This window comes from Erwinia sp. PPS120, assembly GCF_047918655.1.
GTDB lineage: Bacteria > Pseudomonadota > Gammaproteobacteria > Enterobacterales > Enterobacteriaceae > Erwinia > Erwinia tasmaniensis_A.
In genome coordinates, this window is the sequence record NZ_JBLREF010000028.1 from 1 (window position 1) to 54,102 (window position 54,102).

A 54,102-nucleotide genomic window follows, 5' to 3' on the forward strand; every position below is an offset into this window, starting at 1 on the left:
CTCCGGCGGTTCAGCTTCCTGAACCTCTCAACCCGGCGGCCTGTAAGCCGTTGTTCCGTGTCGATGGAGGCGCATTATAGGGAGTTCCTGACGGCTGACAACCCCTAATTGCAAAAAACTTTCCGCATGCTCACTTTTCAAACCAATAAGGCCTGAAAGGGCCATTTTTGCCTGGTTATCATCCAAAAAAAGGGGCCCGAAGGCCCCTTAATAGAGTGTAATACTGATTCAGACCGGCTGGATATTACTGGCTGGCGACAATTTCACCATCATTAACGTCCATTTCAATCACCTTACCGGGGATTAACGCACCAGAAAGGATTTTCTGCGCCAGCGGATTTTCGATTTGCTGCTGAATAGCGCGTTTCAGCGGCCTTGCACCATATACCGGGTCGTAGCCGTTTTCACCAAGCAGTTGCAGAGCCGCATCGGAGATATGAAGTTCATAACCCCGTTCGGCCAGGCGCGCATACAATCGCTGAAGCTGTATTTTAGCAATAGAGGCAATGTGGGTTTCGCCCAGAGGGTGGAACACCACCAGCTCATCAATACGGTTGATAAACTCCGGACGGAAGTGATGGCCAACAACCGTCATTACCACTTCTTTCATTTCCGCATAGCTCAGCGCGCCGAACCTTTCCTGAATCAGATCGGAACCCAGGTTAGAAGTCATGATCACTACGGTATTGCGGAAGTCTACGGTTCTGCCCTGGCCATCGGTGAGCCGTCCATCATCCAGCACCTGTAGCAGAATGTTGAATACGTCCGGATGCGCTTTTTCAACCTCATCCAGCAGGATCACGGAATAAGGACGGCGACGAACGGCCTCGGTCAGGTAGCCCCCCTCCTCATAGCCCACGTAGCCTGGAGGAGCCCCCACCAGTCGGGATACCGAGTGTTTCTCCATGAACTCGGACATATCAAGGCGGACCATGGCATCGTCGCTGTCGAACATAAAGTTTGCCAGCGCTTTACACAGTTCGGTTTTACCCACCCCCGTTGGCCCCAGGAACAGGAAGGAACCAATGGGCCGGTTCGGATCGGCCAGGCCTGCGCGGCTGCGGCGAATAGCATTGGATACGGCTTCGACGGCCTCATCCTGACCGATAACGCGCTGATGAAGGTCCTGCTCCATACGCAGCAATTTGTCGCGCTCCCCTTCCATCATTCGCGCGACCGGGATCCCCGTCCAGCGCGCCAGTACGTCGGCGATTTCAACATCGGTTACGCGGTTACGCAGCAGACGCATGGTTTTACCTTCGGACTGGGTCGCGCTGGCAAGCTGTTTTTCCAGCTCAGGTATCTTGCCGTATTGAAGCTCTGACATCTGCGCCAGGTCACCGGAACGGCGCGCCTGCTCCATGGAGAGTTTCGCCTGCTCCAGCTCGGCTTTAATCGTCTGCGTTCCAGAAAGAGAAGCTTTCTCTGCTTTCCACTCTTCTTCTAACTCAGAATATTCGCGCTCTTTCTGATCCAGCTCCTCTTCGAGCATATCCAGACGCTTGATGCTGGCATCGTCCGCCTCTTTTTTCAGGGCCTGCTGCTCCAGCTTCAGTTGAATGATGCGGCGCTCGAGGCGATCGAGCGACTCAGGCTTGGAGTCAATCTGCATACGGATGCTGGAAGCGGCTTCATCAATCAGGTCAATAGCCTTGTCAGGCAGTTTACGGTCGGCAATATAGCGATGTGACAGCGTGGCCGCCGCCACAATGGCCGGATCGGTGATCTGTACGTGGTGGTGCAGTTCGTAGCGCTCTTTTAATCCTCGAAGGATAGCAATCGTATCCTCCACGCTGGGTTCAGCGACAAAGACCTTCTGGAAACGGCGCTCCAGCGCAGCATCTTTTTCAATATACTGGCGATACTCATCAAGGGTTGTCGCCCCTACGCAGTGCAGTTCACCGCGAGCAAGCGCCGGTTTAAGCATATTGCCCGCATCCATGGCGCCGTCGGCTTTGCCCGCCCCCACCATGGTATGTAGCTCATCAACAAACAGGATGACGTTCCCCTCCTGCTTTGACAAATCGCTGAGCACGCCTTTCAGCCGTTCTTCAAACTCACCGCGGTATTTTGCACCCGCCACCAGCGCGCCCATATCCAGAGCCAGTACCCTGCGCCCCTTCAGGCCTTCCGGGACTTCCCCGTTAATAATGCGCTGAGCCAGCCCCTCAACGATGGCCGTTTTACCGACGCCGGGTTCACCAATCAGTACCGGGTTATTTTTTGTTCGACGTTGCAGCACCTGAATTGTCCGGCGGATCTCTTCATCACGGCCAATAACCGGATCGAGCTTGCCCTGCCCGGCACGCTCAGTCAGATCGATGGTGTATTTCTTTAAAGCCTGACGCTGATCTTCAGCTCCCTGGTCGTTCACGGTTTCTCCCCCACGCATTTGATCGATGGCTTTGGTGAGCTTTTCACTCGTTGCTCCCGCAGATTTAAGAAGATCTGCCAGCGAGCCGCGTGAATCCAGCGCGGCCAGAACAAAAAGTTCGGATGAGATAAAATTGTCGGCGCGCTTCTGGGCCAGCTTATCGCAGAGATTAAGAACGCGAATGAGATCCGCAGAAGGCTGCACGTCGCCGCCAGCGCCTTCCACCTGCGGCAGACGGCTGATTGCCTGCTCCACACCGCTACGTAGTGCGGCAACATCCACACCGGCGGTGGTAAGTAAAGGACGCACGGAGCCGCCCTCCTGATTAAGTAAGGCACTGATCAGGTGAAGAGGTTCGATAAATTGATTGTCGCGCCCAAGCGCTAAAGACTGCGCATCGGAGAGCGCAAGCTGGAATTTGTTAGTAAGACGATCCAGACGCATAATTCCCCCTATTCAGGTCAAATTGCTACTGGAGATTAAAATGAGGTCATCCCTCAAATTTTCAAGTTTAATGACCCAAATATTTTGGTGAAAAATACATCAATCTGGACCGTCTTATGGCGCTAGGTTATATCAGCCAGATTAAACTTGCCATACGGCCAGTGACGCCATCGCGTCGGAAAGAGAAAAATTGCTCGCCGCCTGAGTGGGTGCAAAGGTCGCCACCCGAGATGTGGCGCACTCCCATGCGCTTCAGTCGCCCTCGCGCAAGCTGCCAGATATCAGCATAATATTTTTCACCCGCCGGGCGGAAAGCGGCTTCATCGCTCACATTCTGAGCAATAAAGGCCATTCTGACCTCCGGACCCACTTCAAATGCGCCTGGACCTATTGCCGGCCCCAGCCAGGCAATCACCTCTTCCGGTGGACAGCGAAAAGCCGCAACGGTCGCCTCTAAAATACCGCCGCAAAGCCCTCGCCAGCCCGCATGGGCCGCCGCGACTTGCTTTCCCGATACGGAGGTGAACAGCACCGGCAGGCAATCTGCCGTCATCACCGCACACACCACGCCGGGTTTGCAGGTCCACGCCGCATCGGCACGCCGACATAAAGGTTGCTCGCCCGTAAGCTCAATCACCCGCGTACCGTGAACCTGCTCAAGCCAGACCGGCATAGTAGGCATCGCTCCCTGCCTGACCAGCCGTTCACGATTAGCCTGAACGCTGTCTGGCGCATCACCGACGTGATCCCCGAGATTAAAGGAGTCCCAGGGCGCAGCACTGACGCCGCCCGTACGCGTTGTTGAACAGGCAGATACGCCAGCGGGCACGGACCACTGCGGGTAGATCAGGCTCATTACCAGTCCATTTGCTCTTTGAACGCCTGAGTATCCGCTTTCAACGCATCGATCAGGTCGACCATATCCTGAGGCAACGGCGCATGCCACTCCATTTCGATACCGGTAAGCGGATGATAAAGACGCAGCATGGTGGCATGCAGAGCCTGCCTGTCAAACTGACGCAGGGTGGAAATAAAGGCTTCCGATGCCCCTTTCGGTGGGCGAGGACGACCGCCATAAAGCGGATCGCCAACCAGCGGATGATTTATATGCGACATATGTACGCGGATCTGATGGGTACGTCCGGTTTCAAGCCGTAAACGCAGTCGGGTATGCGCCCGGAAATGCTCCATGATGCGGTAGTGCGTAGTAGCAGGTTTGCCCATTGGATGAACGGCCATATGCGTACGCTTGGTGGAGTGGCGGCTGATGGGTTCATTGACTGTTCCCCCCGCGGTCATTTTGCCAATCGCTACCGCTTCATATTCACGGGTAAATTCTCTGAGCTGCAGAGATTCCACCAGATGAGTCTGTGCCGGAACGGTCTTCGCGACCACCATCAAACCGGTGGTGTCTTTATCGAGCCGGTGTACGATGCCTGCGCGCGGCACATCGGCGATAGCCGGGAAGTGATGCAGGAGAGCATTCAGCACTGTGCCATCAGGGTTGCCCGCACCCGGATGTACCACCAGATCGCGCGGTTTGTTGATAACCAGGATATCATCATCTTCATAAACGATGTTCAGCGGTATCGCCTGCGCTTCCCAGCGCGCTTCTTCTTCGATTTCGGCGTTGATAGTTATTTGTTCGCCACCGAGCACTTTTTCCTTCGGTTTGTCGATGATTACGCCATTGACACTAATACGACGGTCGAGAATCCACTCTTTTATGCGAGATCGAGAATAATCAGGGAACAATTCGGCCAAAGCCTGATCTAAGCGTTGTCCGAGTTGCGATTCGGAGACCGTTGCGTTGAGTTTTACTTGTTGTGCCATAACCAGCTTCTTCGTTAACGTTGGGTTTTCACGGCGATGCCGTTTAATATAATGTGCTATTGTACCTGGTCACTATCGGGGGCTAAATGGACAGCTTCCTGAATAACACTCTGAGGATAATCAAATCGTCATGACGCGTATGAAATATCTGGTGGCTGCAGCCACGTTGAGCCTGGCATTAGCTGGTTGTTCCGGCTCGAAGGACACGGTGCCTGACAACCCACCTTCTGAAATCTATGCCACAGCCCAGCAAAAACTGCAGGACGGTAACTTTAAAGGAGCAATAACGCAACTGGAAGCGCTTGATAACCGCTACCCGTTCGGTCCCTACTCCCAGCAAGTTCAGCTGGATCTTATCTACGCCTACTATAAAAATGCCGATTTACCGCTGGCACAGGCCGCGATCGACCGCTTTATGCGCCTTAATCCTACCCACCCGAATATTGATTACGTGATTTATATGCGTGGTCTGACGGATATGGCGCTTGATGACAGTGCGCTGCAGGGCTTTTTCGGCATCGATCGCTCAGACCGCGATCCGACGCATGCGCGTGATGCTTTCCATGACTTCTCTCAGCTGCTGCGCGGTTATCCGAACAGTCAGTACGCCACTGACGCAAGAAAACGTCTGGTGTTCCTGAAGGATCGCCTGGCGAAGTATGAGTTATCCGTTGCCCAATTCTACACTAAGCGCGAGGCTTATGTCGCTGTCGTTAACCGCGTGGAGCAAATGATGAAGGACTATCCGGATACTCAGGCTACGCGTACTGCCCTGCCGCTGATGGAAAATGCTTACCGTCATCTGCAACTGAATGCGGAAGCCGATAAAGTTGCGAAGCTGATCGCCGCGAATCAGGCTTAACCTTCAGAAACCAGAATGGCAGCCCAAGGCTGCCATTCTGTTGTTCATAAAACCGTCATTCCTGCAGGTTTATCTTTTAGTTAACTTATCGATATTGCCCTCTCATGCGCGTTCAGGCAACCCCTTAATGTGCAATTCTCAGACCCACTCGCAAACTTTTAAGTCTTGACAAAAAGTGACAAAAAAACGTGATACGAATCACACATACGTCAATTTTTCAGGGTATGCTGGATCTACATTCGACGGAAATGACAGAGAGGTAAGCACTATGGTACTTAACATTACCAGCAAGCACATGGAAATCACTCCAGCTATCCGCCAGCATGTCGAAGACCGTCTTGCCAAACTTGAAAAGTGGCAAACTCATCTGATAAACCCGCACATTGTGCTCTCGAAAGAGCCGAAAGAGTTCGTGGCGGATGCTACGATCAACACGCCGAATGGCCCGCTGGTCGCCAGCGCCAAGCATGACGATATGTATACGGCCATCAATGAACTCATCGCTAAGCTTGAACGTCAGCTTAATAAGGTCCAGCACAAAGGCGAAGCCCGCCGTGCAAACGCCAGCGTTAAGGATCTTAGCGTTGTCGAGGTTGATGAGGAGTAACGGTTTCTGACGCGCCCGCGGGCGCGTTTTTTATTGACAGAGAGAAATTACTGCGGTTACTTTAAAGGCATCCCACAACCGGACACCATGATGATCAAACAGTCGTTCTTCTTCGCATTCTTTTTTAGCCTCCACTGACAGGGAGGCCATTCGTCGTTCAGGAAATAATGCGAAGACGAACAATCAAGCCTCCCCGGTGGGAGGCTTTTTTTTTATGGGCACCTGACAGGTAGAACTATGACCACTGAGAATCCACTGCTGGCCTTGCGCGACAAAATCAGCGCGCTGGACGAAGAATTATTAACCCTGCTCGCCCGTCGCCGGGCGCTGGCAACTGACGTGGCAAAAGCCAAAATGGCTACCCACCGGCCGATCCGGGATATTGATCGCGAACGCGACCTGCTTGAGCATCTGATAGCACTGGGTAAAAACCATAAGCTGGATGCTCATTACATCACGCGTTTGTTTCAGCTTATTATTGAGGACTCCGTCCTGACGCAGCAGGCGCTGTTACAACAACATCTTAATAAGACTCATGCTCAGTCTGCACGCATCGCGTTCCTGGGGCCTAAAGGCTCTTATTCGCACCTGGCGGCACGCCATTACGCCACCCGTCATTTTGAAAACGTCATTGAGAGTGGATGCCTGAAATTTCAGGACATTTTCAGTCAGGTGGAAACGGGCCAGGCAGATTACGCCGTGCTGCCCATCGAGAACACCAGTTCAGGTTCGATTAACGATGTCTATGACCTGTTACAGCAAACCAGTTTGTCGATCGTCGGTGAAATGACGCTACCTATCGACCACTGTATGCTGGTCACCGGCAGCACTGATTTACAGCAAATCGAGACGGTCTACAGTCATCCTCAGCCCTTCCAGCAGTGTAGCCAGTTCATTAACCGCTACCCTCACTGGAAAATTGAGTACACGGAAAGTACAGCCGCCGCAATGGAGAAAGTGGCCTCTCTCAACTCGCCCAAAGCTGCAGCTCTGGGCAGCGAGGCGGGTGGAGAACTTTATGGATTGCAGGTTCTGGAACGCAACCTGGCCAACCAACAGCAGAACATTACCCGCTTTATTATCCTTGCCCGTAAGCCTGTCGAGGTCACGCTACAGGTACCGGCTAAAACTACCCTTATCATGGCTACCGGTCAGCAGGCTGGCGCGCTGGTAGAAGCGCTGCTGGTGCTGCGTCAGCATAATCTGGTCATGAGCAAGCTGGAATCGCGTCCCATCAACGGTAATCCGTGGGAAGAGATGTTCTACATCGATTTTCAGGGGAACCTGCGTACGGAAGAGGTGCAGCAGGCGCTGCGTGAGCTGGCTGCCATCACGCGTTCGCTGAAGGTGCTGGGCTGCTATCCCAGCGAAAATATTATCCCGGCGATGCCGGAATAAATGCCTTACGCCAGCCGCCGGTTAAATGGTTGAGCCAGATAATGGCTCAACTGGCTGGGATCGTGTAGCACTGACTTAATTACATAAAAAAAAGGCCATCGCTGGCCTTTAATCATAATTACTTGCGGTCATTAGCCTGACGCAGCAGCGTACGGCTTTCCTGCATAAAGTGGTCGGCATAGTCGCCAAACCAGTGTTTCACCTGATTAAAGCTGTGAACGAAGGCCTGCTTATCGCCCTTCTCCAGCAGCGTAATGGCTTCACCGAAGCGGTGATAGTAGCGCTTAATTAACGCCAGGTTGCTCTCTGACGACATAATAATATCCGCATAGAGCTGGGGATCCTGAGCAAACAGTCGGCCTACCATGGCCAGCTCCAGCCGGTAGATCGGCGAAGATAGCGCTAATAGCTGTTCAAGCTGTACATTCTCCTCCGCCAGATGCAGGCCATAGGCAAAGGTGGCGAAGTGGCGCAGCGCCTGGATAAACGCCATATTCTGGTCATGCTCAACCGCGCTAATGCGATGCAGCCGCGCGCCCCATACCTGAATTTGTTCAAGAAACCACTGACAGGCTTCCGGCTGACGACCATCACACCATACGACAACCTGCTTCGCCAGGCTCCCGCTGTCAGGCCCGAACATCGGATGCAGGCCCAGTACCGGGCCGGAGTGCGCAGCCAGCATCGCCTGAAGCGGGCGATTCTTGATCGAAGCAAGATCGACAAGAATACAGTCTTCCGGTAGCGTGGGCAGTCGGGCAATCACCTCTTCCGTCAGGTGGATGGGAACGCTGATTATCACCATTCCGGCGGAGGAAAGCAGAGTATCAGCCCGATCCCAGTCCCCTTTATCAAGAATTTCGACCTGATATCCGGACAGGGTAAGCATTTTTTCAAACATGCGTCCCATCTGGCCTTTACCACCGACAATCACTACCGGACGCAGCGTGGGACAGAGTGTTTTGAAGCCCTTATCGTTTTCACTTGAATAGGATTCGCGCATCAGCCTGCGCAAAACGTCCTCAATCAGATCCGGCGGCACTCCCAGCTGCGCGGCTTCATTGCGCCGCGAAGCCAGCATTGCCGCTTCGCGTTCCGGGACATATATCGGCAGGCCATAACGGCTTTTGACTTCACCCACTTCGGCAACCAGGCTTAGCCGTTTTGCCATCAGATCCAGCAGCGCTTTATCCACTTCATCAATTTGATCGCGAAGCGCGGTCAGTTCAGCCACCATAATTAATCCTCTTGCGACAGACGCGCCGCCAGTACACCACTCAAAGACTGATGGATTTCACTTAGCAGCCGCTCGGTCGTATCCCAGCTGATGCAGGCATCGGTGACGGAAACACCGTAGCGCATCTCACTGCGCGGCTGCTCGGAAGACTGACTCCCTTCGTTAAGATGGCTTTCCAGCATCAGTCCCATAATTGAACGGTTGCCGTCTTTGATCTGCGCAACGGCAGATTCAGCAACGCCAGACTGGCGGCGAAAATCTTTATCAGAATTACCATGGCTGCAATCTATCATCAAGGAGGGACGGAGTCCCGCCTGGCGCATCTCTTTTTCACACTGCGCCACATCCTCCGGCCCGTAGTTGGGTTTCTTCCCGCCGCGCAGGATCACATGACCATCCGGATTCCCCTGCGTTTGCAGCAGACAGACCTGCCCGGCCTGATTAATACCGACAAAACGATGTGGCATTGATGCTGCGCGCATAGCGTTGATTGCCGTACCCAGACTGCCATCCGTACCGTTCTTAAATCCCACCGGCATTGAGAGGCCCGAAGCCATTTCACGATGCGTCTGAGACTCAGTGGTCCTGGCACCAATCGCCGACCAGCTAAAAAGATCGCCAAGGTATTGTGGACTGTTGGGATCCAGCGCTTCCGTTGCCAGCGGCAGCCCCATTTCAACCAGGTCCAGCAGCAGGCGACGTGCAATATGCAGGCCGGCCTGCATATCAAAAGAGTTATCCATAAAAGGATCGTTAATCAGCCCCTTCCAGCCAACGGTCGTGCGGGGCTTTTCAAAGTAAACGCGCATAACAATAAACAGCCGATCCTGAAGCCTGTCAGAAAGCGCTTTAAGGTGGCGGGCATAGTCGAGCGCGGCTTCGGTATCGTGGATTGAGCACGGCCCACACACCACCAGAAGCCGGGGATCCTTGCCGCTAATGATGTTGGAGATGACTTTACGCGATGAGGCAATGTTCTCAGCCTGAGTCGCGCTAAGCGGAAACTGTTTTTTCAGCTCTTCGGGCGTAATTAAAATCTGTTCATTAGCAATATGAACGTTATTCAGCGCGTCTTTTTGCATGCTCTTGTCCCTGCCTTAATCGTTTTCGCTCGGGGGGATCCCCGGCGTGATACTGTCAATGTATCATATAGTGTACAAATCTCAATCCATGGCTGTACATTTTTATTACCATAATTAGTTCTGGCATAAAAGGTATTAATAAAAAACATTAAAAACAATAAGATAAATTGTTTAGTGCATTACTAACAACTTAGCTTATTGTAAGCATTAGTTTACAGTCATTCTTATAACTGATAACTGCCCCGGCCTTTGACAACTGAACTCGGGACCATGCCAGCGAAGGGAATGGCATTGCGCTGAGGAAAATGTAAGATTGCAACCCACGAGAGGAAAAGGGATCGGCATAAGTCACTGTTCGATTTTCTGAGCGCGACAGATTTAGAATAATGCAGTAAACCATTTGTATGGTTGATGTTCCCATCACCTGACACCGACAGGAATGTAATGGATATTCTGCTCAGACCCTGGTGCGATGAAGATGCGCCCGCCTTTGCCGAGGCCGTCAATGAATCGCTGAATACACTGCTGCCCTGGCTGCTTTGGGCGCACCCGGAATTTAAGCCAGAAGAGGCGCGCCGCTGGTTTGCGGTCACTAAGCTTATGCGCCAAAACGGCAGCGCTGATGAACTGGGTATATTTAGCCGGGAGGGACGGTTGCTGGGGGGGGCCGGACTGCGCTATTCCTCTGAACAAATTCATCACTGCTCGATAGGCTACTGGGTACGCAGCAGCGACCAGCGCCAGGGCATTGCCAGCCAGGCCGTTCGACATCTGGTTGAAGTGGCCTGGCAACGTCCGGAAAGGGAGATTGTGGAAATTCTTGCTGTGGAGGATAACGTCGCCAGCCGACGGGTCGCCACGCGCTGCGGTGCCCGATTTATGGGGATCACCTATGGGCTGATCGTGTCAGACAGCGGACCCGTTAACACCGCCGTCTACCAGTTTTGCCGCCCGTAACAGCGTCTGCAAACGCTGGATCTGCTGCCCCTGGGGGTCAAAGTTTTCCCTGTCCAGCCAGCAGGTTATTGCACGGTTTATTGCTGGCCACTCGCTATCAAGGATGGAGAACCACTGTGTATCCCTTGAACGCCCTTTACGGGTCATCATTTGCCGGAAGGTGCCTTCATACTGAAACCCAAGCCGCTCAGCCGATGCCCGTGAAGGGGCATTCAACGCATCGCACTTCCATTCGCAGCGGCGGTAACCCAGCTCAAAGGTATATTTCAGCATCAGGTAAAGTGCTTCCGTGCCAATAATGGTCCGTTTCATCAGCGGTGACCAGGTCAGCCCACCCAACTCGATCGATCCGTTATCGCGATCGATACGCATATAGGATGCCAGGCCCATCGCCCTGTTACGTTTGGCACAAAGAATAGTAAAGGTGATGACATTTTTTTCTGCTGCCCGCTGCGCCAGCCAGTGACGAAATGCCTCCGGCGTTGAAGGACGCTCATCGGTAAGATAAGTCCAGTCGCGCCCGTCGGCGGCAAAAGCATAGGCCGCATAGAGATCGCCGCTGTGTTTGGCGACGTCCAGTGGTTCCAGGCGGCAATAGCTCCCCTTGAGCGTCTGACGCTCAGGCATTCTGGCGGGCTGCCAGTCAGGTAATGCCGGACCTATCGGCTGATTGAATTCGTTGAATCTCTGGGACACGGTCATCTTCCTTTGATAATGGATAAGTCAGAATACGAAGCGCAGCGCGTTTTTCCCAGCAAAAAACCGCAGGTTATGCCGGAGTTATGAATCCGATCGCTAAACGGTGAAATGCCCGGGATTTCTCCCGCAATAATGTTGTCGCTATGTTATAAATTGGGTAATATCTTCCCTTTCCGATAAAGGAAATGGTCATGACGCTCTCTTTGCGTATCGCACTTGTTGGGGATTTTCGTTCTACTTCCGTTGCCCATCAGGCCATCCCTCCCGCCATTAAGCTTGCCGCCGATCACCTTAATCTGAATGTTTCTGCCCAATGGCTTCCTACTGTATCAATAACAGATACGTCAGTGCTGGAACCTTATGATGCGATTTGGGTGGTACCCGGCAGCCCTTATCAAAACGACAGAGGTGCGATGATGGCCATCACCTGGGCACGGGTAAACGACGTCCCGTTTCTTGGTTCATGCGGCGGATTCCAGTATGCCCTTATCGAGTATGCTCGCAACGTGATTGGCTGGCAGGATGCTGCCCATAACGAGACGGACACTGAAGGGCGAATGGTTATCGTACCGCTGAGCTGTGCGTTAATAGAAGAGACAGATGACATCGTTATTGCGCAGGGGTCGGTAATTGCTCAGGCGTATGGACAGCTTAAAACACACGAAGGCTACCACTGTCGTTTCGGAGTGGATCCTGGCTTTATTGCCGAACTGGAGAGCTATCCACTTCGCGTTACGGCATGGGATCGTGAAGGTGGCGTGCGCGGTATAGAGCTTCCGGCACACCGTTTTTTCGTCGCAACGCTTTTTCAGTCTGAGCGGGCCGCCCTGCGAAATGCACTTTCTCCACTGATCGTCTCGCTGCTAAGAGCCGCAGCGCGCTAAGTAGCCGAGCGCCATTATAAAAATACATAGCGTGCTTATTAAGAAAGGAATAATTAATATAAATTAACCTTAAAATAATAATGACTTTATCCGGGAGGTGAGTTTATTTTCAATCAAGCTCACTTTAATAATTCAATATGTATAAATCCATAAAGTCCTCAGAAAAAAAGCCGATAAGGTTAATCTCAGGGCCTTTTCTGACCTGATGAAGATTCTTATCGTTTTAACGAATTTCAGAGGTCACCATGTCTATCTCACAGCGCTTATCCATCACTTTCTCTCTGCTTGCTATAGCAATAATTGCTCTGTTAATCATAGCATTAACAGCTATATCGGGGTTCCAGTCACGATTTGAATTTGTTCAGTACAACACCATTCCCAGTATTAAAGATCTCGACAAGTCGATAAGCGCCTCCAGTAATTTTGGTATTGCTTTGTATCGTTATAAAGTCATCACGGACGAAACTAAATTACCTGCGGCGGAAAAAGACATCTATCAGATTCTGGACCAGCTGACTTCACTGACGGACTATTATAAGAAAAATGATATATCAGGTGATGAAGATGCGCAGTTAACCAACCTCGCTTATCAAAATATTGACGCGGTTCGCCAGGCACTCCCCGCTTTCTTCGCCGCGTCACGCGCCCATAACGACGCCCTGACGCTTTCGCTCATGCAGAGTGATACCGGCGTGGGCAGCGCAGGAAGGAAGCTTGCCAGCGATCTTAAGAAGCAGATTGAATTAAATATCACCATCGGTAACGGCCTGCGAGAAGATAACCAGCGGATCTATACCAGACTTGTCTGGGCACTATCCATCGGTTCGGCCCTGACTGTTATGATACTGGGATTTTTTGCTATCAGGACGATACTCAGCATAAAGCGAAGCCTTTTTGGAATAGAGTCCGTCATGAGTGAGGTCAGTATCAACCTTGATCTGACTCAACGAGCCGATGACCGCCGTAAAGATGAAATTGGCAAAACCGCAGCGGCCTTTAATAACCTGCTTGCGCGGGTTGGCACAACGCTCTCATCGGTTAATGACTCATCCTACTCGGTCAGCACAGCCTCTTCTCAAATCGCAGCGGGCAACGAAGATTTATCTTCACGTACCGAGCAGCAGGCCGCGTCTCTTGAACAAACCTCAGCAAGCATGGCGGCATTAAGCGATACGGTAAAACAAAACGCCGAAAGTGCTAATCAGGCAAATATTCTTGCCGGTACGGCCAACAAGATGTCGGTGCAAAATGGTGACTCCGTTAAAACCATGCTCACAACGATGGATGACATTAAAAACAGCTCGGGAAGAATTTCAGAGATCACCGGCCTGATCGAAGGCATTGCATTTCAGACGAATATTCTGGCACTGAACGCGGCCGTAGAAGCCGCCAGGGCTGGTGAACATGGACGGGGCTTTGCCGTGGTCGCATCTGAAGTTCGTAATCTTGCTCAGCGCTCATCGTCTGCTGCCCGGGAAATTAAGGAGCTGATCACCGCCTCGTCCCAGCAGGTTGAAAGTGGTGCCAGCCAGGCGGCCAACGTGGGCGAGAACTCGGAGAAAGTGCGTATCGCGATTCAGCAGGTAGCGGATATCGTCAATGAAATTGCCGCGGCTACCACCGGGCAAAGCCAGGGGATTGAACAGGTGCATCAGGCTATTGGGCAGATGGATGAAGTTACCCAGCAAAATGCCGCGTTAGTAGAGGAGGCATCTTCGGCTTCGCGCTCGCTCCAGGAGCAGGCAGAAAACCTGAGCGCTCTGGTCTCGTCTTTCAAAGTTGCCTCATCGACAGAGAGAAGACACAGTCAGGGCCTGATTAAGCGTCCAGCGCCAGTCATCAAAGGGAGTCCTGCGTTAAACACGGCAGGCGAAGGAAGCTGGGAAAGCTTCTAACTAAGGCGCGCACTACCGTTCCAGATTGTTGCGTACCCCGGTTGTACTTTCTGGAACGGTTTATCAGGCTGATAAACGCTTTATTTCTTTATTCCTCATTCTCTCCCCCTTTTAACTAAAAGGGGTTTACCAACAGCCGGGCTTAGATTTTGTAACATGGCTCTCGCCGAAGATGACTCACGGGTACCTTACTGGCCCGAAGCGTTAGCCATTCAGATGCTGATTTAATCGGGTGAAGCTGATCGCCGGCTTTGCTGATAATGCTCCGGTCAGGTTTGTATTGTGTCTGCTGGTTAATCAGTAAACCCTGACATGCATCCCACCGTCATCACGTCGCTTATCGGGCTGGACTGTCTTACCGATGATATCAACGTCGCGATGCTGCCTCTGAACACGCCGGCGCTGCCACTTCAATAAAAAAAGGGGCTAGCCTATGGCTAACCCCTTGTTTCATATTAACTTTCAGATGTCGCGTTAGCGAGTCCTTAGTTAAGACGCTTTTATAAAGTCGTCATAAACATCATACACTTACTAATAAAAACAACTAGTTAAACTAATATTCAATGCACTAAGTTGCAGTGTTATGAAAGCTCTGCTGCCAATCTGCTGCCACTTCTTTACCGTTCTAGTCGCAACTGTCTGAGTTTTTCCAACTTGAGCTTACGAAGCTGTGCAGATGAAGAATTGAAGTTAGCAAATCCAACCAAGAGAATTAAAAATGCTGCAAAAAAGACCAGCGAAAGAGAAGTGAAGGTAACTCGGTCCCTATTATTGTTGTTAATGCCGTCTAAAACAGCTTCTTTCATTCTTGGTTCATTCTTTATTAAATAAGGGCAAACCTTTTCAGCTCGCTCTTTTTCTTTACCTGTAATATTAGACACGCTCTGGCAGTCTATTTCTTTACCTTTTTTTGAATCTAAGATCCTTTGTGCGTTTAAATAATACTTAGCGCCGTCATCAAACACATAGGCAGCATAGTCCTTTTTATACTGTTTAGCTTGGTTAGCAGTCATAAAACTTAGAACTAAAGAAGATACTGACAAAAACAACACAAAGAAAAGGTCTACTTTATTAGAGCGTTTACTACCTGCATACCCGAAAAAACCTGAAAAAATAAAATTAATAGGATGTATTTTACCAGAGTTGATACACTCCTGTATAAAAACCACATCATTAACGTTCCGAGCTTTTATTCCGGTAAAAAACTTAAAAAGTTTTATGTCATAAAAATTATCACTAACCTTTTTTAATTTTTTTTCAGTAAAGTCTAGTCGCAACACTTTGATGAAGAAAAGGAATATAAAATGCAGCCCGCCAACTCGTATTGCTGCCAATATCAGAGAAATCAGATAAGCTGCATATTTGTACAGCTCTAACATTTTCGGGTCACTCATAAAGTCCCTCTAGGTTTGCAATAGGATTTAGACTTGCCGCTTCCTCTAAGTGGTCAGGGGCAAAGTGAGCATAACGCATAGTTTCACGAATATTTGCGTGACCGAGTATGCGCTGCAGTACCAGAATGTTACCGCCATTCATCATAAAGTGGCTTGCGAAGGTATGGCGCAGTACGTGCGTTTTTTGCCCTTCTGCCAGTTGAATGTTGGTCAGGGCCAGCATCTTTTTAAATTCCTGATAGCACGGATGAAACATTTTACCCTGTAGGGGCGATAGTTCGTCATAGAGCCAGCGCGGAATCGGCACTGTGCGGTTTTTACCGCCTTTCGTTTTGGTAAAGGTCAATTTATATGGTGATAACTGAGAACGGTTAAGCCTCTCCGCTTCACTCCATCTTGCACCTGTTGCAAGGCACACCTTAACGATGCGCGTCAAATTGAGCTTGCCGTAAGATTCGCAGGCGCTCAGTAATATCTCTATCTGGCTACCAGTGAGCCAGGACATTTCCTTTTCTTTCTCTTTGAAGATGCGAACCCCTTCGATAGGGTTGGGTAATTTCCATTCACCCAGCCTACGGAGTTCATTAAAAACAGCATCGAGATATTGCTGCTCGCGGTTGACTGTAATCGGCTTAGCGACCCACTTAGCTGGATTTGAATGATACCCGTTATCAATTTGGCCGCTTAGACGTTTGTCGCGGTAGTGCGCCCAATCCTTTTGGGTGATCTTTGCCGCAATTGGATCACCCATGCCTTTGCAAACAATGTGCAGTTTTGCGAGTCGGGATTTACTGGCTGAAAGAGACTGGCCGTGTAGGCGATGCCATAAATCAATCAGCTCACTTAGCTTGCGGCGGTCTTCTTTTTCACCAAGCCAGGGCTTTTCTTCCGATTCCTTCTTTATATAATTTTCGAAAGCCTCGGCCTCACCCTTCGTATTAAACTGCTTGCGAATGCGTTTACCTTCCCTTCCGTTTGGGAACACCTGCGTCAGCCATTTGCCATTTTTCTGTTTAGTGACAGTCATAGTGAGAACCGAGGTAAATTACTTATTGCTCACAAAGGTTGTTGCCAGCATCAAGGATTGGGCTAATACTTTTCTTAACCCCTTTATAGTTTGGGTCGTCAGCCCATACAGCATCTATGTCGTAACCTTCCATTTTCCCGGACTGCACTGCATCTTTCGCGCTACCATTCACGGGATATCGGTCATCTGTTTCAGTGTTATAAACGAAGATGAAACGTTTATTAATGCAGGACACCTTAGCTTTATTAAAGGTAAGGGGCCAGTCTTCACCTAATTTTAATGAATCCAAATCAATTGATTTTTCGGCAGCATAAGATGCAGATGTTCCAATAAGACATGCTATGACAAGAAATAACTTTTTCATTCCATTCCTTATACGTGTTTTTCCAGAGTAAATAATACAGCCCCAAAAGGGGTAACATCAGATGCCCCGCACTCAAACGAGACATTTGGATTGGTTAGCTTGATTTTCCCACCGGGTAGCCGAGAAATATCATACACATCATAAGAGTCATCAATATTAACGAACCAGCGGCCATTCGCGATGTTCTTGGCCTCAGTATTCACTAGCCATGAGTGACCAACACCATCAATAAACACTAAGCAATCTTTATCGACTGCAGAAAGTGCCGGATCCATAAGCCAATTTCCTGCGTCATTTAGAACGCCCGACACTAATTTTTTCTTCGGAATACTTATTGATGATGCGACAACTTCGGGCTGACTATCGAACATCTCACCTTTACCAGTTGCTAACCATCTGAGAGACACGCCTGTGTCTAACGCGCATGCAACTACTACATCTCCGGGGAAATATTCCCTGCGGATCCATGTACTGATTGTGCCAGAAGATATGTCAAGTAAATCACCCAGCTCCTTTTGCATGCTAAAGCCGTAAGCATCTAAGAGTCTGCGTAAAACTAACTTCCCGCCGTTAGCCATGATTTCATCGTAAAGCTGCTTACCTTTCAGCAAAGGCTCATCTCGCAAATGCGAATTAACAAGCTCACCAGTCATTAACCAGTTCAAGTCTGCGCCGGTTTCAAGAGAGCATTGGATAATCGCCTTTCCAGGCAGGCTGTTGCGCTGAATCCAAGTGCTGATGCTGTTAGATGGCACACCCAAGACTTCTGCAAGCGCTCTTTGAGTGGTGACGCCATATGACGAGCTGATCCGCTCTATCAACTCCTGCGTATTCAAATTTTCATCATTCATTATTAGCCCACACTCAAAATCGATTTACATGATCGCATTTTCGATCTAAAGTGACGCTCATCGACCAAGATGCACGTCACTGCACCATATTTCACACAATCGGAGATAATGCGATATGAAAGATGCAAAAGCAACTTTAACGCATGAGCCTGAAGGCTCGAAAAATCAATCCAGTCCTTTTACCGACTCACAAATCAATGCGCTTGTCTCAGCCTTACTGCCAAGCCTGCAAAAGATGATCGGCTCTGCAATGGCAGACGCCATGAGCGTTCGCGACTTCGCAGCAATGCGCGGCGTTAGTGAGCGCCTTGTGTGGCAGTGGCTTGACGAGGGCATATTGCTCAAGGCTCCAACCAAGGATTTCATCAATAAAAAAAGCGCTGAAAAACGCAGCAAAGTCCTTATCAACGTCAAAGCATGGCGCGACAAACTCACACAGCAGGCTGTCGATTGTCGTTATATTGATGCCCGCACCTCGCAATCTCTGAACTGATTTTGATTATTTAAGTTGAGCAAGGGAATAGCCATGTTTGATTTTAAGACTTCCACCCATAACCACTATGACGACGCCTGCCGCAAGTTTGCCCTTACGCATAACATGGCTGAGCTGGCGCAGCGTGCAGGCATGAGAGTTCAAACCCTGCGCAACAAGCTCAACCCGGATCAGGTGCATGAGCTGACTGCTCCAGAAGTACTGCTACTTACCGACCTGACCGAAGACGCCACGCTGATGGATGGGATGCTGGCTCAACTGCATTGCCTGCCCTGCGTGCCGGTTAATGAGCTGGCAAAAGAAAAGTTTCAGTCCTACGTGCTGAAGGCTACTACTGAAGTCGGAAGCATGGCTGCCAGCGCCGCAAACCCGGAGCGGATAACTGCAACATGCCGCCGCAGTATTCTGGAGGCCGCAAATACCGGCATTCGCTGCATGATGCTGGCCGCACTGGCCGTACAGACCCGCGTTCACTCTAACCCGACTTTAGCCTCAACCGTTGACGCTATCAGCGGGCTGGGTGCTTCGATTGGCATCAGCTGAGGGCGCACGATGATTTCATTTGCGGCACACCTCAAGCGCCAGAGCCCGTCAATGTCATACGGCAATGGCTGGATTATGGGCGAGAACGGCAGGCGCTGGCATCCGGTATTAAGTCAGCAGGTACAGGTAAAAGAGAGCAGAGGTAAATCATGGCTATCGAGGGCGATTCAATGCTGGTCGAGCTTACTGCCGGGCAGAGGGTTTCGGCGCTGAATCACGTTGCGTTAATTCGCGCACAACTGATGGGCGATAACTGTGAAAAAGATATGGTTCGTTTTTTCTCTGAAATACGCGATGTGACAGACAGTAATTATCAGGAAAACAAACGCGCGCTGAGCGCAATTCTGTTCCTGGCTAACATCGGTAAAGACAGGCACGAAGCTGATTTTAGTGAACTGACTACTGATGAACGAAAGGCGCTTATTTGTGCAATGAATCATTTAAAAGCAGTCGTGAGTTTATTTCCAAAGCGAATGACCTTTTCTAACTAAATAATCCTATGCAAATAAATGGCGTTAACCCGTTAGGCATTCTTTTGCCCAAATTCAGGAGAAAGTGGAATGCGAAATATCGAGACACTTAAGTTTGATGCAGACACAGAAGCGCTGGCAGCAATTATCACTAAGGCGCGGATCGAGGAGCGCAAAGACCGTGCAATGGCTGTTTCAGGACGTCTGGCCGAGCTTGCTCTGCACATTCATCAACAGGGGCTTTCCGGCGTTGAAGCCGCTGAGCTGATCAGTCGCGAGGCTGAGCGTTATCAGAGTGAATCACAGGAGCTGCACTAATGGCCGACTCAATGGACATAGCGCAGGCTCGCGCCGACGAGTTGCTGGCGCGCAACATTTCCAGCGTGGTTAACCGCCCGGTCAGCGTAGCGGCGTCTTTCTGCGAAGACTGCGATGCGCCAATCCCGGAAAAGCGTCGCCGCGCCGTGTGTGGTGTAACTCGTTGTGTCGGTTGTCAGAACGTGGCCGAACTGCGCGCAAAAGTATCAAAAGGCGGTGCGGTATGAGCACGATCCTTAAGTGGGCGGGCAATAAATCCCGCGTAATGCCGGATCTTCTAGCGCACCTGCCAGAAGGTGATCGCCTGGTCGAACCCTTCGCCGGTTCCTGCGCAGTGATGATGAGTACCGATTATCCGTCCTATCTGGTTGCGGATATAAACCCTGACCTCATAAACCTCTATCGCCAGATAAAAGAGCACACCCGCCCGTTTATAATTGTGACGGCTAGCCTCTTTAATCAGAACACTACCGGCGAAAGTTATTACGCCGTGCGTGAAGCATTTAATCATGATCCGTCGCTGCCTTTGCTGGAGCGCGCCGCTTATTTCCTGTACCTGAACCGCAATGGCTATCGCGGTCTTTGCCGCTACAACAAGCGCGGCGAATTTAATATCCCATTTGGTAACTACACAGAGCCATATTTCCCGCTGACTGAGATAGAAGCATTCGCAGAAAAAGCTCAGCGCGCGACGTTTATCTGTGCCGACTTCCGCGAAACGCTGCGCCTCGCAAAATCCGGGGATGTTGTGTATTGCGATCCGCCCTATAACGGTACATTCGCGGAATATCACTCTGCAGGTTTTGGCAAAGATGAGCATCACGATCTGGTCAGCATGTTGCTCGGCGTCTCAGAGCGTTGCCCGGTTGTGGTTTCAAACAGCGATACCCTCTACACCCGCAGCATTCTTCGCGATTTCAATATCACCAGCATCAGTGTAGCCCGCTCGGTTGGAGTAGCGGCAGGAAAGGGAAAGCGCGCCTCTGAAATCATTGCTGTGCGCAAACCGCAACACACCCCGGTTGTGATCGCTTGGGATATGGCATCCGGGCTGGATAGCTCTTGCGAAGTCCAGGCACACCAATGACAGCCTATTACAACGAGGTTGATCCTTTTGCAGTGCAATGGCTGCGCAACCTTATCGACGCGAATCTGATAGCGCCAGGCGTCGTAGATGACAGGAGCATCACAGATGTTAACGCTTCCGACCTTAACGGATTCACACAATGTCATTTCTTTGCTGGGATCGGTGGATGGAGCCTCGCTCTGCGACTCGCCGGAGTGCCAGACACTTACCCGCTGTGGACGGGAAGTCCGCCGTGCCAGCCTTTTAGTCTGGCTGGATTGGGTGTCGGGAAAGCCGATCCACGTCACCTGGCTCCAACCTTTCTCAATCTCATCTGTGAATGTAAGCCTGCAAGAGTCTTTGGTGAGCAGGTTAAAAATGCAATACAGAAAGATTACTGGCTCGACGCCTTACTCATTGAGCTGTCGGAGGAAGGTTACACCAGCGGGTTTGCCGTACTTCCTGCTGCAGGCGTCGGCGCTAAGCATAAAAGGGAGCGGATCGTATTCGGTGCAACCCTGGGCAACAGTCACGGCTCGGTCATTTCGGGACAGGGGCAACATAAGCAAATCATTCTTTCGGAAGGACGGAAGAATGCGAAACGACACGCTTTATCGTCAGATGTGGCTACACACTTTTGGGCTGAATGGGAACCCAACACGGGAGCAGATGGCATCGTTAGAAGCCTACCACGTGGATATGGCCAGGCAGCTTATGGGCTTTCCCGCCGGGTGGGACGTTTACGCGGATATGGTAACGCCATAGTTCCCCAGCTTGTTGCTGAATTTGTTTCTCATTTTCTTCTGGCGACCGGCGAGGCTGTTGCATGAATCAAGAATACGCTTACCCGTGGAATGCTCCACGGGAAGCCATCGCCAGCCCTTACCCCACCTATGAGGAAATGCACAGCCGCACTCAGATGATTGCGGCTTTAGCGCGTGCGCAGGAACTACTCGAAAAGCAGCCGACACTGATCCAGCTCGACGTTAAGCGCCGCGTCAGCGATTTGGAAAAGACGCAGGGAACAGCCCGCGCCAATGTTTACTTAACAAAGACATTTGTTGAGCGCACATTGCCACGCGTTGAAACCGTTAACGCTCAATATCGCCTCGGTGAAATGAGCGGCGGCGCATTTAATCTGCTGGCAGGTAATGCCACTAAACAGGCTGGCGCGGCCAGCGCGGGCGGCACGCTTTGGGAGTTGATGCGCCGTTTTAACCGCCTGCCCGATATGGCGCGCGCCGACGTCGATTTACTCGCCGGAGATGTAGCTAATTTCATCCTCGCCGAGCTGGTACAGGCACACGCGCAGGCCAGCGATGAGTCAGATTACAAATACACGCACCGCGTTTACATGACCGCCGCCACCATCACCCGCGAGCTTAGCCAGACGCCGCCTTTATGGGATAAAGTCACGTCCCGGCTGTTTGACCCGGAGGAAGTTACCCCGGCGATCATGCGTATGCAGACGGAAAAATGGTGGAAAGGCCGACTGCGCCGCGTGGCCGCATCATGGCGTGAACACCTTCAGATCGCCCTGGCTAACGTCAGCAAAAAGCATACCCCCTACGCCAGCAGCATGACCGTTTCAGAGTGGCGCGAGCAGAAGCGCCGCACCCGTGAATTTCTGAAAGGAATGGAGCTGGAAGACGAGGAAGGCAACCGCATCAGCCTGATCGAGAAATACGACGGCAGTGTGGCCAACCCGGCGATCCGCCGCTGCGAGCTGATGACCCGGATTCGTGGCTTCGAAAACATCTGCAATGAAATGGGCTTTATCGGCGAGTTCTATACGCTTACCGCCCCGGCGCGCTATCACGCCACGATCAAAACCGGGCATCGTAACCGCAAATGGAACGGTGCCAGCCCGGCCGACACGCAGCGTTATCTCTGCAGTGTCTGGCAGAAAATCCGCGCCAAGCTGCACCGCGAAGAAATCCACATCTTCGGCATCCGCGTTGCTGAGCCTCATCATGATGCGACCCCACACTGGCACATGCTCATGTTTATGCGCCCGGAGCAGGCTGAGCGCGTGCGCGAGATTATGCGCGACTACGCCTGGCAGGAAGATGGTAGCGAGCTTACAACCGACAAGGCCCGTAAGGCCCGTTTTCACGCCGAGGCTATCGACCCGGAGAAAGGCAGCGCAACGGGTTACGTTGCTAAATACATTTCCAAAAATATTGATGGTTATGCGCTGGATGGCGAGACAGACGACGAGAGCGGCAAAGATCTGAAAGAAACTGCCTCGGCCGTTTCTGCCTGGGCGTCACGCTGGCACATCCGGCAATTTCAGTTTGTGGGCGGTGCGCCGGTCACGGTTTACCGCGAGCTGCGCCGCATGGCAGATAGCGAAACCGCGCACGGCCTGAGCATTGAATTTGCCGCAGCGCATGACGCAGCCGATGCAGGAGATTGGGCCGGATACGTTAACGCGCAGGGAGGCCCGTTCGTGCGCCGTGACGAGCTGGCTGTGCGCACCTGGTATCAGGCAAGCGAAGGCATGAATGAGTACGGCGAGGAAACGCTACGCATCAAAGGCGTTTACGCCACGACCGTGGGTGAAGACACCCCAATTTTAACGCGTCTCGCACAGTGGAAGATTGTGCCGAAGCGCGCCGTTGACCTGGCCGTTGATTTTCAGGACGCGTCCGCGTCCTCTCGGAGTTCTGTCAATAACTGTACGGGGAGATCGGGATCTGAGGATCCGCCGGTGCCGGAAAGTTTGCCTGATTATGCTTCTGGCAGCATGACCCGGAAGGAACGGCGACGGCAGCTGGCGAAAATCCGGGCAGAGCAGCCGGTTAAAGCGTCCCGAATATTCAGACGCGCTGACAAGGTAGAGGCAGCGTGCACCAGAGTGATAACAGAAATACAGGAGATGACTGGCGAGACCATCAGCCGGGGACTGGCGGTGCGTCTGATCCGTGGTGTTAATACGCAAATCAATGGTGACTGGTGCAGAAGCGCCGCTAATGGCGAGCTGTTCAGAGCGCCTGCCCGCCCCACTGCCGACGATTTATTAGCAAGATTTAAGCTCGCTGCTTCTAAATCCTGCTTATTAAACAGTCAATAACGGGTGAGCGGGTTAATCCCTGATCCCCTCGTAACGATATTATTCACCGCCAGAATAATTCAGCGGTTGTCTATTTACTCTATTTAAATCAGTCGGATGAAGTTACTGAATGCGTATAGCAAATATCATTTTAAATACGGAAACACTATGTTACTGTATAAATACACAGTGTTTAACAAGGGGGGAATATGCAACGGAGTGAAATTAGTGCCATGCACAAAAAAATCGCAGGCATGAGGTTTATCGCTGAGCTGTCTTTGATAGCCAACTGCAAACCGTCTGATCTGGAACTGGCGCTAACTTTGATTGCCGATTTGGCAAATACCGGGCCTCAAATTGAGGCAGAAGATGAAATTTTCTATGCAGCAGAATAACGGGTGCGGAGGTTAAAATGCGTTTAGATGTCACTATCAGCAGGGAACAGAACCTGAGCCAGGAGGCCATTCAGGCGTTTGAGGCAGAGCTGCACCGGCAGGTTATCGCCGTTTTTCCTGCAACAAAAATCAGCGTACATGTAGCTGGTTCGTCGGGCTTTGAAATGGCGGGCTTTACGTTAGAGTCCGATCGGCAGACGCTGACCAGCATCCTTCAGGATATCTGGCAGCAGGATATCGGAGGCTGATATGACCAAAAAAGATGCTGTCCTTTACTCTGCTTACCGTGGAGCAATAAAAATTGTGGGCCGTCACCGTCATATTGCAACGGATGATATGACGCGCCTGGCGAATGAAGCGGGCTATCCCATTACTCCCGCCGAAGCAAACGAGTATATTCTCGCACAGCCCCAGCGCGTGATAATCCTCACTGAGGGTCTGCACGGGATGCATACATACGGGTTTTCGCACTAACCGCCCTGCCCGGTTTATCACGCTTAAATCGCACTGATGAGCCATGCATGCACAGAGTGCATGGATCTGCATTCAAAAACTCACGCGCAAAACTCCTGAGGGTGCCAGCACTGGCGCCCTTTTCATGGGTTCATGCACCTGCATTAAAAGTGGTCACTAAAGCGGGCAGGCGTGGCGGGGATAGCATTGCGCGCGGAGGGGGCAAACATGTTTCGCCCACATAGCAACCGGTAACCACACGTCTGCCATCTCTTTAACTGTGACCTCAGTCAGCGAAAGCAGCGCTTGATATTTTTAGATTAATCTGATGGTATACATAAAATTTTCTGTACTTTACATGCATTCGCAAAAGGAATTTTTATGGATAACGGTTCAATTACTTATTTTGATATCACTGCTTGCGGGTTTTATCGGCTGAAGCATAAATCAAATGAGTTAGATTATAAATTTGGTGACCTAATTGGAGTGCTCGATGATTTGGAGTCATGGCTTGCAGATAAAAGTTTCGAGCAGACTTTGGCATGGAATAAAGAAGAGCAACCACTTAGGACAAGAGTATATAGTCGCGGACTTGCAAGAGATGAGAACACCAAAGATGCAGTTATAGTGTTATATAGGGAGGTTGGGAATGGTAACGGAATACATGGCATCAAGGTTGATTCTAAAGTTAGTGGCGATAGCAAAGGTACAGTCAAGGCAGGAAGAGAGCACGGAGATGATAAGATAATTTGGGGCGAGCCATGCTATTATTGGTTAATCCCTGAGTTGAATAAAATAGCATCTATCAGGTTTCCGCACTCTTTTGCAGATACCTATCTTTTTGGTCAGTATTTCATTCAACATGTTAATAATAACAGTAAGCTTGGCGTAAGAACCAAGTCGAAAAGAACCGTTGAAACAATACCAGGGCGTGCATTCGATATATATAATACAAGATTCCAAATTCAAGAAGGGAAAAGTGAAATCAATTGCGTGTTCAAGTTCATTCTTGAAGAAACAAAGCTGAAGGCCGCTGAAGAAAACTTTGAAAAACTTCGACACAAAATCACTCACACAATGATTAAAGATACAACTATTGTTCATCAGCAAGATACAAGGCAACCATTATTAAAGCTCACTAGCAACTTCTTAGGTTCTCTTGTTGGAGAATCGAAACGCGACGAATTGATAGGCCAGCCTCCAGTATTGAAGCAGCCACGTAAAATTGAAGTCAAAATCGATGGTGCTCCATCTTCAGAAGAGCTTAGAAATCTCTTTTCAATGCGAGATAAAGAATCTGATTGGGATGTCGGCTTCTTAATGGCTGACCGCGATAATCCTATCTGGCTGAGCAGTTATGTAGCAAGAACCAAGCTGCCGCTTCATGATTCTGATGGTTCGGAGCATTACTCTGCAAGCTTCTTGCTTGATGAGATAAATAAAGTTAGAGAAGATTTAATTAGTGAAGTAAAATCTGCAGAGAATGCATCAGTTCAGGAATCTGAAGTTACACCCTCAAAGAAATTAGCAGAAGGTTAAAATGGCAGATACGGACAGCTTGATAGTAACAGTTGCGAAACAGCAGGCAATTAACATTGTTGCATCCTTAGTCATCGGTGTGATAAGTTTCTTTTCGCTTGAAAGTTTTTCGTACAATGATGCTAAAGACATTTTAGGTGTCTTGATAAATATTTCAGCATCAATTTTTACAATAGTTGGTTTGTGGGTGGGTTTTTTATATCCAAATGCAATGAGCAGCATTGTTAATGATGATGTTAGCTATATTAAAAATGAAAAAGATTCCCCCCGAATTGAAAAGCTAGTTTACATAATAATCACCTCGGCTTTCGTAATGGCTGGAATATTGCTTTTTTTCTTAGCGAAAATACTTATAGCTTCGCACCCTTTCTATAAGGAGCATATAGGTTTCATTAAGTGCATAGGTATTTTCTCCGTGCTTTTAATGAGCTGGTTGCAGCTAAAGTGTGTGATGAGTTTAGTGTTAAGCAATTTGCATTTTGTCAACCACCTTCATGGTCGATTAGCAAATGCCAGATTTGAACATCACGATAAGTAAAAAAAAGGATTGGCTTATTTGGCCAATCCTTATCTCATAATGAATAATCTTTAAAAGTAATTATTTCTTTGCCTATCCATTCGTTGGTTTCCTTCATTCGCTCCTGCAACGGCGTCAGTTCATTCCTCACAAACACCTGCGACGCCTTCACCGCATCTCCGAACCCGCCAGAGTTATCCGGGATAATGCCCATCATCTGCGGCGGCACGCGATGCGCGCTGAGCAGGTCATCCCGGCTGGCCTTTTTTATGTTAAAGAAATCATCCTTTGTCGCCACCTCACTAAGCGGCAGGATTTTAATCCCGTCCGGCTTACCGTTTGGCGCGTACATAAACAGGTTGCGGAAGTTGCCCAGGCCTTTAGTGTCGCGCATCGCCTGACGCATCCGATCCACGTCGCTGCTGCTCTGTGCGGCGTCGGTCATATACAGGATGTAACCGGCATGCGCGCCGTTCTGATAATACTTGCGGCGAAACAGCGTGGCCGCTTCATTCAGCCAGGCAGAGTTCAGGGCGCTGAGGTATTCCGGCAGGCCGTACAGCTCCTGATTAATGTCCGGCTCTATCAGGTGGAACACGCTGCCGGGCGTAAACTGGTGCGGTTCCTTCCAGTCATTCACAAACCAGTACTCCCCTTCTTTCACGCCCTTACGGGTAAATTTCGCCGGGGTGGTTTCCAGCCGCCAGGGCTCGCCCAGACCATTGCGGCGCAGCTCGGCAAACGCATTGCCGAATACCAGATAATCCAGCGCAAACTTGCTGAACTCCTGCTGGCTCATCATCGGATGCGGGATAAAGGTTGAGGCCAGAATGTTACGCTTCACGTAGATGGGCGAGCTGTGATGCACCGCCGAGCGCAGGCTCTTTGCCAGCCCGTGAAAACTTACCGGCGGCTCATACCAGCGCCCGTTACCGATACACTCCGCATAATCCAGAATATCGCGCTTATCCATTACCGGCGTCGGCTCGCCGAAGGTAAATGCCTCAACCTGCTGGGGCGCTGCCGGTGCTGTTGGTGCTGCTTTAAATGCCTTACGGCTGCGTTTGCTCATCAGTAGAATTCCAGAATTGAAGGGTTAGCATTGCCGCTGGCGGCGGTAAGCGGTTCATTTAACAGTGCATGCATAATCGCCCAGGCGACGTCGGCGTGGCTGGCATCCTCGCTGCGGCTCGCCTCGTAGGTGGAGCGGTTGCCGCTGGCGGTCATGGTTTTGCGGATGGCCATAAAGGACTGCGTGATATCGGTACTCCCGGCGTCGTACTCCAGCCGCCCGCTGCCGATGGTGTCTTTTGCCTTCAGCACCATTCCCGTTTTTACTTCCGGCGAGTAGCGGATCTCCCGTGCCGCCGGGTAAAACTGCCTGACCAGCTGAAAAACGCCCTGGCCGATGCCGGTCGCATCCACGCCGATATACTCCACGCAATACTTTTTGGTTAAGTCCTCAATGGATTTCGCCTGCGCGGCAAAGCCCATCCCCCGCCACTGGTGATGCTCCAGCACGCGGAACTTACCGCCCGCCACCACCGGCGGGGCCAGCACGGCACAGCCCGCGCTGTCGCCGGTGTGCGACGGGTCGTAGCCTATCCACACCGGGCGGTAATCAAACGGGCGCAGCGCGTAGGGGTTAAAGTCACTCCACTCTTCCAGACTGTCGATCATGCAGGTCTGCAGCTCGGCGAACGGGAACACGCTCGCCTCATCGTCGACAAACTCACACATTAAGAGGTTCTGGTATTCCGGCGGGCTGTATTCCAGTGACAGCTGGTCCAGGTCAAACAGGTTACAGCCGCCGGTCAGCGCGTCCTCAACGGTGACAATCTGCCGCCACTGACCATCCCCGCACAGCGCACCTTTCGCCAGATGCGAATGCGATAAATTCAGCTCGATGCGGTCACCTTTACTGCGGCGTCCCTTATTAAACAGTTCGCCCGACCAGAACGGATAAGCGCTGTGCGACAGGCTCGACGGCGTGGAAAAATAGGTGGTGCGCCATTTTTTGTGCAGGGACATGCCGCTGGCGACCTTGCGCAGCTCCTGGAATTTCGGGATCCAGAAATACTCGTCCAGATACAGGTTGCCGGTGTAGCTCTGCGCGGTGCGCACGTTGGTCCCCAGGAAAATCAGCCGCGCACCGTTTGGCAGCACAATCGGATCGCCCTTCAGGTCGACGTCAGCCTGACGGGCAAAGTCGATAATGTAGTTTTTAAAGACGTGCGCCTGAGCTTTACTGGCGGATAAAAATATCTGGTTGCGCCCGGTGGTCAGCGCATCAATCAGCGCCTCGCGGGCAAAGTAGAAGGTGGCGCCAATCTGACGGGATTTGAGAATATTGCGGATACGGTGCGCCAGCCCGGCCTTATGCCAGTTAAGCTGGTACTCAAAGCAGTTATCCATAAACAGGCCGGTGAGCTTTTCGGTCTGCTCATCGCTGAAGACGTTCTTAATCACCGGCTGGCGCTCGCCCTTATTGCGGTTGCGCACGCTGGGATTTAAATCCGCCTCGTTGCCCGAGCTGCGGTAGCGCTCCACGCGGGCCAGCCGCTCAATCTGACGGCCCAGCGCGTCTATCTCCTTGTAATCCCCGTTGCCCTTGACCTCTTTCATGATGAGCTGAATTAACCGCGCCTCCATGCTGGCTTCAACGCGACTGATGGGCGCTATATCTTCCCACGCGTCGCGCAGCTTCCAGCTCTGCACGGTCGGTGTTTTCTGGCCGAGCGTCTCCGCAATCTGGCGCACGGAATAACCCTGCCAGTAAAGCAGTGCGGCCTGACGGCGCGGATCGCTGATGGTGGTTGGTATGTTCATGCCGACAAGGCTACCGGGGCGCATAGTGCCGCGCCCGCTGTCCCTGTTTGCTCACGGCTGAGCAGGCGGGCTTTCGTTGAGCGGATACGTCATGGCGGGGAAACTGGCCCCGACCTGAACCCACCCACTGACCGGAGCCTGTTAATGGCAGCACTCAAAGCAAAGCGTTTTCGTATCGCCACCGAAGGCGCAACCACCGATGGCCGCGTGATCTCCCGTGACTGGATTTCCCAGATGGCGGCGAACTATGACCCGTCCATGTACGGCGCGCGCATCAATATGGAGCATATCAAGGGCTACACCCCCGACAGTCCGTTTCGCCGCTATGGCGACGTGACCGCCCTGAGCGCGGAAGAAATCGAAGACGGCCCGCTGAAAGGCAAACTGGCGCTCTACGGTGAAATCAGCCCGACGGCGGAGCTGGCCGAACTGACCCGGGCGCGGCAGAAAATCTACACCTCCATTGAGGTGAACCCGAAGTTTGCCGACACCGGCGAGGCATACCTGATTGGTCTGGCCGTCACCGACGACCCGGCGAGCCTCGGCACGGAAATCCTGAGCTTTAGCGCGTCGGCGTCGGCCAACCCGCTGGCCTCCCGCAAGCAGCACAAAGACAACCTGTTTACCGCCGCCGAGGAGACGCTGATTGAGTTTGAAGAGGTCGCCGACCCGGCACCGTCACTGCTGGCCCGCGTCTCGGCGATGTTCTCCGCTAAAAAGAAAACCGACAGCGAGCAGTTTGCTGACATGAGCGCAGCGGTTACCGCCGTGGCTGAGCAGGTGCAGCAGAACGGCGACGAGCAGACGCAAAAGCTTTCGGCGCTGGAGCTGGCGTTAACCGGACGGCTTGACGCGCTGGAGCAGCAGGCCGGTGAAGACCGCACCGCCTTTGCCGCGCTACAGACGCAGCTGAGTAAAACCGACGGCAGCTATACCCGTCGCCCGGCTGCAACCGGCGGCGATAACCGGGCCAGCGTACAGACCGACTGCTGATTAGCCCGAAACCTCACTGAATACAGGAGCGCCAATGCGCCAGAACACCCGCTTTAAATTTAACGCCTTTATGTCCCGTCTGGCCGAGCTGAACAACGTCGAAACCGGCGACATGAACAAGAAATTCACCGTTGAGCCGTCGGTGACGCAGACGCTGATGAACCGCGTGCAGGAGTCATCAGATTTCCTGACCCGCATTAATATCGTGCCGGTAGCCGAAATGAAGGGCGAGAAGGTCGGGATCGGCGTGTCCGGTTCGATTGCCAGCACCACCGACACGGCGGGCGGCGACGAGCGCGAAACGGCGGATTTCTCCGCGCTGTACAGCACGGGCTATGAATGTGTGCAGGTCAACTACGACTTTCATATTCGCTACAACACCCTTGACCTGTGGGCGCGCTATGAAGATTTTCAGGCCCGCTTACGCGACGCCATCATTAAGCGCCAGTCCCTTGACCGCATGATGATCGGTTTCAACGGCGTGGCGCGGGCGAAGACCTCCAGCCGCGCCAGATATCCGATGTTGCAGGACGTGGCCGTGGGCTGGTTACAGAAGTACCGCAACGACGCCCCGAAGCGCGTGATGAACACCACCACGAACGAAGATAACAGCGTATCCGACGGCGTGCTGATCGGCAAAGGTCGCACCTGGGTAAACCTTGATGCCGTGGTAATGGATGCAACCAATACGCTGATTGCCCCCTGGTATCAGGAAGACCCGGAGCTGGTTGTTATCTGCGGTCGCCAGCTGCTGGCCGACAAATATTTCCCGCTGGTCAATCAGTCGCAGGCCAGTACCGAAACGCTGGCCGCTGACATGATCATCAGCCAGAAGCGTATCGGCAACCTGCCCGCCGTGCGCGTGCCCTATTTCCCGGCGGATGCACTGCTAATCACCCGCCTGGATAACCTGTCGATTTATTTCCAGGAAGGTACACACCGCCGCCTGATTGATGAGGTGGCGAAGCGTGACCGCATCGAAAACTACGAGTCCATCAATGAGGATTACGTGGTTGAAGATTACGCCGCCGGTTGCCTGATTGAAAAAATCAGACTGTCCGATGTCCCTGAAAAACCCAAAGCGGATACGGTCACGGCGGATAAAGCGGAAACGGAAACTGAAGCCAAAACGGAAACGCCGGAGGCATAACGCATGCTAAGTCCTGCCCGGCGTCACCTTATGCGAATGGAAGCGATTGAAGCCTCACAGCAGGCCGGTAATCCGCTGCGCCACGCGAACGGCTACGAGCTGATGCTGCTGAAGCTTAACGACGATAAACGCCGCCTGAAAAAAGTGCGCTCGCAGGAGCGCAAGGCCGAACTCAAACGCAAAATGCTGCCGGAGTACGGCCCCTGGGTGGCGGGCGTGTTAGCAAAAGGAACCGGCGCACAGGACGCCGTGCTGATGACCGTCATGATCTGGCGGCTGGATGCGGGCGACGTGCCGGGCGCGCTGGAGATTGCCCGGTATGCGCTGGCGCACGGTCTGGTGCCGCCGTCCGGCTTTAAGCGTGATGCGACCGGCTATCTGCTGGCTGAAGAAGTGGCCGACGCGGCGACCCGCGCCCGGACGCTGAAAGAGGCGGTGGATACCGGGCCGCTGCTGGCGACAATTGAGCTGACGAAATCCGAAGACATGCCCGACCAGGTGCGCGCCAAGCTGCACAAAATCACCGGGTATGTCCTTCGCGATGCGGGCAGGACTCTGGATGCGATGCAACACCTTACCCGGGCGCTACAGCTGCACGAGGGCTGCGGCGTCAAAAAGGACATAGAGCGGCTGGCGACTGAGCTGAAAAAGCAGGCCATTGCCCGCCGCTAACCGAACGCGCCCCGCGCCGGGCGGCAGAGCGGCAATGCACTGAATGTCTGCGCCGCTCTCCACCGCCCACCTATTTTAAGGCCGACTATGAACATGCTTGTTATCCCCGCCCCGCGACCGGCAGATGCCGCCGAGCCGCCGGTGAAGAATACCTTTTTCTGGCCTGACATTGACCTTCAGCAGCTGCGCGACACGCTGCGCTATGAAGGCACCGTGACCGCGCAGCGCCTGCGCCTTGCGGTAAAAACGGCGATTTCAGAAGTGAACGCCGAGCTGTACGACTGGCGCGCCGCGCAGATGGCGGCGGGGTTCAGCACCCTGTCCGACGTCCCGGCGGAAACCTTCGACGGTGAAAGCGAGAAGGCCACGCACTACTTCGCTGCCGTCTCCGCCATGACCGCCGCGACCATTGCCGAGCGCTATCGCAGCTATGACGCCAGCGGCAAAAAAGGCGCTGTGGCGGAGGCCAGCGCGGACGAGTACTGGCGTGATGCGCGGTTCAGTATCAGCCGCATCGGCGGGCGTTCCGGCTGCATTGTGAGCCTGTTGTGATGATTTACGCCCGGCAGGGCGACACCCTGGACCAGATTTGCTGGCGGTATTACGGGCGCACGGCGCAGGCGGTTGAGCAGGTCTATGCCACCAATCCGGGACTGGCCGAAAACGGCCCGGTTTTACCGCACGGCTGCGGGGTGAAGCTGCCCGACCTGCCGGAGTCATCAGCAAATGAACCCCTGAACCTGTGGGACTGAAGAAAATGGAGAAAGTCAGCTCGCTGATTAACTACCTTATCGGGCTTGTGCTGATGTGGTTCGCCCGCCACACGCCGCAGGACATCGCCTTTATGGTGGGGTCCGGCGTTGCCCTTGTGACATTAGTGATTAACGTGGCGACGTTTTTTATCAACTGGTATTACCGCCGCAGGACCTGGGAGCTGCAACAGGCGCTGGCTAAGGGGAAGGGTTATGAAGACCGCTAAACACTGCGCCGTCGTGGCCGTGCTGGCGACAGCCGCGCTGCTGCCGCAGTACAAAGCCCTGAAGATATCCGACGGCGGGCTGAAGCTGCTTGCCGACGCCGAAGGATGCCGCACCTCACCGTACCAGTGCAGCGCAGGCGTCTGGACTAACGGCATAGGACACACTGAGGGCGTCACGCCTTACAGCCAGGTCAGCGAGCGGCAGGTCGCCGTTAATCTGGTGTATGACGTGATGCGGACTGAGCGCCAGCTTGCCGCCTGCGTGCCGGAGGAGATGCCGCCGCCCGTCTGGGATGCGCTGGTCAGCTTCTCGTTTAACGTCGGCACCGGCGCGGCCTGCCGGTCAACGCTTGTCAGCTACCTGAAGCGCCAGCAGTGGTGGCAGGCATGCGACCAGCTCGACCGCTGGGTCTATGTGAAAGGCGTCAGGAATGCCGGGATTGAGAACCGCCGCCAGCGGGAAAAAGCCTGGTGCCTGAAGGGGGCGGAATGATACGCGTTCTGGCAGCCCTGCTGACTGTTGCACTCACTGCGCTGGCCGTCACTGGCTGGCGGCTCAATGCGGCAAATGACCGGCTTACCGGGGCGCAGCGCATTATCGGCACGCTGTCTGCCGGTATCGAAAGCCGCGATAAAGCGATTAGCCGGCTTAACGATGAGGCAACAGCGGGCAGGAAACGCGAGGCCGCGCTGCGCCAGCTCCAGGGCCGCGCCAGCGCCTCTGCCCTTCACCGTGAAATGACCCTACAGAGAGAAGCCAATGCAAACCCGGTATTACGCGACTGGTCTGCTGCTGTCCTGCCTGATGATGTTATCCGGCTGCACAGCCGCCCCGCCTTCAGCAACGCCCGCGATTATCTGGACTGGCTGTCCACGCGTGACAGCCTGCCCGCTGCCGGGCAACCATCTGCAAACCCTGGGCGACCTGGCGGCAGATAACCGCCAGCTGGAGGCTGCGCTCGCGTCATGCGGGTTGCAGGTGGAAATTATCAGAGAATGTCAGGAGCAGCACGATGCTGAAACCGAAACAGTTACGCCAGGCGCTCACCGACAGCGTGCCGCTGCTACAGCGAAACCCTGACGGGCTGAATATGTTTATCGACGGCGGGCGCATCGCCTCGACGCTCGCCAGTTCGCTGTCGTTTGAATACCAGTATCAGCTCAACCTGGTTATCACCGATTACGGCGGCGATATCGACCTGATTATAGTGCCGCTGCTGGCCTGGCTGCGTGAGAACCAGCCCGATATTATGGGGACCGAAGAGAAGCGCCGCACCGGCTTTACCTTTAAGGCTGATGTTATCAGTGACACGCTGTGCGATATCAGCATTGATTTGCAGCTGACCGAGCGCGTGATTGTGAAGCAGGAAGGCGGCGCGCTGCACGTCACGCACACGGGCGAAAACCCGCTGCCGGATAATGTCACGCGCCCAGTGCAGCTTTATGCAGGCGGTGAGCTTATCAGCGGGTTGCAGCCGTGAACGGGCTGGAGGCATTCGACGAACGGCTGGGCGCGCTGATTGGCAATCTGTCACCGGCAGCGCGAAAAGAGATGGCGCGCACCATTGCCAGGCGCCTGCGCGCCGGTCAGCAGCAGAATATTAAGCGCCAGCAGGCACCGGACGGCACGCCGTTTAAGCCGCGCAAAGCGCCACCGGTACGCAAAAAGAAAGGCCGGGTTAAGCGGGAGATGTTTGCCAGGCTGCGCACGGCCAAATACCTGAAGGCGAAAGGCACCGCTAACGATGCCGTGGTGGAGTTTACCGGCAACGTGCAGCGCATGGCCCGCGTGCATCATTACGGGCTGCGTGACCGGCCAGCCCGTGGGGGGAAAGAGGTACAGTATGAGGCGCGGCCTCTACTGGGAATCTGTGAGAGTAATTTCTACTCGATTGAAGATATCATAATCGCTTATCTTACAAAAAAACATTGACTTTGTTATTTGTATTGCGAGATAAATTAATGCCTTTTTGAACTTGAAACGACAACTCAACATTTTAAACGATTTTAATTTTTGTTTAAGGATTAAATAAATGCAAGAAGAAGTTTACCTTGAAAGTGTATTTAAAATATCTGGAATACCAACTTATACATTTGTAGAGCCGAAGGAGTATAACCAACTGCTAGTGTCAGTTAGAACTCCTGGGCGTGGGGTCGTCATTGAAGGCCCATCAGGCATAGGCAAAACCACATGTGTTTTAAATATCATCAAAAAGCTACCCAATGGTGCAGAATACACGGTATTGTCAGGCCGGAAAGCAAGTGATAAGAAAAGGATTGACGAACTTATTACAAGCGAAAACTTTGGTAACGTTATTATTGATGATTTTCATAAGCTCGACAGTCATGTAAAGGAAACTTTGTCAAATGTTTTAAAAACTCATGCTGATGAGGAACGTGATGATTCAAAAATAATAATAATAGGGATTAATAAAACAGGAAAGTCACTTATCGAATACTCAAGCGATCTTAGAAATAGAATATCGATAGTTAAGTTTGAATCTAATAATAAAGAGAAAATCCTTGAGCTTATAAAAAAAGGAGAGAAGGCATTAAATATTGAAATCGCTGTTAAAGATGAAATAGCTAATGATTCTCACGGGGCATTTCACATTGCTCAAATGTTAGCACATAATGCTTGTGTTCAATCGGGGATATTAGAAAAGAAAGAAGAAAAACAAGTTACAACCCCTAGCTATCATTCATTGAAGGAAAATGTAATGAATGATTTAGAGCTGAGTTTTTCAGATTTAGTGACAAAGTTCGTGCAAGGCCAGCGTGTGAAAAAAGGAAGCAGAGCGCCCTATCTTCATGTGCTTTATTGGCTTTCGAAGACCGACGAGTGGAGCATAAATCTTGAGGCATCATTGATTCATTATCCAAAACATCGTAATAGTGTTGGACAAATACTCAAAAAAGGTCACCTTTACTCTCATTATTGTAAGGACGAGCGATTCTCAGATGTAATCTACTTCAATGAAGATACAACTGAGATATCTATAGAAGACCCTAAATTTCTATTTTACATAAGAAATTTACTATGGACAAAGCTGGCGGAAAAAATAGGCTTTTACTCTTTCGACTTTACATCACCATATGACTTTGCACTATCTTTTTCTGGTAGCAAAAGAGATGATGCAGAATATATATACAACAAGCTTTCAGAAAGTGAGATATCTGTATTTTACGATTTTAATGAACAATCGAGAATCCTATCTGAAGATGTAGAAGACTACCTTGCCCCTATCTATAGGAGTGAGTCTGTTTACGTAATTCCTCTTTTAAGTAACGATTACCCAAATAGAGTTTGGTGCAAGTTCGAAGGTGATATATTTAGGTCGAGGTTTGGCAAGAATAGCATAATTCCTCTTAGGTATAGTGATTGCAGTGTAGGTATGTTTGACGCTACTAATGGAGTCGGTGGTTTCTCACTTGATGTATCTAAACCCATTGAATCACAGCTAGATATCTTTATTGGACTGCTTATCAACAAGATTCATGAAAGAAGAATAGAATTAAATAATTCCGAGCAGGGATTGGAAGAATAAATCTCACATCCATAAAACCCATAGATGGTGGCGTAAGTAAAATTTCGCCATCATCATAATCTTATGCCCGCGTGCTCATTCAGCTATCAGCAAACATCATCCAGTAGTTAAAAGAAATCCTCCTCGCCATCATTGTAGTCATGAAAAATCATGATTCTATATTTGAAATTCACCGCCTGCTGCGCAACCTGATCCGCATCGGCACCGTCTCCGCCGTCAACCTTGACGAGGGGCTGTGCCGCGTGGAGTCCGGCAACAACACAACCAGCTGGCTGCACTGGCTGACCACCCGTGCCGGTCGCACCCGTTCATGGAATGCGCCCTCGGTCGGTGAGCAGGTGCTTGTTTTATGCCTGGGCGGCGAGCTGGATACCGGTTTTGTGCTGCCGGGCGTGTTCTCAGATGACAACCCCGCCCCGTCAGCGTCTGCTGATGCGCTGCACTGGTCGTTTCCCGACGGTGCGGTAATTGAGTACGAACCTGCCAGCGGTGCGCTGAAGGCAACCGGGATCCAGACCGCAACCATTCAGGCGGCGGTAAAAATCCTGCTGGACTCGCCCGAGGTCGAATGCTCTGCCCTGCTGAAAACCGCCACGCTGGAAGTGACTCAGGGCGGCACGATGCAGGGCGATGTTCAGCACAGCGGCGGCAGCTTTACCTCTAACGGCGTGATCGTGCATGCGCATAAGCACGGCGGCGTGAAGTCCGGCGGCGACACGTCAGGCGGGCCGCAGTCATGACCGTAAAATATATCGGAATGAACCGTGACACCGGCGGGGCGGTGAATGATACAGACCATATCCACCAGTCGGTGCGCGACATTCTGTTAACGCCGGTCGGCACCCGGGTAATGCGCCGCCGCTATGGCTCATTGTTATCGCCACTTATCGACCAGCCGCAGAACGAGGCGCTGCGCCTGCAAATTATGTCGGCCTGCTATATGGCTATCCTGCAATGGGAACCCCGTGTGAAGCTGACCGGCATCCGTTATGAATCTGCGCTTGACGGCGGCATGGTGGTAGAACTCACCGGCACCCGCGCCGACACCGCGCAGGACTTTTCCCTGACTATTCCCGTGAGCTGATATGGCAACTATCGACCTGAGCCAGCTCCCCGCGCCCGACGTGGTGGAAATACTGGACTATGAAACCCTGCTGGCTGAGCGTAAGGCCACGCTGATATCGCTTTATCCGGCTGAGCAGCACGACGCCATTGCCCGTACGCTGGCGCTGGAGTCCGAGCCGGTAGTAAAGCTCTTACAGGAGAACGCCTACCGCGAGGTTATTCTGCGCCAGCGCATCAATGAAGCGGCCAGCGCCGTCATGGTCGCGTATGCCACCGGTGACGATCTGGACCAGCTCGGCGCAAACAACGGCGTCACCCGCCTGACCCTGACCGCTGCTGATGAAACCACGCTCCCGCCGACCGCCGCCGTAATGGAAAGCGACGATGATTTCCGTGTCCGCATCGCCGCCGCCTTTGAGGGGCTGAGCGTAGCCGGGCCGTCGGGCGCTTACGAATATCACGCGAAAAGCGCCGACGGTCGCGTGGCCGATGCGTCAGCGATCAGCCCCTCGCCCGCCTGCGTCACCATTACCGTACTGTCGCGTGAGGGCAACGGTGTGGCCGCAGCCGACCTGCTGGCCGTGGTGGATGCGGCCCTCAACGATGAGGACGTGCGTCCGGTGGCCGACCGGGTGACGGTGCAGTCAGCTGCTATCGTGGATTACGCCGTGGATGCCGTGCTCTATCTCTATCCGGGGCCGGAAGCCGAACCCATTCGCGCCGCCGCAGAGGCAAAGCTTGCCGCGTTCGTCAGCGCACAGGCCAGGCTCGGCAGGGACATCCGCAGGTCGGCTTTATATGCAGCGCTGCATGTGGAAGGCGTGCAGCGGGTGGAGCTGTCCCGGCCCGCCGCCGACGTGGTGCTGGATAAAACCCAGGCGGCGTACTGCACCGGCTGGACGATCACGGTCGGGGGTGCGGATGAGTGATCGCCTGCTGCCGGTCGGCTCGTCGGCGCTGGAAGTCGCCGCCGCTGAAGCCTGCGCGAAGATTGAAGCCATCCCGGCCCCGCTACGCCGGTTATGGGATCCGCAATCCTGCCCGGTGGCGCTGCTGCCATATCTTGCCTGGGCGTGGTCGGTTGACCGCTGGGACGCGGGCTGGAGTGAGTCAACAAAACGCGCCGTCGTGACCGCCTCGCAGTACGTGCATAAACATAAGGGAACGCTGGGATCAATCCGGCGCGTGGTGGAGCCGCTCGGCTATCTGATCCGCATCGTTGAGTGGTGGAAAACCGGCGGCGCGCCCGGCACGTTTCGCCTGGAAGTGGGCGTACTGGATACCGGCATCACAGAGGAAATGTATCACGAGCTGGAGCGCCTGATAGCCGATGCGAAGCCGTGCAGTCGTCACCTGGTCGGGCTGTCCATCAACCTTGATGCCAGCGGCACGCTGCCGGTTGCCGCCGCCTGCTACAGCGGCGACGAGCTGACCGTTTACCCCTGGACCTCTGAAATCATCACCGTGGGCGGGCCGGGTTACACCGGCGCGGCGGTGCATCTTATTGACCTGACGGAAGTGAGTATATGACAACGAAATATTTTGCCCTGCTGACCAGCCAGGGTGCGGCCCGGCTTGCCAATGCCGCCGCGCTGGGAACGAAAGTCCAGATTACCGGGATGGCCGTGGGCGACGGGGGCGGCACGCTGCCAGTGCCTGACGCGGCACAGACAAAGCTTGTGGGCGAAAAGCGCCGGGCTTCGCTCAACTCACTGACGGTGGACGCCGCCAACAGCAGCCAGATTATTGCCGAGCAGATCATCCCCGAAAGCGAGGGCGGTTTCTGGATCCGTGAAATCGGCCTGCTTGATGCTGACGGGGTACTGATTGCCGTTGCCAACTGCCCGGAAACCTACAAACCGCAATTACAGGAGGGCAGCGGCCGCACCCAGACGGTACGCATGATAATCATCGTCAACAGTGCCGCAGCCGTGACGCTGAAGATTGACCCGTCTGTGGTGCTGGCAACGCGTCAGTATGTCGATAACTTGGTGATTGAGGTCAGGGCATATGCCGATAAAGCGCTGGCCGGGCATGTTGCCGCCACCCATCCTCATAAGCAGTATTTGCAGACAGAGAATGCGCTGGCAGAAATCCGGGACGCCGGGCTGACCGGTAAGGCGCTTGCCGCGCTGGGATTGGGCGACGGTTCGGCGGTGCCGGTTGGTGTACCGCAGCCTTATCCGGGCGCAACCCCACCGGATGGCTGGCTTAAATGCAACGGGGCAACGTTCAGCGCCGCGAGTTACCCGCTGCTGGCAAAAGTCTATCCGTCGCTGAGTCTGCCTGATTTGCGTGGTGAGTTTATTCGCGGCTGGGACGACGGGCGCCGTGTTGATACCGGTCGGGGAATTGGCACCAGTCAGGGGGCCACCAGTATCCGCACGGCGGCACTGGACTATTTTGGCGCTGACAGCACCACCACAAATGCCACCGTCGGGACGGCCTTCAGTAAGGCGGACTCAGTGACCAGCACGCAACCCGCTGATGCACAGGCACCCGCAAATGGCCCACTGGGAGCCATCTTGAGCGATAACACCATGATTGCAGAACAGAAACAGGGCGGAAGTGTTGCCAGCAGTCAGTGGATTTCTGTACGCCCGCGTAACGTGGCGTTTAACTATATTGTGAGGGCTGCATAATGGCTAAAATTACTCTGGATAAAAATGGCCAGGCAAAGGTGGCCGGTACACTGATGGTTTATAACTTTGACGGTCTGACCGGTGAATTTACCGGCGCAGGCGATGAGTATTTACCGCAGGGCGTGGGCCTGCCTGCGAATGCCTGCATTACCGCACCCCCGCAGGTTGACGCTGGCAGCGTAGCGGTCTTTTGCGATGGGGGATGGCAGGCGGTCGCCGACCATCGGGGGGAAACGGTATATTCCATTGCCGAAGGAACGGCGCAACTGATTACTTCGCCAGGCGATTATCCTGCCGGTACGACTACGACTGCACCGGAAACCGCCTTTGATAAATGGGACGGCAAAAAGTGGGTGACGGACAGGGACGCACAGCAGGCCGCAGCTATTAAGGCGGCAGAAAGCGAAAAGGCTGCGCGTATCGCAGAGGCCAACAGTATTACGCAGGCATGGCAGACGCAGCTCAGCCTCGACATTATCACCGATGCGGACAAGGCTTCACTTACCGCGTGGATGAAGTACGTGCAGACCGTGCAGGCTGTCGATACTGACAGCGCACCGGATATTGCATGGCCGGAAAAACCAGTTTAAATGCACATTACGCGAGTGCTACACTCAAAAATCGTTAAACAATCAGTGAAAGAATCTGTCGCTATGGATACAACAGAACAACTGAATGGAACCTATTATTTTAATGGGTTATCGAACCTGACTCCGCAGGAGCTGCTATTTTGGGTTCTGATTGAAGAGACCGAAAAACAGTTAGGCGTACAGGACATTGCGGCCGTTTCGGCGCTGATCCTGGGTAACAACAGCATTAGCGTGCCGGGTAAGCCCAAGACCGCAACCCCCGGTACGTCTGTAGCTTCACTGTTTTTTCGTAAACACCTCTCTTATAAATTTCAACGGCGCATCCTGCCAACCCTGACGCAAAAATCCTTTACCCTGCGCGGGCTGAAGATTTTCTGGGTTAACAATCTGGGGGCGTTTGCAGGCAGGGCCGTGCCGGTTGTGGGATGGGTCATTCTGAGCAATGATATTGCGCAAATCAGCTTCCGTACCGTTCATCGTTATAACCTTCTGGTTCGCCCTGAGGATAAAATCTGGTGAGTGATATAACTGTTACGGCTGATGCCGTACGTGAGTTTATCCGGCGGGAACTGCCGCTTGTCACAACGTTCCTGTTAAAGAAAATCGTAATTAATGATGATGATATCTTACAGGAACTGTATGAAGCTGATGACATCGCTGAAATGTCTGAGAAGTTTTTTCGGGAATTCAACGTGAAAACTGCGGGCTTTTCCCTTGTCTCATATTTCCCCTGGAAAAGCCCTTCACTGTTTTCACCTCATCCCGTCAACCAGGGCAAAAAACCACTGACCATTTGTATGTATATTGAGTCGGCTAAGGCCGGATACTGGCTGTTTGGGTAACTGACTTCAGGTGATATTTCCTGTCCGTTAGTCCCTCAGCAAACCCCAATCGCATGCATGCCCCTTCCTGACCTGACAATCTGAGCACACCCATTACACGGAGTGCATCAGATGTCTGATTATCATCACGGTGTTCGCGTCGTCGAAATCAACGACGGCACGCGCACCATTTCCACCGTCTCCACGGCGATTGTCGGGCTGGTCTGTACCGCCGACGATGCCGACGCCGCGACGTTTCCCCTTAACACGCCGGTGCTGCTGACTAACGTTTTATCGGCTATCGGTAAGGCTGGTAAAAAAGGCACGCTGGCTGCATCCCTTCAGGCAATTGCCGACCAGGCCAGACCGGTCACGGTCGTGGTGCGCGTGGCCGAGGGCGCGACCGAAGCGGAAACCGTCTCCAATATCATCGGCACCACCGACGAAAACGGCCAGTACACCGGCATGAAAGCCCTGTTAAGCGCGCAGAGCCAGCTCGACGTCAAGCCGCGCATTCTCGGCGTGCCGGGCCTCGACTCGCTCGAAGTGGCGACCGCGCTTGCCAGCATCGCGCAGCAGCTGCGCGCCTTCTGCTACGTCTCGGCGTGGAACTGCAAAACCGTTTCTGACGCGCGCAAATACCGCGAGAACTTCAGCCAGCGCGAAATCATGGTTATCTGGCCGGACTTTATCGCCTGGAACACCACGGCTAACGCAGCCGAAACCGCCTTCGCCACCGCCCGCGCGCTGGGCCTGCGCGCAAAAATCGACAACGACACCGGCTGGCACAAAACGCTCTCCAACGTCGGCGTAAACGGCGTGACCGGGATTTCTGCCGGTGTCTTCTGGGACCTGCAACAGACCGGCACCGACGCCGACCTGCTCAATGAGGCCTGCGTGACCACGCTTATCCGTAAGGACGGCTTCCGCTTCTGGGGAAACCGCACCTGTAGCGACGATCCGCTGTTCGCGTTTGAGAACTACACCCGCACCGCGCAGGTGCTGGCCGACACCATGGCCGATGCGCATCTGTGGGCCATCGACAAGCCCCTGACGCCGGTACTGGTGCGCGAGATTATCTCGGGGATCAATGCCAGATTCCGGGAGCTGGTCAGCGCCGGTTACCTGCTGGGCGCTAACTGCTGGTACGACGAAACGGCCAACGACAAAGACACCCTGAAGGCGGGCAGGCTGGCGATTGATTACGACTATACCCCCGTACCGCCGCTGGAAGATTTAACCCTGCGCCAGCGCATCACCGACACGTATCTGGCGACCTTCGCCGCGTCCGTTAACAGCTGAGGGCTGAACAATGGCACTGCCAAGAAAACTCAAGGGGATGAACCTCTTTAACGACGCCAACAGCTATCAGGGCGTCGTCACCAGCGTCACGCTGCCGAAGCTGTCCCGCAAGCTTGACCCGTTCCGGGGCGGCGGCATGAGCGGCGCGGCGCATATTGATATGGGCCTGGACGACGATGCGCTGGATATGGAATGGAGCATTGGCGGGATTGATGAGCTGGTGCTGTCGCAGTGGGGCGCCACGTCCGTACCCCTGCGCTTTACCGGTTCGTACCAGCGCGATGATACCGGCGAGGAAATCGCGGTGGAGATTGAGGTACGCGGTAAGCATCAGGCGTTTGATTTCGGCGAAGCCAAACAGGGCGAGGACACCGAAACCAAAATCACCACCAAATGCAGCTATTACAAACTGACCTTTAACGGCAAAGAGCTGATTGAAATCGACACCATCAACATGGTTGAAAAGGTGAGCGGTACGGATCGACTGGAGCAGCGCCGTAAAAATATCGGCCTTGTCTGACTGACCGCCAGCGCCCGGCGCTGGCCTTAACAATTCCTTTTTTACAGAGAAAAATCATGGAACAGAAAGAAAACGTGGTCACCCTGGAAACCCCGGTTATGCGCGGTGAACAGGCAATCAACACCATTGAGGTGATCAAGCCTAACTCCGGTGCGCTGCGTGGCACCCGGCTGGCCGACCTTGCAGGTTCGGACGTTGACGCGCTGATCACCGTGCTGCCGCGTATCACCCTGCCCGCGCTGACCAGAGCGGAGTGCCTGAACCTTGACCCTGCCGATCTGATTTCGCTGGCCGGTAAGGTGATCGGTTTTTTGTCGCCGAAGTCGGGCGAATAAGCTGGCCGGGCGGTATGACCGTGAATGACCTGATGGCTGATATCGCCACCGTCTTTCACTGGCCCCCTTCTGAAATGTCCGTTATGCCGCTGGCCGAGCTGCTCGACTGGCGGCACAAGGCGATGATCCGCAGCGGAGCGAAAACCGATGAGTAACAGCCTTAAATTACAGGTGCTGCTTAAGGCGGTGGACCAGGCCACGCGCCCGTTTAAAGCTGTCCAGAACCAGACGAAAAAGCTGTCCGGGGATATCCGCGACACGCGGAGCAACATTAAGGCGCTGGACGCACAGGCGGCGAAGATTGACGGCTTTCGTAAGGTCAGCGGCCAGCTGGCGGTCACGCAGCAGAAGCTTAAGGATGCCAAAGCCGAAGCGGCCGCGCTGGCTGTTCAGTTTAAAAATACCGAAAAGCCCACCACGGCGCAGGCCCGCGCCCTGGAGAAAGCCCGACAGGCGGCAGGCGAGCTGCAAACGAAATCCAACAGCCTGCGCCTCTCGGTGCAGCAGCAGCGCGAGGCGCTCAAAGCGGCCGGTATCTCTACCAAAACCCTGAGCAGCGAACAGCAGCGGCTGAAAACCGCCTCGGCGCAGGCCACCGTCAGCCTGAGCCGTCAGAAGATGGAGTTACAGCGCCTCGGCCAGCAGCAGGAGCGGCTTAACCATATCAGCGAGCGCTACCGTAAAGGCCAGGCGTTATCCGGGCGCGTGCGTAATGCCGGTGCGGCAGGATTTGCTGGCGGGAGCGCTGCGCTGTATGCCGGGGGGCGGCTGATCGCGCCGGGCATGGCGTTTGATACGCAGATGTCTGAAACACAGGCGCTGCTCGGTATTAACAGGAGCGACCCCAGGCTGGCAGCAATTCGTCAGCAGGGGCGGGACATTGGTGCCACCACCGCATTTTCACCTACTGACGTTGCACGAACACAAAGCACGCTGGCCCGCTCCGGCTTTGATGCTGACGCCGTTCTGGCGTCAACGGAATCCACGGTAAATCTCTCGCTGGCGTCTAAAGTCGATATTGCCGAAGCGGCTGATATCGTCACCAACATGCAGACGGCTTTCAAAATCCCCGTATCGGAGATCCAGCGCGTTTCTGATGTGATGACAAAAGGCTTTACCTCATCCAATACGGATCTCCTTGAGCTGGGGGAGGCAATGAAATATGTCGCCCCAATGGCTCAGGCGGCAGGTGCCAGTATCGAAGACACCACCGCAATGCTCGGCATTATGGCGGATAACGGCATCAAGGGATCGATGGCAGGTACTGGAGGAAGCGCCATATTCAGCCGGTTACAGGCACCCACCGGGCAGGCACCCGCCGCGCTCAAGGAGTTAGGTATTCAGACGCGGGATAAAAAAGGCAACATGCTGCCCGTAATTGGCATCCTGAAAAGTATTGATCGCTCTTTTAAAAAGAACCGGCTGGGAACTGCGCAGCAGGCTGAATACATTAAAACCATTTTTGGTGAGGAGGCAGCAAAAGGCGTTATCAAACTGATTGATGCGGCTGGCAGCGGTAAGCTTCAGGATAAGCGCACACTGCTGATGAACTCCAGAGGTTCAGCGGCGCGTGTTGCCACAACGCAGACGGATAACCTGGACGGGGATCTGAAAAACCTCTCTTCCGCCTGGGAAGATGTGCGGATTGAGGTATTCGACCAGCAGAACACATCCCTCAGAAAACTGACCGACACCGCAAACGGCTGGATGCTCACTGCCGGAAAATGGGTTAAACAAAACCCGGAGCTTACCCGAAAGATTGTCATGGTAACGGGCGTACTGTCCACGCTGGTTGCCGGGCTGGGACTGCTGGGGCTGGTTGCATGGCCGGTTATGGCTGGCCTGAATATCATCATCGCCGGAGCCGGTATGCTCGGCACCGCATTCAGCGTGGCAGGCGGTGCAATTGTGGCGGCGCTCGGTGCCATTACCTGGCCGATAGTGGCCGTGGTTGCTGCCGTGGTGGCCGGTGCGCTGCTTATCCGCAAATACTGGCAACCCATCAGCGCGTTTATTTCCGGCGTGGCCGACGGCTTTACCGCCGCAGCGGGACCCATCAGCGAGTCCTTCGGCTCGCTGAAGCCGGTGTTTGCATGGTTCAGCGATCGTGTGAAGGCGTTGTGGGGCTGGTTCACAAAGCTGCTGGAGCCGGTCAAATCCACCCAGACTGAACTTAAGAATGCCGGTGACATGGGTAAGAAGTTCGGCAACATGCTGGCTGAGGGGCTGAAGATCCCCGGCGAGGCGCTGGACCAGCTGAAAGGCGGCATTGACTGGGTGCTGGAAAAGCTCGGCGTGATTGATTCAAAGTCCGACAGGCTGAAGGGCAAAGTGCCTGAACACGATCCGGTTGCGCCTAACGGCCTGCCGTGGAGTCTTGCGGATACCGGCCCCGGCTATCATCCGGTGTCCTCACCGGCGGCAGGCGGGGGTTATCAGGACCAGAGCCAGAACAGCTATCAGTACGATATTCATATGCATCCGGGCATGACCAAAGACGACGCGCTGGCGCTGATTGCTCAACAGCAGGCGCGCAATGACCGTAACCGCCTGGCAAACCAGCGCAGCAAAATGGGATGGGAATAACATGATGATGATTTACGGCCTGTTGCCGTTTATGCGCCAGACGCTGCCTTACTCGGAGTTACAGCAGAGCGTTGATTACCGCTGGCCCACTAACAGCCGCGTGGGCCAGCGGGCATCGGCGCAGTTTATCGGCGTGGGTGACGAGAAAATCACCCTGACCGGCGAGCTGCGCCCGGAGATAACGGGCGGTTCCATTTCACTGCTGACGTTTAAAGTCATGGCCGACGAGGGCCGGGCGTGGCCACTGATTGGCGGCAATGGCGCGATTTACGGCATGTACGTTGTCGAAAGCTTTGCAGCCACGTACAGCGAGTTTATGAGCAACGGCAGCGCGCAGAAAATCATGTTCACGCTGAGCCTCAAGCGCGTGGATGAGTCGTTAACGTCGATGTTCGGCGACCTGAAAAAGCAGGCAGACGGCCTTATCAGCGGCGGCAGTAACCTGCCGGGCCAGGTCACGTCGGCCATCAGCAGTGCGAAGACTGCCGCCAACGGCATTATCTCAACCGTGGGCGGGCTGCTGTCATGAACATTACCGGCCTGCCCGTGCAGGCGGGCGCGCAGATAACGCCCGACTTTATGCTGACGGTGAATGCGCGTGACGTGACCGCGAATATCCGTGACCGGCTGCTCTCGCTGTCGCTGACCGACAACCGGGGCTTTGAGGCTGACCAGCTGAACCTTGAGCTGGACGATGCCGACGGCCAGCTGGCGATGCCGGTACGCGGCGCGGTGATTACGCTGTTTCTGGGCTGGAAGGGCCAGGCGCTTATCGGTAAGGGTGAGTTTACCGTGGATGAGGTGGAACATCACGGCGCACCGGACACCCTGACTGTCCGGGCGCGGAGTGCGGATTTTCGCGGCTCGCTTAACGCCCGGCGCGAAGTCTCTTATCACGATACCACCCTGGGCGACGTGGTGAGGCAGATAGCGGAGCGCAACAGGCTGAAACCGGCACTGGCCGAAGGCTTTGCCAAAGTGGCGGTGAGTCATATCGACCAGACGCAGGAAACCGATGCCAAGTTCCTGACGCGCCTGGCCTCGCTGTACGGTGCGGTGGCGGCGGTTAAAGCCGGGCGGCTGCTGTTCCTGCGTCCGGGCAGCGGCGTTACGGCCAGCGGTAAGCCCATTCCGCAGATGACCCTTACCCGTCAGGACGGCGACCGGCACACCTTCAGCATTGCCGACCGGGGCGCTTATACCGGCGTGACGGCCAGCTGGCTACACACCAAAGACCCGAAGCCCAAAAAGGTGAAGGTCAAACGTAAGCCGAAAGAGAAACACCTTCGCGCCCTGGAGCATCCGGCAGCGAAAAAGAAGAAGGCCACGACCACAAAAACGCCCGAGGCCCGCGAGGGGGATTATCTGGCAGGCACCGAAGATAACGTGTTTGCGCTGACAACCGTCTATGCCACCAAAGCCGCCGCGATGCATGCGGCTAAGGCAAAGTGGGACAAGCTCCAGCGCGGCGTTGCCGAGTTTTCGCTGACGCTGGCAATGGGCCGGGCGGATCTGTTCCCTGAGACGCCGGTGAAAGTCAGCGGATTTAAGGCGGTGATCGACGCGCAGCCCTGGCTTATCAGCAAAGTGACGCACAACCTGAACGGCAGCGGCTATACCACAACGCTGGATTTTGAGGTGCTGCTGTCGGACGTTGAATACACAGCAGAGGCCGATCCCGTAGATGAAAATGAAGAACAATAAATAAGATGAAACTTAAATTTGCAAAATCAAGTTTGATTATTCAAAATACATACATCCCGCCCAGCCCTGCTCGCTCAAGGAAAGTTTAAGATGATGCATTGCCCTAAGTGCCAGACTGCTGCTCACGCCAAAAGCAGCCGTTATATTTCGCGTGAAACCAAAGAGCGCTATCACCAGTGTCAAAATATCAATTGCAGCTGCACATTCAAAACACATGAATGCGTGGCGAGTATCATTGTTGAACCTGGTCAGATAAACAGAGTTCCCCTTCACACTCAGCATGAAAGCCAGCCTTCATTGCTTCACTGATGAAGCCCGCGAAAGCGGGTTTTTTTATGCCTGCTGCCAATTGCTTTCATCGCTGCTGCCACTTTGCTGCCACCTCAAAAAAAAAGGGGGTTAGCTTATCGCTAACCCCCTGATATATATTAACTTTCAGATGTCGCGTTAGCGAGTCCTTAGTTAAGACGCTCTTTGATACGAGCTGACTTACCAGTACGCTCACGCAGGTAGTACAGTTTGGCCTTACGCACGGCGCCACGACGTTTAACAGCAATGCTGTCAATTACCGGTGAGTGAGTCTGGAATACACGCTCAACACCTTCGCCGTTAGAAATTTTACGAACAGTGAATGCAGAGTGCAGACCGCGGTTACGAATAGCGATAACCACGCCCTCGAATGCCTGCAGACGTTTTTTGGAGCCTTCAACGACCCATACTTTCACTTCCACGGAATCACCCGGACGGAATGAAGGTACGTCCTGCTTCATCTGCTCTTGTTCAATTTGCTTGATAATGTTGCTCATAGTTAAATCTCTTATCCTGGGTAAACTGATATTCAGGCATCGCGGCTACTGCCGGGACTGCCCATCATCGTTATGTTGCTGGTTGAACTCCCGCTGGAATTCGGTTAGCAACGTTGCTTGCTCTTCAGTCAGAGCCAGGTTTTCCAGAAGTTCAGGTCTTCTTAGCCAGGTACGGCCCAGCGACTGCTTCAGGCGCCAACGGCGGATTTCAGCATGGTTGCCCGACAGCAGAACTGGCGGTACCTCCATGCCTTCTAACACCTCAGGTCGGGTATAGTGGGGGCAATCCAGCAGGCCATCAGAAAACGAATCTTCTTCGGCCGACGCCTGCTTGCCCAGTACGCCAGGTATAAACCGGGCGACAGAGTCAATCAGCGTCATCGCGGGTAGCTCACCACCGCTGAGAACGTAATCGCCAATCGACCATTCTTCGTCGATCTCGGTTTTGATTACGCGCTCATCAATCCCTTCATAGCGACCGCAAACCAGAATTAACTTCTCGCTTGTCGCCAGTTCGCAAACGCCGTTTTGGTCGAGTTTGCGCCCCTGAGGTGAAAGATAAATTACCTTTGCACCCTCTCCTGCCGCTGCTTTTGCTGCGTGGATGGCATCCCGTAGGGGCTGAACCATCATTAGCATTCCCGGGCCGCCACCGTAGGGACGTTCGTCCACGGTACGGTGCCGGTCATAAGCGAAGTCACGAGGACTCCAGCTCTGAATGCTGAGCAGGCCATTTTTTACTGCCCGGCCGGTTACTCCGTAGTCGGTAACCGCGCTAAACATCTCCGGGAACAGGCTGATTATGCCTATCCACAGCGACGGCGCTGGCGTGTTACCACGTTGTCCGGAGCTCAAAAACCAGGATCCCAATCTACTTCGATACTGCCGGTAGAGAGATCGACATTCTTGATAACCTGTCCATCAAGGAACGGAATCAGCCGCTCCTTCGCACCAAATGCATCCTTCAGGTTTGCTTTCACGACGAGAACGTCGTTCGAACCGGTTTCCATTAACTCCGTGACTTTACCCAGTTCATAGCCTTCAGTTGTGACCACCTGGCAACCGATAAGGTCTTTCCAGTAATAGTCACCGCTGTCCAGCACAGGCAGCTGTTCAGAATTAACGACAATTTCGCAATTCGTCAGCAGACCTGCTGCATCACGATCTTCAATGCCTTTGACCTTGATGATCATGTCCTGATTGTGGCGCTTCCAGCCTTCCAGCTCGATTAGCTGCCATTGACCCGCCCGCTGGATAAACCACGGCTGATAGTCAAAAATGCTTTCGGCATCTTCGGTGGAGGAAAACACTTTGAGCCAACCACGGATGCCATAGGCCGATCCCATTTTCCCTAATACTAACGGGTTAGCGGGAGGCTGCGCGGCGAGTTGCTTGCTCATGTTGACCACCGTGACAGATTAAGCTGCTTTCTTAGCTTGTTTGATCAGCGCACCAACGCGATCGGACAGCGTAGCGCCCTGGCCAACCCAGTGCTCAATGCGGTCCAGGTCCAGGCGCAGTGCTTCAGCCTGACCAGATGCGATTGGGTTGAAGAAACCAACGCGCTCAATGAAGCGACCGTTGCGGGCATTGCGGCTGTCAGTGACGACGACCTGATAGAACGGACGCTTTTTAGCGCCGTGACGTGCCAAACGAATTGTTACCATAACATCCTCTTGAGTTAATAAAACAACCGGGCCCCATTGAGGGAACGGGGCCCGGATGCAATATAAAAAGCCCGAAAATTTTACTCATTTTGGCGCAAAAAGCAATCTAATTCGCCTGAGCGCTTTTCCGGCTGACTTACCGGCCTGGGAAACCCGGCGGCATCATACCCTTCATGCCGCGCATCATCTTCGCCATACCGCCCTTCTTCATCTTCTTCATCATGCGCTGCATGTCGTCAAACTGCTTAAGCAAGCGGTTAACGTCCTGCACCTGCATGCCAGAACCTGTTGCAATACGGCGCTTACGTGAGCCTTTGATGATTTCCGGCTTCTCACGCTCTTTACGCGTCATGGAGTTAATCATCGCCTCCATACGCACCAGCACTTTATCGTCCATCTGCGACTTCACGTTGTCCGGCAGCTGGCCCATACCCGGCAGCTTACCCATCAGGCTGGCCATGCCGCCCATGTTACGCATCTGCTTGAGCTGATCCAGAAAGTCATTCAGATCGAAGCCGTCGCCTTTTTTGAGCTTGCTGGCGAGTTTCTCCGCCTGGGCACGGTCAACTTTGCTTTCGATATCTTCGATCAGCGACAACACGTCGCCCATGCCTAAGATACGCGAGGCAATACGATCCGGGTAGAAAGGTTCCAGCGCGTCGGTTTTCTCACCCACGCCCATAAATTTGATCGGTTTACCGGTGATATGACGGATGGACAGAGCTGCACCGCCACGCGCGTCACCGTCAACCTTGGTCAGCACCACACCGGTCAGCGGTAGCGCTTCATTAAACGCTTTCGCCGTGTTGGCGGCATCCTGGCCGGTCATCGCATCAACCACAAACAGCGTTTCAACCGGATTGATCGCGGCGTGAACCTGTTTGATCTCGTCCATCATTGCTTCGTCGACGTGCAGACGACCGGCGGTATCCACCAGCAGCACGTCGTAGAATTTCAGCTTTGCCTGCTGAAGCGCGTTTTTAACAATGTCGACCGGTTTCTGGCTGAGATCGGAAGGGCAGAAATCGACGCCGACCTGTTCAGCCAGCGTCTCCAGCTGTTTGATCGCCGCAGGGCGATAAACGTCGGCGGAAACCACCAGCACTTTTTTCTTGTGCTTTTCGCGCAGGTATTTACCCAGCTTACCGACGCTGGTGGTTTTACCCGCACCCTGCAGGCCTGCCATCAGCACAACCGCCGGGGGCTGAGCCGCCAGGTTGAGCGTGTTGTTTTCCGCGCCCATTGCGACGACCAGCTCGTTCTGGACTATCTTGACGAACTCCTGACCGGGCGTCAGGCTTTTATTGACATCCTGACCCACCGCACGCTCTTTTACGCGGCCAATAAAGTCCCGCACTACCGGCAGCGCAACGTCCGCCTCAAGCAGCGCCATGCGCACTTCGCGCAGGGTATCTTTGATGTTGTCTTCTGTCAGCCTTCCGCGGCCACTAATATTGCGCAGGGTCTGCGACAATCTGTCGGTTAAATTATCAAACATCGTCTCTCGCTCAACGTAATGAGAGGTCGCCAGGCGACACAATGGGACGGATTATAACATGAAGCGCCCAGGCTGTGTCCCGCAATTGTACGCATTACCAGCGTGGACGATGGCCGCGAATCTCCGCCTTCATGGTGGAGATCGTTTGGAGCCAGCAGCGGCTGGCGCTATACTGCTTTTTTCTTTGTCTTACCGGTAGCTAAACATTATTTATGGCCGTTTTTTCGATTGTCGCCCTGTGTGCCTACTCCTCCAGCCTTGCCCTGATTGTCCCCAGCCTGCTGCGCAAACAGAGCGGCTGGCGTCGACTGGCCGTCATCTCAGCGTTTATTGCGCTGATTTGCCACGCCGTAGCGCTGGAGCAGCGGATTTTTGCCATGGGCAGCGGCCAGAATCTGAGCCTGCTGAATATTGCTTCGCTGGTTAGCCTGATTATCTGCGCGATTATGACCATCGTTGCCTCGCGCAATCGCGGCTGGATACTGCTGCCCATCGTTTACAGCTTCGCGCTGATTAACCTGGCGTTTGCAACCTTTGTGCCCAATGCTTTTATCACCCATCTGGAAACCACACCGGTCATGCTGGTGCACATCGGTTTTGCGCTATTCGCCTATTCCACGCTAATTATTGCTGCACTTTATGCCCTCCAGCTGGCCTGGATAGACTACCTTCTTAAGCACAAGAAGCTGGCATTCAGTAGCGATATTCCCCCGCTGATGACTATCGAACGCAAGATGTTCCATATCACACAGGTGGGCGTGGTTCTGCTGACGCTGGTGCTGTGCACCGGCCTGTTCTATATGCATGATTTATTCAGCCGCGAGAATATCGACAAGGCCGTTCTGTCCATTCTCGCCTGGTTTGTTTATATCGTTTTACTCTGGGGTCACTACCATGAGGGCTGGCGCGGACGCCGCGTAGCCTGGTTCAACTGTGGCGGCGCATTTCTGCTGACGATGGCCTACTTCGGTAGCCGGATGCTGCAACACTTCCTGACCTCCTGATCGCTTAATACAAGGAATCCCCTCGTTGGAACACGTTTCAACCACCACACTGATCGTAACGCTGGTTATCATGATTCTGGTCTCGGCCTGGTTTGCCGGCTCCGAAACCGGCATGATGACGCTTAATCGCTATAAGCTGCGCCATCAGGCCAAAAACGGCAATCGCGCTGCACGTCGCGTAGAAAAACTGCTGCGCCGTCCTGACCGCTTGCTCAGTCTGGTGCTGATCGGCAACAACCTCGTCAATATCCTGGCGTCGGCGCTGGCTACCATCGTCGGCATGCGTCTTCATGGCGATGAGGGCGTGGCTATCGCCACCGGTATTCTGACCTTCTGCGTGCTGGTGTTTGCCGAGGTTCTGCCAAAAACGATTGCCGCGCTTTATCCTGAAAAAGTCGCCCTTCCCAGCAGCCTTCTGTTGGGCCCGCTACAGGTGATAATGATGCCGGTAGTCTGGTTGCTCAATACCATCACCCGCATCCTGATGCGCCTGGTCGGCATGAAGACCGACGGTGCCGTTAATTCAGCGCTAAGCAAGGAAGAGCTGCGAACCATCGTCTACGAGTCCCGCTCGCTGATGTCACGCCGTAATCAGGATATGCTGCTGTCGGTGCTGGATCTGGAGAAAGTTAAC

Annotated in this window: 66 protein-coding genes, 1 pseudogene and 1 other annotated feature (1 of these 68 only partly in view); of the genes and pseudogenes, 50 read left to right on the forward strand and 17 right to left on the reverse strand. The window is 53.5% G+C overall.

Features of this window, described 5'->3' with window-relative positions; all coding sequences use genetic code 11:
* Positions 1-244 precede the first annotated feature (244 nt).
* The 3 genes from clpB to rluD all read right to left on the reverse strand — a co-directional run bounded on the left by clpB (position 245) and on the right by rluD (position 4,651).
* Positions 245-2,818, reverse strand: a complete 2,574-nt coding sequence (clpB, locus tag ACLRGG_RS14390; RefSeq protein WP_416250417.1) for an ATP-dependent chaperone ClpB — start codon at positions 2,816-2,818, stop codon at positions 245-247.
* Between the two features lie 127 nt (positions 2,819-2,945).
* Entirely contained in the window at positions 2,946-3,674 is a 729-nt protein-coding gene (gene yfiH / locus ACLRGG_RS14395) for a purine nucleoside phosphorylase YfiH (protein WP_416250418.1), read from the reverse strand.
* Positions 3,674-4,651 (reverse strand): 23S rRNA pseudouridine(1911/1915/1917) synthase RluD, encoded by a 978-nt coding sequence (rluD, locus tag ACLRGG_RS14400; protein WP_416250419.1) that lies wholly within the window; start codon positions 4,649-4,651, stop codon positions 3,674-3,676. The genes yfiH and rluD overlap by 1 nt, the downstream gene beginning before the upstream one ends.
* A gap of 130 nt (positions 4,652-4,781) precedes the next feature.
* On the opposite strand from rluD, the gene bamD reads away from it, so the two are divergent.
* From bamD to pheA, 3 genes are all read left to right on the forward strand, one after another.
* A complete protein-coding gene (bamD, locus tag ACLRGG_RS14405) occupies positions 4,782-5,513 on the forward strand; it encodes an outer membrane protein assembly factor BamD (RefSeq protein ID WP_067707887.1) in 732 nt (243 codons plus the stop codon).
* A gap of 268 nt (positions 5,514-5,781) precedes the next feature.
* Positions 5,782-6,120, forward strand: a complete 339-nt coding sequence (gene raiA, locus ACLRGG_RS14410; protein WP_067707884.1) for a ribosome-associated translation inhibitor RaiA — start codon at positions 5,782-5,784, stop codon at positions 6,118-6,120.
* A gap of 89 nt (positions 6,121-6,209) precedes the next feature.
* Positions 6,210-6,334: a sequence feature (Phe leader region), on the forward strand.
* A gap of 23 nt (positions 6,335-6,357) precedes the next feature.
* Positions 6,358-7,518 (forward strand): bifunctional chorismate mutase/prephenate dehydratase, encoded by a 1,161-nt coding sequence (gene pheA / locus ACLRGG_RS14415; protein ID WP_416250420.1) that lies wholly within the window; start codon positions 6,358-6,360, stop codon positions 7,516-7,518.
* A gap of 118 nt (positions 7,519-7,636) precedes the next feature.
* On the opposite strand, the gene tyrA is transcribed toward pheA, so the two are convergent.
* Both tyrA and ACLRGG_RS14425 read right to left on the reverse strand, forming a co-directional pair.
* Entirely contained in the window at positions 7,637-8,755 is a 1,119-nt protein-coding gene (gene tyrA, locus ACLRGG_RS14420; protein WP_416250421.1) for a bifunctional chorismate mutase/prephenate dehydrogenase, read from the reverse strand.
* Between the two features lie 2 nt (positions 8,756-8,757).
* Entirely contained in the window at positions 8,758-9,837 is a 1,080-nt protein-coding gene (locus ACLRGG_RS14425; protein ID WP_416250422.1) for a 3-deoxy-7-phosphoheptulonate synthase, read from the reverse strand.
* A gap of 444 nt (positions 9,838-10,281) precedes the next feature.
* Between ACLRGG_RS14425 and ACLRGG_RS14430 the strand changes: the two genes are divergently transcribed.
* Positions 10,282-10,794 (forward strand): GNAT family N-acetyltransferase, encoded by a 513-nt coding sequence (locus tag ACLRGG_RS14430; RefSeq protein ID WP_416250423.1) that lies wholly within the window; start codon positions 10,282-10,284, stop codon positions 10,792-10,794.
* Here the strand turns inward: ACLRGG_RS14430 and ACLRGG_RS14435 are convergent.
* The gene (locus ACLRGG_RS14435) at positions 10,744-11,490 is read right to left on the reverse strand and encodes a GNAT family N-acetyltransferase (RefSeq protein WP_416250424.1); all 747 of its coding nucleotides are present in this window, start codon (positions 11,488-11,490) and stop codon (positions 10,744-10,746) included. The genes ACLRGG_RS14430 and ACLRGG_RS14435 overlap by 51 nt on opposite strands.
* Before the next feature lie 194 nt (positions 11,491-11,684).
* On the opposite strand from ACLRGG_RS14435, the gene ACLRGG_RS14440 reads away from it, so the two are divergent.
* Entirely contained in the window at positions 11,685-12,377 is a 693-nt protein-coding gene (locus ACLRGG_RS14440; protein WP_416250425.1) for a CTP synthase C-terminal region-related (seleno)protein, read from the forward strand.
* 245 nt (positions 12,378-12,622) lie between these two features.
* Entirely contained in the window at positions 12,623-14,272 is a 1,650-nt protein-coding gene (locus tag ACLRGG_RS14445; protein ID WP_416250426.1) for a methyl-accepting chemotaxis protein, read from the forward strand.
* Positions 14,273-14,889: 617 nt separating this feature from the next.
* Here ACLRGG_RS14445 and ACLRGG_RS14450 read toward each other — a convergent pair.
* Genes ACLRGG_RS14450 through ACLRGG_RS14465 form a run of 4 tightly spaced genes read right to left on the reverse strand, consistent with a single transcriptional unit; the run spans position 14,890 to position 17,908 of the window.
* The gene (locus ACLRGG_RS14450; protein ID WP_416250427.1) at positions 14,890-15,666 is read right to left on the reverse strand and encodes a hypothetical protein; all 777 of its coding nucleotides are present in this window, start codon (positions 15,664-15,666) and stop codon (positions 14,890-14,892) included.
* On the reverse strand, positions 15,659-16,693 hold the full coding sequence (locus tag ACLRGG_RS14455) for a site-specific integrase (RefSeq protein WP_416250428.1): 1,035 nt from the start codon (positions 16,691-16,693) through the stop codon (positions 15,659-15,661). The genes ACLRGG_RS14450 and ACLRGG_RS14455 overlap by 8 nt, the downstream gene beginning before the upstream one ends.
* Positions 16,694-16,715: 22 nt before the next feature.
* Complete coding sequence (locus ACLRGG_RS14460) at positions 16,716-17,057, reverse strand: DUF2511 domain-containing protein (RefSeq protein ID WP_416250429.1); 342 nt, start codon at positions 17,055-17,057, stop codon at positions 16,716-16,718.
* 8 nt (positions 17,058-17,065) lie between these two features.
* Entirely contained in the window at positions 17,066-17,908 is an 843-nt protein-coding gene (locus ACLRGG_RS14465) for a phage repressor protein CI (RefSeq protein WP_416250430.1), read from the reverse strand.
* A 115-nt stretch (positions 17,909-18,023) separates the two neighbouring features.
* Here ACLRGG_RS14465 and ACLRGG_RS14470 point away from each other — a divergent pair, with 115 nt between their 5' ends.
* The 14 genes from ACLRGG_RS14470 (at position 18,024) to ACLRGG_RS14535 (ending at position 26,778) form a co-directional block, all read left to right on the forward strand.
* Positions 18,024-18,401: a Cro/Cl family transcriptional regulator gene (locus ACLRGG_RS14470; protein WP_416250431.1), complete on the forward strand. Its 378-nt coding sequence runs from the start codon at positions 18,024-18,026 to the stop codon at positions 18,399-18,401.
* Between the two features lie 33 nt (positions 18,402-18,434).
* A complete protein-coding gene (locus tag ACLRGG_RS14475) occupies positions 18,435-18,944 on the forward strand; it encodes a phage regulatory CII family protein (RefSeq protein WP_416250432.1) in 510 nt (169 codons plus the stop codon).
* A 9-nt stretch (positions 18,945-18,953) separates the two neighbouring features.
* On the forward strand, positions 18,954-19,157 hold the full coding sequence (locus tag ACLRGG_RS14480; protein ID WP_416250433.1) for a phage filamentation protein Fil family protein: 204 nt from the start codon (positions 18,954-18,956) through the stop codon (positions 19,155-19,157).
* On the forward strand, positions 19,094-19,435 hold the full coding sequence (locus ACLRGG_RS14485) for a DUF5347 family protein (RefSeq protein ID WP_416250434.1): 342 nt from the start codon (positions 19,094-19,096) through the stop codon (positions 19,433-19,435). The genes ACLRGG_RS14480 and ACLRGG_RS14485 overlap by 64 nt, the downstream gene beginning before the upstream one ends.
* A 69-nt stretch (positions 19,436-19,504) precedes the next feature.
* Complete coding sequence (locus ACLRGG_RS14490) at positions 19,505-19,732, forward strand: DUF2732 family protein (RefSeq protein ID WP_416250435.1); 228 nt, start codon at positions 19,505-19,507, stop codon at positions 19,730-19,732.
* Positions 19,732-19,959, forward strand: a complete 228-nt coding sequence (locus ACLRGG_RS14495) for a TraR/DksA family transcriptional regulator (protein WP_416250436.1) — start codon at positions 19,732-19,734, stop codon at positions 19,957-19,959. The genes ACLRGG_RS14490 and ACLRGG_RS14495 overlap by 1 nt, the downstream gene beginning before the upstream one ends.
* Positions 19,956-20,819 carry a DNA adenine methylase gene (locus tag ACLRGG_RS14500; protein WP_416250437.1) on the forward strand — a complete coding sequence of 288 codons (864 nt, stop codon included), beginning with the start codon at positions 19,956-19,958 and terminating at the stop codon, positions 20,817-20,819. Before ACLRGG_RS14495 ends, ACLRGG_RS14500 begins: the two co-directional genes overlap by 4 nt.
* The gene (locus ACLRGG_RS14505) at positions 20,816-21,628 is read left to right on the forward strand and encodes a DNA cytosine methyltransferase (protein WP_416250438.1); all 813 of its coding nucleotides are present in this window, start codon (positions 20,816-20,818) and stop codon (positions 21,626-21,628) included. Before ACLRGG_RS14500 ends, ACLRGG_RS14505 begins: the two co-directional genes overlap by 4 nt.
* Positions 21,625-23,874: a replication endonuclease gene (locus ACLRGG_RS14510; RefSeq protein ID WP_416250439.1), complete on the forward strand. Its 2,250-nt coding sequence runs from the start codon at positions 21,625-21,627 to the stop codon at positions 23,872-23,874. The genes ACLRGG_RS14505 and ACLRGG_RS14510 overlap by 4 nt, the downstream gene beginning before the upstream one ends.
* A 188-nt stretch (positions 23,875-24,062) precedes the next feature.
* On the forward strand, positions 24,063-24,248 hold the full coding sequence (locus ACLRGG_RS14515) for a hypothetical protein (protein WP_416250440.1): 186 nt from the start codon (positions 24,063-24,065) through the stop codon (positions 24,246-24,248).
* Between the two features lie 17 nt (positions 24,249-24,265).
* Entirely contained in the window at positions 24,266-24,496 is a 231-nt protein-coding gene (locus tag ACLRGG_RS14520; RefSeq protein ID WP_416250441.1) for a DinI-like family protein, read from the forward strand.
* A 1-nt stretch (position 24,497) separates the two neighbouring features.
* Positions 24,498-24,722: a hypothetical protein gene (locus tag ACLRGG_RS14525; protein ID WP_416250442.1), complete on the forward strand. Its 225-nt coding sequence runs from the start codon at positions 24,498-24,500 to the stop codon at positions 24,720-24,722.
* Between the two features lie 360 nt (positions 24,723-25,082).
* Entirely contained in the window at positions 25,083-26,240 is a 1,158-nt protein-coding gene (locus ACLRGG_RS14530) for a hypothetical protein (RefSeq protein ID WP_416250443.1), read from the forward strand.
* Position 26,241: 1 nt separating this feature from the next.
* Complete coding sequence (locus tag ACLRGG_RS14535; RefSeq protein WP_416250445.1) at positions 26,242-26,778, forward strand: hypothetical protein; 537 nt, start codon at positions 26,242-26,244, stop codon at positions 26,776-26,778.
* A gap of 34 nt (positions 26,779-26,812) precedes the next feature.
* Here the strand turns inward: ACLRGG_RS14535 and ACLRGG_RS14540 are convergent, their stop codons facing one another.
* Complete coding sequence (locus tag ACLRGG_RS14540) at positions 26,813-27,829, reverse strand: phage portal protein (RefSeq protein WP_416250446.1); 1,017 nt, start codon at positions 27,827-27,829, stop codon at positions 26,813-26,815.
* Complete coding sequence (locus tag ACLRGG_RS14545) at positions 27,829-29,586, reverse strand: terminase ATPase subunit family protein (RefSeq protein WP_416250447.1); 1,758 nt, start codon at positions 29,584-29,586, stop codon at positions 27,829-27,831. The genes ACLRGG_RS14540 and ACLRGG_RS14545 overlap by 1 nt, the downstream gene beginning before the upstream one ends.
* A 144-nt stretch (positions 29,587-29,730) precedes the next feature.
* On the opposite strand from ACLRGG_RS14545, the gene ACLRGG_RS14550 reads away from it, so the two are divergent.
* The 28 genes and pseudogenes from ACLRGG_RS14550 to ACLRGG_RS14685 all read left to right on the forward strand — a co-directional run bounded on the left by ACLRGG_RS14550 (position 29,731) and on the right by ACLRGG_RS14685 (position 48,802).
* Positions 29,731-30,579, forward strand: a complete 849-nt coding sequence (locus ACLRGG_RS14550; RefSeq protein ID WP_416250448.1) for a GPO family capsid scaffolding protein — start codon at positions 29,731-29,733, stop codon at positions 30,577-30,579.
* Between the two features lie 34 nt (positions 30,580-30,613).
* The gene (locus tag ACLRGG_RS14555) at positions 30,614-31,729 is read left to right on the forward strand and encodes a phage major capsid protein, P2 family (RefSeq protein WP_416250449.1); all 1,116 of its coding nucleotides are present in this window, start codon (positions 30,614-30,616) and stop codon (positions 31,727-31,729) included.
* Between the two features lie 3 nt (positions 31,730-31,732).
* Positions 31,733-32,401 carry a phage terminase small subunit gene (locus ACLRGG_RS14560; protein ID WP_416250450.1) on the forward strand — a complete coding sequence of 223 codons (669 nt, stop codon included), beginning with the start codon at positions 31,733-31,735 and terminating at the stop codon, positions 32,399-32,401.
* Between the two features lie 87 nt (positions 32,402-32,488).
* Positions 32,489-32,953, forward strand: coding sequence for a head completion/stabilization protein (locus ACLRGG_RS14565; protein ID WP_416250451.1), 465 nt, complete (start codon positions 32,489-32,491; stop codon positions 32,951-32,953).
* The gene (locus tag ACLRGG_RS14570; RefSeq protein WP_416250452.1) at positions 32,950-33,153 is read left to right on the forward strand and encodes a tail protein X; all 204 of its coding nucleotides are present in this window, start codon (positions 32,950-32,952) and stop codon (positions 33,151-33,153) included. The genes ACLRGG_RS14565 and ACLRGG_RS14570 overlap by 4 nt, the downstream gene beginning before the upstream one ends.
* Before the next feature lie 5 nt (positions 33,154-33,158).
* Positions 33,159-33,380: a phage holin family protein gene (locus tag ACLRGG_RS14575; protein ID WP_416250453.1), complete on the forward strand. Its 222-nt coding sequence runs from the start codon at positions 33,159-33,161 to the stop codon at positions 33,378-33,380.
* On the forward strand, positions 33,367-33,873 hold the full coding sequence (locus ACLRGG_RS14580; protein ID WP_416250454.1) for a lysozyme: 507 nt from the start codon (positions 33,367-33,369) through the stop codon (positions 33,871-33,873). The genes ACLRGG_RS14575 and ACLRGG_RS14580 overlap by 14 nt, the downstream gene beginning before the upstream one ends.
* Positions 33,870-34,220: pseudogene (locus tag ACLRGG_RS14585) on the forward strand (Rz-like lysis system protein LysB); the annotation flags it as partial. The gene ACLRGG_RS14580 and the pseudogene ACLRGG_RS14585, both read left to right, overlap by 4 nt.
* Complete coding sequence (gene lysC / locus ACLRGG_RS14590) at positions 34,141-34,461, forward strand: Rz1-like lysis system protein LysC (protein WP_416250455.1); 321 nt, start codon at positions 34,141-34,143, stop codon at positions 34,459-34,461. The pseudogene ACLRGG_RS14585 and the gene lysC, both read left to right, overlap by 80 nt.
* Entirely contained in the window at positions 34,394-34,861 is a 468-nt protein-coding gene (locus ACLRGG_RS14595) for a phage tail protein (protein WP_416250456.1), read from the forward strand. Before lysC ends, ACLRGG_RS14595 begins: the two co-directional genes overlap by 68 nt.
* A complete protein-coding gene (locus ACLRGG_RS14600) occupies positions 34,858-35,313 on the forward strand; it encodes a phage virion morphogenesis protein (RefSeq protein WP_416250457.1) in 456 nt (151 codons plus the stop codon). Before ACLRGG_RS14595 ends, ACLRGG_RS14600 begins: the two co-directional genes overlap by 4 nt.
* A 100-nt stretch (positions 35,314-35,413) precedes the next feature.
* The gene (locus ACLRGG_RS14605; RefSeq protein WP_416250458.1) at positions 35,414-36,928 is read left to right on the forward strand and encodes an AAA family ATPase; all 1,515 of its coding nucleotides are present in this window, start codon (positions 35,414-35,416) and stop codon (positions 36,926-36,928) included.
* A 140-nt stretch (positions 36,929-37,068) separates the two neighbouring features.
* Positions 37,069-37,668 (forward strand): phage baseplate assembly protein V, encoded by a 600-nt coding sequence (locus ACLRGG_RS14610; protein ID WP_416250459.1) that lies wholly within the window; start codon positions 37,069-37,071, stop codon positions 37,666-37,668.
* On the forward strand, positions 37,665-38,012 hold the full coding sequence (locus ACLRGG_RS14615) for a GPW/gp25 family protein (protein WP_416250460.1): 348 nt from the start codon (positions 37,665-37,667) through the stop codon (positions 38,010-38,012). The genes ACLRGG_RS14610 and ACLRGG_RS14615 overlap by 4 nt, the downstream gene beginning before the upstream one ends.
* A gap of 1 nt (position 38,013) precedes the next feature.
* Positions 38,014-38,922 carry a baseplate assembly protein gene (locus tag ACLRGG_RS14620; protein ID WP_416250461.1) on the forward strand — a complete coding sequence of 303 codons (909 nt, stop codon included), beginning with the start codon at positions 38,014-38,016 and terminating at the stop codon, positions 38,920-38,922.
* On the forward strand, positions 38,915-39,523 hold the full coding sequence (locus ACLRGG_RS14625) for a phage tail protein I (protein WP_416250462.1): 609 nt from the start codon (positions 38,915-38,917) through the stop codon (positions 39,521-39,523). The genes ACLRGG_RS14620 and ACLRGG_RS14625 overlap by 8 nt, the downstream gene beginning before the upstream one ends.
* Positions 39,520-40,635: a phage tail protein gene (locus ACLRGG_RS14630; RefSeq protein WP_416250463.1), complete on the forward strand. Its 1,116-nt coding sequence runs from the start codon at positions 39,520-39,522 to the stop codon at positions 40,633-40,635. The genes ACLRGG_RS14625 and ACLRGG_RS14630 overlap by 4 nt, the downstream gene beginning before the upstream one ends.
* Positions 40,635-41,225 carry a tail fiber assembly protein gene (locus ACLRGG_RS14635; RefSeq protein ID WP_416250464.1) on the forward strand — a complete coding sequence of 197 codons (591 nt, stop codon included), beginning with the start codon at positions 40,635-40,637 and terminating at the stop codon, positions 41,223-41,225. Before ACLRGG_RS14630 ends, ACLRGG_RS14635 begins: the two co-directional genes overlap by 1 nt.
* A 63-nt stretch (positions 41,226-41,288) precedes the next feature.
* Entirely contained in the window at positions 41,289-41,744 is a 456-nt protein-coding gene (locus tag ACLRGG_RS14640) for an STM2901 family protein (protein ID WP_416250465.1), read from the forward strand.
* Entirely contained in the window at positions 41,741-42,067 is a 327-nt protein-coding gene (locus ACLRGG_RS14645; protein WP_416250466.1) for a DUF1493 family protein, read from the forward strand. The genes ACLRGG_RS14640 and ACLRGG_RS14645 overlap by 4 nt, the downstream gene beginning before the upstream one ends.
* Positions 42,068-42,178: 111 nt before the next feature.
* Positions 42,179-43,348 carry a phage tail sheath protein gene (locus tag ACLRGG_RS14650; protein WP_416250467.1) on the forward strand — a complete coding sequence of 390 codons (1,170 nt, stop codon included), beginning with the start codon at positions 42,179-42,181 and terminating at the stop codon, positions 43,346-43,348.
* A gap of 10 nt (positions 43,349-43,358) precedes the next feature.
* Positions 43,359-43,868 carry a phage major tail tube protein gene (locus ACLRGG_RS14655; protein WP_416250468.1) on the forward strand — a complete coding sequence of 170 codons (510 nt, stop codon included), beginning with the start codon at positions 43,359-43,361 and terminating at the stop codon, positions 43,866-43,868.
* A gap of 56 nt (positions 43,869-43,924) precedes the next feature.
* Positions 43,925-44,203 (forward strand): phage tail assembly protein, encoded by a 279-nt coding sequence (locus ACLRGG_RS14660; protein ID WP_416250469.1) that lies wholly within the window; start codon positions 43,925-43,927, stop codon positions 44,201-44,203.
* A 32-nt stretch (positions 44,204-44,235) separates the two neighbouring features.
* Positions 44,236-44,358, forward strand: coding sequence for a GpE family phage tail protein (locus ACLRGG_RS14665; protein ID WP_416250480.1), 123 nt, complete (start codon positions 44,236-44,238; stop codon positions 44,356-44,358).
* Positions 44,351-46,789, forward strand: a complete 2,439-nt coding sequence (locus ACLRGG_RS14670) for a phage tail tape measure protein (protein WP_416250470.1) — start codon at positions 44,351-44,353, stop codon at positions 46,787-46,789. The genes ACLRGG_RS14665 and ACLRGG_RS14670 overlap by 8 nt, the downstream gene beginning before the upstream one ends.
* 1 nt (position 46,790) lies before the next feature.
* On the forward strand, positions 46,791-47,318 hold the full coding sequence (locus ACLRGG_RS14675) for a phage tail protein (RefSeq protein WP_416250481.1): 528 nt from the start codon (positions 46,791-46,793) through the stop codon (positions 47,316-47,318).
* A complete protein-coding gene (locus tag ACLRGG_RS14680) occupies positions 47,315-48,493 on the forward strand; it encodes a phage late control D family protein (protein WP_416250471.1) in 1,179 nt (392 codons plus the stop codon). Before ACLRGG_RS14675 ends, ACLRGG_RS14680 begins: the two co-directional genes overlap by 4 nt.
* Before the next feature lie 90 nt (positions 48,494-48,583).
* Positions 48,584-48,802 (forward strand): ogr/Delta-like zinc finger family protein, encoded by a 219-nt coding sequence (locus ACLRGG_RS14685; protein ID WP_416250472.1) that lies wholly within the window; start codon positions 48,584-48,586, stop codon positions 48,800-48,802.
* Positions 48,803-48,951: 149 nt separating this feature from the next.
* Here the strand turns inward: ACLRGG_RS14685 and rplS are convergent, their stop codons facing one another.
* The 5 genes from rplS to ffh all read right to left on the reverse strand — a co-directional run bounded on the left by rplS (position 48,952) and on the right by ffh (position 52,464).
* A complete protein-coding gene (gene rplS, locus ACLRGG_RS14690; RefSeq protein WP_003849035.1) occupies positions 48,952-49,299 on the reverse strand; it encodes a 50S ribosomal protein L19 in 348 nt (115 codons plus the stop codon).
* A 45-nt stretch (positions 49,300-49,344) separates the two neighbouring features.
* On the reverse strand, positions 49,345-50,154 hold the full coding sequence (gene trmD, locus ACLRGG_RS14695; protein WP_416250473.1) for a tRNA (guanosine(37)-N1)-methyltransferase TrmD: 810 nt from the start codon (positions 50,152-50,154) through the stop codon (positions 49,345-49,347).
* Positions 50,151-50,699 (reverse strand): ribosome maturation factor RimM, encoded by a 549-nt coding sequence (rimM, locus tag ACLRGG_RS14700; protein WP_416250474.1) that lies wholly within the window; start codon positions 50,697-50,699, stop codon positions 50,151-50,153. Before rimM ends, trmD begins: the two co-directional genes overlap by 4 nt.
* An 18-nt stretch (positions 50,700-50,717) precedes the next feature.
* A complete protein-coding gene (gene rpsP, locus ACLRGG_RS14705; protein WP_067707853.1) occupies positions 50,718-50,966 on the reverse strand; it encodes a 30S ribosomal protein S16 in 249 nt (82 codons plus the stop codon).
* Between the two features lie 136 nt (positions 50,967-51,102).
* On the reverse strand, positions 51,103-52,464 hold the full coding sequence (gene ffh / locus ACLRGG_RS14710) for a signal recognition particle protein (protein WP_416250475.1): 1,362 nt from the start codon (positions 52,462-52,464) through the stop codon (positions 51,103-51,105).
* 212 nt (positions 52,465-52,676) lie between these two features.
* Between ffh and ACLRGG_RS14715 the strand changes: the two genes are divergently transcribed.
* Both ACLRGG_RS14715 and ACLRGG_RS14720 read left to right on the forward strand, forming a co-directional pair.
* Positions 52,677-53,468 carry a cytochrome C assembly family protein gene (locus tag ACLRGG_RS14715; RefSeq protein ID WP_416250476.1) on the forward strand — a complete coding sequence of 264 codons (792 nt, stop codon included), beginning with the start codon at positions 52,677-52,679 and terminating at the stop codon, positions 53,466-53,468.
* A 25-nt stretch (positions 53,469-53,493) separates the two neighbouring features.
* Positions 53,494-54,102, forward strand: the 5' portion of a protein-coding gene (locus ACLRGG_RS14720; protein ID WP_067707843.1) for an HlyC/CorC family transporter. 678 nt of this gene lie beyond the right edge of the window; only the first 609 of its 1,287 coding nucleotides appear in the window; it begins with the start codon at positions 53,494-53,496; the stop codon falls past the right edge of the window.

Bases quoted from the DNA above. Each gene is read 5' to 3' on its own strand.
- ACLRGG_RS14640 (WP_416250465.1), top strand. From the start codon at position 41,289: ATGGATACAACAGAACAACTGAATGGAACCTATTATTTTAATGGGTTA.
- ACLRGG_RS14660 (WP_416250469.1), top strand. From the start codon at position 43,925: ATGGAACAGAAAGAAAACGTGGTCACCCTGGAAACCCCGGTTATGCGC.
- ACLRGG_RS14555 (WP_416250449.1), top strand. From the start codon at position 30,614: ATGCGCCAGAACACCCGCTTTAAATTTAACGCCTTTATGTCCCGTCTG.
- ACLRGG_RS14520 (WP_416250441.1), top strand. From the start codon at position 24,266: ATGCGTTTAGATGTCACTATCAGCAGGGAACAGAACCTGAGCCAGGAG.
- ACLRGG_RS14615 (WP_416250460.1), top strand. From the start codon at position 37,665: ATGACCGTAAAATATATCGGAATGAACCGTGACACCGGCGGGGCGGTG.
- rplS (WP_003849035.1), bottom strand. From the start codon at position 49,299: ATGAGCAACATTATCAAGCAAATTGAACAAGAGCAGATGAAGCAGGAC.
- ACLRGG_RS14460 (WP_416250429.1), bottom strand. From the start codon at position 17,057: ATGAAAAAGTTATTTCTTGTCATAGCATGTCTTATTGGAACATCTGCA.
- ACLRGG_RS14620 (WP_416250461.1), top strand. From the start codon at position 38,014: ATGGCAACTATCGACCTGAGCCAGCTCCCCGCGCCCGACGTGGTGGAA.
- ACLRGG_RS14540 (WP_416250446.1), bottom strand. From the start codon at position 27,829: ATGAGCAAACGCAGCCGTAAGGCATTTAAAGCAGCACCAACAGCACCG.
- ACLRGG_RS14500 (WP_416250437.1), top strand. From the start codon at position 19,956: ATGAGCACGATCCTTAAGTGGGCGGGCAATAAATCCCGCGTAATGCCG.
- ACLRGG_RS14675 (WP_416250481.1), top strand. From the start codon at position 46,791: ATGATGATGATTTACGGCCTGTTGCCGTTTATGCGCCAGACGCTGCCT.
- raiA (WP_067707884.1), top strand. From the start codon at position 5,782: ATGGTACTTAACATTACCAGCAAGCACATGGAAATCACTCCAGCTATC.
- tyrA (WP_416250421.1), bottom strand. From the start codon at position 8,755: ATGGTGGCTGAACTGACCGCGCTTCGCGATCAAATTGATGAAGTGGAT.
- ACLRGG_RS14450 (WP_416250427.1), bottom strand. From the start codon at position 15,666: ATGAGTGACCCGAAAATGTTAGAGCTGTACAAATATGCAGCTTATCTG.
- ACLRGG_RS14630 (WP_416250463.1), top strand. From the start codon at position 39,520: ATGACAACGAAATATTTTGCCCTGCTGACCAGCCAGGGTGCGGCCCGG.
- rluD (WP_416250419.1), bottom strand. From the start codon at position 4,651: ATGGCACAACAAGTAAAACTCAACGCAACGGTCTCCGAATCGCAACTC.
- ACLRGG_RS14530 (WP_416250443.1), top strand. From the start codon at position 25,083: ATGGATAACGGTTCAATTACTTATTTTGATATCACTGCTTGCGGGTTT.
- ACLRGG_RS14625 (WP_416250462.1), top strand. From the start codon at position 38,915: ATGAGTGATCGCCTGCTGCCGGTCGGCTCGTCGGCGCTGGAAGTCGCC.
- ACLRGG_RS14665 (WP_416250480.1), top strand. From the start codon at position 44,236: ATGGCTGATATCGCCACCGTCTTTCACTGGCCCCCTTCTGAAATGTCC.
- ACLRGG_RS14470 (WP_416250431.1), top strand. From the start codon at position 18,024: ATGAAAGATGCAAAAGCAACTTTAACGCATGAGCCTGAAGGCTCGAAA.
- ACLRGG_RS14525 (WP_416250442.1), top strand. From the start codon at position 24,498: ATGACCAAAAAAGATGCTGTCCTTTACTCTGCTTACCGTGGAGCAATA.
- ACLRGG_RS14680 (WP_416250471.1), top strand. From the start codon at position 47,315: ATGAACATTACCGGCCTGCCCGTGCAGGCGGGCGCGCAGATAACGCCC.
- ACLRGG_RS14535 (WP_416250445.1), top strand. From the start codon at position 26,242: ATGGCAGATACGGACAGCTTGATAGTAACAGTTGCGAAACAGCAGGCA.
- ACLRGG_RS14485 (WP_416250434.1), top strand. From the start codon at position 19,094: ATGGCTATCGAGGGCGATTCAATGCTGGTCGAGCTTACTGCCGGGCAG.
- ACLRGG_RS14515 (WP_416250440.1), top strand. From the start codon at position 24,063: ATGCAACGGAGTGAAATTAGTGCCATGCACAAAAAAATCGCAGGCATG.
- ACLRGG_RS14490 (WP_416250435.1), top strand. From the start codon at position 19,505: ATGCGAAATATCGAGACACTTAAGTTTGATGCAGACACAGAAGCGCTG.
- lysC (WP_416250455.1), top strand. From the start codon at position 34,141: ATGCAAACCCGGTATTACGCGACTGGTCTGCTGCTGTCCTGCCTGATG.
- ACLRGG_RS14650 (WP_416250467.1), top strand. From the start codon at position 42,179: ATGTCTGATTATCATCACGGTGTTCGCGTCGTCGAAATCAACGACGGC.
- ACLRGG_RS14510 (WP_416250439.1), top strand. From the start codon at position 21,625: ATGAATCAAGAATACGCTTACCCGTGGAATGCTCCACGGGAAGCCATC.
- ACLRGG_RS14445 (WP_416250426.1), top strand. From the start codon at position 12,623: ATGTCTATCTCACAGCGCTTATCCATCACTTTCTCTCTGCTTGCTATA.
- ACLRGG_RS14565 (WP_416250451.1), top strand. From the start codon at position 32,489: ATGAACATGCTTGTTATCCCCGCCCCGCGACCGGCAGATGCCGCCGAG.
- ACLRGG_RS14455 (WP_416250428.1), bottom strand. From the start codon at position 16,693: ATGACTGTCACTAAACAGAAAAATGGCAAATGGCTGACGCAGGTGTTC.
- rpsP (WP_067707853.1), bottom strand. From the start codon at position 50,966: ATGGTAACAATTCGTTTGGCACGTCACGGCGCTAAAAAGCGTCCGTTC.
- ACLRGG_RS14575 (WP_416250453.1), top strand. From the start codon at position 33,159: ATGGAGAAAGTCAGCTCGCTGATTAACTACCTTATCGGGCTTGTGCTG.
- clpB (WP_416250417.1), bottom strand. From the start codon at position 2,818: ATGCGTCTGGATCGTCTTACTAACAAATTCCAGCTTGCGCTCTCCGAT.
- ACLRGG_RS14635 (WP_416250464.1), top strand. From the start codon at position 40,635: ATGGCTAAAATTACTCTGGATAAAAATGGCCAGGCAAAGGTGGCCGGT.
- ACLRGG_RS14425 (WP_416250422.1), bottom strand. From the start codon at position 9,837: ATGCAAAAAGACGCGCTGAATAACGTTCATATTGCTAATGAACAGATT.
- pheA (WP_416250420.1), top strand. From the start codon at position 6,358: ATGACCACTGAGAATCCACTGCTGGCCTTGCGCGACAAAATCAGCGCG.
- ACLRGG_RS14670 (WP_416250470.1), top strand. From the start codon at position 44,351: ATGAGTAACAGCCTTAAATTACAGGTGCTGCTTAAGGCGGTGGACCAG.
- ACLRGG_RS14505 (WP_416250438.1), top strand. From the start codon at position 20,816: ATGACAGCCTATTACAACGAGGTTGATCCTTTTGCAGTGCAATGGCTG.
- ACLRGG_RS14685 (WP_416250472.1), top strand. From the start codon at position 48,584: ATGATGCATTGCCCTAAGTGCCAGACTGCTGCTCACGCCAAAAGCAGC.
- ACLRGG_RS14605 (WP_416250458.1), top strand. From the start codon at position 35,414: ATGCAAGAAGAAGTTTACCTTGAAAGTGTATTTAAAATATCTGGAATA.
- ACLRGG_RS14550 (WP_416250448.1), top strand. From the start codon at position 29,731: ATGGCAGCACTCAAAGCAAAGCGTTTTCGTATCGCCACCGAAGGCGCA.
- ACLRGG_RS14475 (WP_416250432.1), top strand. From the start codon at position 18,435: ATGTTTGATTTTAAGACTTCCACCCATAACCACTATGACGACGCCTGC.
- rimM (WP_416250474.1), bottom strand. From the start codon at position 50,699: ATGAGCAAGCAACTCGCCGCGCAGCCTCCCGCTAACCCGTTAGTATTA.
- ACLRGG_RS14465 (WP_416250430.1), bottom strand. From the start codon at position 17,908: ATGAATGATGAAAATTTGAATACGCAGGAGTTGATAGAGCGGATCAGC.
- ACLRGG_RS14430 (WP_416250423.1), top strand. From the start codon at position 10,282: ATGGATATTCTGCTCAGACCCTGGTGCGATGAAGATGCGCCCGCCTTT.
- ACLRGG_RS14545 (WP_416250447.1), bottom strand. From the start codon at position 29,586: ATGAACATACCAACCACCATCAGCGATCCGCGCCGTCAGGCCGCACTG.
- ACLRGG_RS14560 (WP_416250450.1), top strand. From the start codon at position 31,733: ATGCTAAGTCCTGCCCGGCGTCACCTTATGCGAATGGAAGCGATTGAA.
- ACLRGG_RS14610 (WP_416250459.1), top strand. From the start codon at position 37,069: ATGAAAAATCATGATTCTATATTTGAAATTCACCGCCTGCTGCGCAAC.
- ACLRGG_RS14595 (WP_416250456.1), top strand. From the start codon at position 34,394: ATGCTGAAACCGAAACAGTTACGCCAGGCGCTCACCGACAGCGTGCCG.
- yfiH (WP_416250418.1), bottom strand. From the start codon at position 3,674: ATGAGCCTGATCTACCCGCAGTGGTCCGTGCCCGCTGGCGTATCTGCC.
- ffh (WP_416250475.1), bottom strand. From the start codon at position 52,464: ATGTTTGATAATTTAACCGACAGATTGTCGCAGACCCTGCGCAATATT.
- ACLRGG_RS14580 (WP_416250454.1), top strand. From the start codon at position 33,367: ATGAAGACCGCTAAACACTGCGCCGTCGTGGCCGTGCTGGCGACAGCC.
- bamD (WP_067707887.1), top strand. From the start codon at position 4,782: ATGACGCGTATGAAATATCTGGTGGCTGCAGCCACGTTGAGCCTGGCA.
- ACLRGG_RS14715 (WP_416250476.1), top strand. From the start codon at position 52,677: ATGGCCGTTTTTTCGATTGTCGCCCTGTGTGCCTACTCCTCCAGCCTT.
- ACLRGG_RS14495 (WP_416250436.1), top strand. From the start codon at position 19,732: ATGGCCGACTCAATGGACATAGCGCAGGCTCGCGCCGACGAGTTGCTG.
- ACLRGG_RS14655 (WP_416250468.1), top strand. From the start codon at position 43,359: ATGGCACTGCCAAGAAAACTCAAGGGGATGAACCTCTTTAACGACGCC.
- ACLRGG_RS14480 (WP_416250433.1), top strand. From the start codon at position 18,954: ATGATTTCATTTGCGGCACACCTCAAGCGCCAGAGCCCGTCAATGTCA.
- ACLRGG_RS14440 (WP_416250425.1), top strand. From the start codon at position 11,685: ATGACGCTCTCTTTGCGTATCGCACTTGTTGGGGATTTTCGTTCTACT.